Origin of the sequence: Acinetobacter sp. YH12137, assembly GCF_013418535.1 — a bacterium.
Lineage (GTDB): Bacteria > Pseudomonadota > Gammaproteobacteria > Pseudomonadales > Moraxellaceae > Acinetobacter.
This window is the reverse complement of the sequence record NZ_VPBW01000006.1, coordinates 1-57,361: the sequence shown is the minus strand read 5'-3', so window position 1 is coordinate 57,361 and position 57,361 is coordinate 1. Positions and strand designations below refer to the sequence as shown.

General features: G+C 44.8%; 55 protein-coding genes, 1 rRNA gene and 2 pseudogenes (1 of these 58 cut by a window edge). 33 read left to right on the top strand and 25 right to left on the bottom strand.

What is annotated here, in order from left to right; translation table 11 throughout:
• Positions 1-756, bottom strand: the 5' portion of a protein-coding gene (gene gshA / locus FTU72_RS05040; protein ID WP_159124207.1) for a glutamate--cysteine ligase. It extends 822 nt beyond the left edge of the window; only the first 756 of its 1,578 coding nucleotides appear in the window; the start codon lies at positions 754-756; its stop codon lies beyond the left edge, outside the window.
• Between the two features lie 211 nt (positions 757-967).
• Here gshA and FTU72_RS05035 point away from each other — a divergent pair, with 211 nt between their 5' ends.
• From FTU72_RS05035 to FTU72_RS05025, 3 genes are read left to right on the top strand one after another with little or no spacing between them, the layout of a single operon-like run.
• Complete coding sequence (locus FTU72_RS05035; RefSeq protein WP_166137519.1) at positions 968-1,507, top strand: DUF924 family protein; 540 nt, start codon at positions 968-970, stop codon at positions 1,505-1,507.
• A gap of 41 nt (positions 1,508-1,548) precedes the next feature.
• The gene (locus tag FTU72_RS05030; protein ID WP_180052503.1) at positions 1,549-2,115 is read left to right on the top strand and encodes a hypothetical protein; all 567 of its coding nucleotides are present in this window, start codon (positions 1,549-1,551) and stop codon (positions 2,113-2,115) included.
• 14 nt (positions 2,116-2,129) lie between these two features.
• Entirely contained in the window at positions 2,130-3,431 is a 1,302-nt protein-coding gene (locus tag FTU72_RS05025) for a DUF445 domain-containing protein (protein WP_179991903.1), read from the top strand.
• Positions 3,432-3,523: 92 nt separating this feature from the next.
• Here FTU72_RS05025 and FTU72_RS05020 read toward each other — a convergent pair whose 3' ends face one another.
• A complete protein-coding gene (locus tag FTU72_RS05020; protein WP_125278848.1) occupies positions 3,524-3,811 on the bottom strand; it encodes a DUF2798 domain-containing protein in 288 nt (95 codons plus the stop codon).
• A gap of 253 nt (positions 3,812-4,064) precedes the next feature.
• Between FTU72_RS05020 and argS the strand changes: the two genes are divergently transcribed.
• Both argS and FTU72_RS05010 read left to right on the top strand, forming a co-directional pair.
• A complete protein-coding gene (gene argS, locus FTU72_RS05015) occupies positions 4,065-5,855 on the top strand; it encodes an arginine--tRNA ligase (protein ID WP_180052502.1) in 1,791 nt (596 codons plus the stop codon).
• A 313-nt stretch (positions 5,856-6,168) separates the two neighbouring features.
• On the top strand, positions 6,169-6,783 hold the full coding sequence (locus FTU72_RS05010) for an SPOR domain-containing protein (RefSeq protein ID WP_159124212.1): 615 nt from the start codon (positions 6,169-6,171) through the stop codon (positions 6,781-6,783).
• Between the two features lie 299 nt (positions 6,784-7,082).
• Here the strand turns inward: FTU72_RS05010 and asd are convergent, their stop codons facing one another.
• The 5 genes from asd to FTU72_RS04985 all read right to left on the bottom strand — a co-directional run bounded on the left by asd (position 7,083) and on the right by FTU72_RS04985 (position 12,520).
• Entirely contained in the window at positions 7,083-7,934 is an 852-nt protein-coding gene (gene asd / locus FTU72_RS05005) for an archaetidylserine decarboxylase (RefSeq protein WP_166137528.1), read from the bottom strand.
• Complete coding sequence (locus FTU72_RS05000) at positions 7,931-8,779, bottom strand: sulfurtransferase (RefSeq protein ID WP_179991991.1); 849 nt, start codon at positions 8,777-8,779, stop codon at positions 7,931-7,933. Before FTU72_RS05000 ends, asd begins: the two co-directional genes overlap by 4 nt.
• 178 nt (positions 8,780-8,957) lie before the next feature.
• A complete protein-coding gene (pncB, locus tag FTU72_RS04995; protein ID WP_179991901.1) occupies positions 8,958-10,163 on the bottom strand; it encodes a nicotinate phosphoribosyltransferase in 1,206 nt (401 codons plus the stop codon).
• A gap of 128 nt (positions 10,164-10,291) precedes the next feature.
• Entirely contained in the window at positions 10,292-10,819 is a 528-nt protein-coding gene (locus FTU72_RS04990; RefSeq protein ID WP_179991900.1) for an ankyrin repeat domain-containing protein, read from the bottom strand.
• 186 nt (positions 10,820-11,005) lie between these two features.
• Complete coding sequence (locus FTU72_RS04985) at positions 11,006-12,520, bottom strand: catalase (protein ID WP_180052501.1); 1,515 nt, start codon at positions 12,518-12,520, stop codon at positions 11,006-11,008.
• Positions 12,521-12,747: 227 nt separating this feature from the next.
• Here FTU72_RS04985 and dtd point away from each other — a divergent pair, with 227 nt between their 5' ends.
• Positions 12,748-13,188 (top strand): D-aminoacyl-tRNA deacylase, encoded by a 441-nt coding sequence (gene dtd / locus FTU72_RS04980; protein WP_004281259.1) that lies wholly within the window; start codon positions 12,748-12,750, stop codon positions 13,186-13,188.
• Positions 13,189-13,288: 100 nt separating this feature from the next.
• Here the strand turns inward: dtd and FTU72_RS04975 are convergent, their stop codons facing one another.
• The 3 genes from FTU72_RS04975 to serB form a co-directional block, all read right to left on the bottom strand.
• Positions 13,289-13,768 carry an SCP2 sterol-binding domain-containing protein gene (locus FTU72_RS04975; protein WP_004281258.1) on the bottom strand — a complete coding sequence of 160 codons (480 nt, stop codon included), beginning with the start codon at positions 13,766-13,768 and terminating at the stop codon, positions 13,289-13,291.
• Positions 13,769-13,908: 140 nt separating this feature from the next.
• Positions 13,909-14,244, bottom strand: a complete 336-nt coding sequence (gene aciT, locus FTU72_RS04970; protein WP_034703185.1) for a ciprofloxacin tolerance protein AciT — start codon at positions 14,242-14,244, stop codon at positions 13,909-13,911.
• A 417-nt stretch (positions 14,245-14,661) separates the two neighbouring features.
• Positions 14,662-15,882, bottom strand: coding sequence for a phosphoserine phosphatase SerB (serB, locus tag FTU72_RS04965; protein ID WP_180052500.1), 1,221 nt, complete (start codon positions 15,880-15,882; stop codon positions 14,662-14,664).
• A 77-nt stretch (positions 15,883-15,959) separates the two neighbouring features.
• On the opposite strand from serB, the gene FTU72_RS04960 reads away from it, so the two are divergent.
• On the top strand, positions 15,960-17,213 hold the full coding sequence (locus FTU72_RS04960; RefSeq protein ID WP_159124187.1) for a hypothetical protein: 1,254 nt from the start codon (positions 15,960-15,962) through the stop codon (positions 17,211-17,213).
• 76 nt (positions 17,214-17,289) lie between these two features.
• On the opposite strand, the gene FTU72_RS04955 is transcribed toward FTU72_RS04960, so the two are convergent.
• The 3 genes and pseudogenes from FTU72_RS04955 to mhpT all read right to left on the bottom strand — a co-directional run bounded on the left by FTU72_RS04955 (position 17,290) and on the right by mhpT (position 20,440).
• A complete protein-coding gene (locus FTU72_RS04955) occupies positions 17,290-18,264 on the bottom strand; it encodes a bile acid:sodium symporter family protein (protein ID WP_166137546.1) in 975 nt (324 codons plus the stop codon).
• Between the two features lie 107 nt (positions 18,265-18,371).
• Positions 18,372-19,001, bottom strand: a complete 630-nt coding sequence (gene pncA / locus FTU72_RS04950) for a bifunctional nicotinamidase/pyrazinamidase (RefSeq protein WP_180052499.1) — start codon at positions 18,999-19,001, stop codon at positions 18,372-18,374.
• Between the two features lie 233 nt (positions 19,002-19,234).
• Positions 19,235-20,440, bottom strand: a pseudogene (gene mhpT, locus FTU72_RS04945) (3-(3-hydroxy-phenyl)propionate transporter MhpT).
• A gap of 728 nt (positions 20,441-21,168) precedes the next feature.
• Between mhpT and dapA the strand changes: the two are divergent.
• The 3 genes from dapA to purC are packed head-to-tail and all read left to right on the top strand — an operon-like array spanning position 21,169 to position 23,444.
• Complete coding sequence (dapA, locus tag FTU72_RS04940) at positions 21,169-22,068, top strand: 4-hydroxy-tetrahydrodipicolinate synthase (RefSeq protein WP_125278859.1); 900 nt, start codon at positions 21,169-21,171, stop codon at positions 22,066-22,068.
• A gap of 12 nt (positions 22,069-22,080) precedes the next feature.
• Positions 22,081-22,686, top strand: a complete 606-nt coding sequence (locus tag FTU72_RS04935; RefSeq protein WP_034703997.1) for a lipoprotein-34 precursor (NlpB) — start codon at positions 22,081-22,083, stop codon at positions 22,684-22,686.
• A 38-nt stretch (positions 22,687-22,724) separates the two neighbouring features.
• A complete protein-coding gene (gene purC / locus FTU72_RS04930) occupies positions 22,725-23,444 on the top strand; it encodes a phosphoribosylaminoimidazolesuccinocarboxamide synthase (RefSeq protein WP_004781395.1) in 720 nt (239 codons plus the stop codon).
• Between the two features lie 268 nt (positions 23,445-23,712).
• On the opposite strand, the gene FTU72_RS04925 is transcribed toward purC, so the two are convergent.
• Entirely contained in the window at positions 23,713-24,987 is a 1,275-nt protein-coding gene (locus tag FTU72_RS04925) for a replication-associated recombination protein A (RefSeq protein ID WP_180017294.1), read from the bottom strand.
• Between the two features lie 267 nt (positions 24,988-25,254).
• On the opposite strand from FTU72_RS04925, the gene FTU72_RS04920 reads away from it, so the two are divergent.
• A complete protein-coding gene (locus tag FTU72_RS04920; protein WP_180017296.1) occupies positions 25,255-27,387 on the top strand; it encodes a bifunctional diguanylate cyclase/phosphodiesterase in 2,133 nt (710 codons plus the stop codon).
• Between the two features lie 43 nt (positions 27,388-27,430).
• Here FTU72_RS04920 and FTU72_RS04915 read toward each other — a convergent pair whose 3' ends face one another.
• Entirely contained in the window at positions 27,431-27,883 is a 453-nt protein-coding gene (locus FTU72_RS04915; RefSeq protein ID WP_004781392.1) for a YcgN family cysteine cluster protein, read from the bottom strand.
• Positions 27,884-28,075: 192 nt separating this feature from the next.
• Here FTU72_RS04915 and FTU72_RS04910 point away from each other — a divergent pair, with 192 nt between their 5' ends.
• Positions 28,076-28,234, top strand: a complete 159-nt coding sequence (locus tag FTU72_RS04910) for a DUF1328 domain-containing protein (protein WP_004647174.1) — start codon at positions 28,076-28,078, stop codon at positions 28,232-28,234.
• Positions 28,235-28,317: 83 nt separating this feature from the next.
• Here FTU72_RS04910 and murJ read toward each other — a convergent pair whose 3' ends face one another.
• Positions 28,318-29,868 (bottom strand): murein biosynthesis integral membrane protein MurJ, encoded by a 1,551-nt coding sequence (gene murJ / locus FTU72_RS04905; protein ID WP_171505608.1) that lies wholly within the window; start codon positions 29,866-29,868, stop codon positions 28,318-28,320.
• 77 nt (positions 29,869-29,945) lie between these two features.
• Positions 29,946-30,518 carry a 1,6-anhydro-N-acetylmuramyl-L-alanine amidase AmpD gene (gene ampD / locus FTU72_RS04900; protein WP_180017298.1) on the bottom strand — a complete coding sequence of 191 codons (573 nt, stop codon included), beginning with the start codon at positions 30,516-30,518 and terminating at the stop codon, positions 29,946-29,948.
• A gap of 181 nt (positions 30,519-30,699) precedes the next feature.
• On the opposite strand from ampD, the gene nadC reads away from it, so the two are divergent.
• Positions 30,700-31,545, top strand: coding sequence for a carboxylating nicotinate-nucleotide diphosphorylase (nadC, locus tag FTU72_RS04895; protein WP_034704010.1), 846 nt, complete (start codon positions 30,700-30,702; stop codon positions 31,543-31,545).
• A gap of 87 nt (positions 31,546-31,632) precedes the next feature.
• On the opposite strand, the gene FTU72_RS16355 is transcribed toward nadC, so the two are convergent.
• Positions 31,633-31,755 (bottom strand): hypothetical protein, encoded by a 123-nt coding sequence (locus FTU72_RS16355; RefSeq protein WP_257218575.1) that lies wholly within the window; start codon positions 31,753-31,755, stop codon positions 31,633-31,635.
• Positions 31,756-31,904: 149 nt separating this feature from the next.
• On the bottom strand, positions 31,905-32,621 hold the full coding sequence (gene rph / locus FTU72_RS04890; protein ID WP_004781384.1) for a ribonuclease PH: 717 nt from the start codon (positions 32,619-32,621) through the stop codon (positions 31,905-31,907).
• Between the two features lie 194 nt (positions 32,622-32,815).
• On the opposite strand from rph, the gene FTU72_RS04885 reads away from it, so the two are divergent.
• Positions 32,816-33,460: a TetR family transcriptional regulator gene (locus FTU72_RS04885; RefSeq protein WP_180017300.1), complete on the top strand. Its 645-nt coding sequence runs from the start codon at positions 32,816-32,818 to the stop codon at positions 33,458-33,460.
• Positions 33,461-33,542: 82 nt separating this feature from the next.
• Here FTU72_RS04885 and FTU72_RS04880 read toward each other — a convergent pair whose 3' ends face one another.
• A complete protein-coding gene (locus FTU72_RS04880) occupies positions 33,543-34,160 on the bottom strand; it encodes a thiol:disulfide interchange protein DsbA/DsbL (RefSeq protein WP_004781380.1) in 618 nt (205 codons plus the stop codon).
• Positions 34,161-34,386: 226 nt separating this feature from the next.
• On the opposite strand from FTU72_RS04880, the gene ubiG reads away from it, so the two are divergent.
• The 14 genes from ubiG (at position 34,387) to FTU72_RS04810 (ending at position 46,470) form a co-directional block, all read left to right on the top strand.
• On the top strand, positions 34,387-35,115 hold the full coding sequence (ubiG, locus tag FTU72_RS04875; protein ID WP_159124177.1) for a bifunctional 2-polyprenyl-6-hydroxyphenol methylase/3-demethylubiquinol 3-O-methyltransferase UbiG: 729 nt from the start codon (positions 34,387-34,389) through the stop codon (positions 35,113-35,115).
• The gene (locus FTU72_RS04870) at positions 35,112-35,801 is read left to right on the top strand and encodes an HAD family hydrolase (RefSeq protein WP_034704017.1); all 690 of its coding nucleotides are present in this window, start codon (positions 35,112-35,114) and stop codon (positions 35,799-35,801) included. The genes ubiG and FTU72_RS04870 overlap by 4 nt, the downstream gene beginning before the upstream one ends.
• A gap of 49 nt (positions 35,802-35,850) precedes the next feature.
• A complete protein-coding gene (locus FTU72_RS04865; RefSeq protein WP_179991891.1) occupies positions 35,851-36,597 on the top strand; it encodes a YciK family oxidoreductase in 747 nt (248 codons plus the stop codon).
• Positions 36,598-36,820: 223 nt separating this feature from the next.
• Positions 36,821-37,240, top strand: a complete 420-nt coding sequence (locus tag FTU72_RS04860) for a hypothetical protein (RefSeq protein WP_004781373.1) — start codon at positions 36,821-36,823, stop codon at positions 37,238-37,240.
• A gap of 184 nt (positions 37,241-37,424) precedes the next feature.
• Complete coding sequence (locus FTU72_RS04855) at positions 37,425-37,580, top strand: hypothetical protein (RefSeq protein WP_004781372.1); 156 nt, start codon at positions 37,425-37,427, stop codon at positions 37,578-37,580.
• A gap of 306 nt (positions 37,581-37,886) precedes the next feature.
• The gene (locus tag FTU72_RS04850; protein ID WP_180052498.1) at positions 37,887-38,282 is read left to right on the top strand and encodes an RcnB family protein; all 396 of its coding nucleotides are present in this window, start codon (positions 37,887-37,889) and stop codon (positions 38,280-38,282) included.
• Between the two features lie 222 nt (positions 38,283-38,504).
• A complete protein-coding gene (locus FTU72_RS04845; RefSeq protein WP_166137582.1) occupies positions 38,505-38,867 on the top strand; it encodes an RcnB family protein in 363 nt (120 codons plus the stop codon).
• 132 nt (positions 38,868-38,999) lie between these two features.
• Positions 39,000-40,343, top strand: coding sequence for an amino-acid N-acetyltransferase (gene argA, locus FTU72_RS04840; RefSeq protein ID WP_180017304.1), 1,344 nt, complete (start codon positions 39,000-39,002; stop codon positions 40,341-40,343).
• A gap of 335 nt (positions 40,344-40,678) precedes the next feature.
• The gene (locus FTU72_RS04835; RefSeq protein WP_180017306.1) at positions 40,679-41,638 is read left to right on the top strand and encodes a sulfonate ABC transporter substrate-binding protein; all 960 of its coding nucleotides are present in this window, start codon (positions 40,679-40,681) and stop codon (positions 41,636-41,638) included.
• An 88-nt stretch (positions 41,639-41,726) separates the two neighbouring features.
• Positions 41,727-42,659, top strand: a complete 933-nt coding sequence (locus FTU72_RS04830) for a sulfonate ABC transporter substrate-binding protein (RefSeq protein WP_257218576.1) — start codon at positions 41,727-41,729, stop codon at positions 42,657-42,659.
• Between the two features lie 16 nt (positions 42,660-42,675).
• Positions 42,676-43,851 carry an FMNH2-dependent alkanesulfonate monooxygenase gene (gene ssuD / locus FTU72_RS04825; RefSeq protein WP_159124170.1) on the top strand — a complete coding sequence of 392 codons (1,176 nt, stop codon included), beginning with the start codon at positions 42,676-42,678 and terminating at the stop codon, positions 43,849-43,851.
• Positions 43,851-44,666, top strand: coding sequence for an aliphatic sulfonate ABC transporter permease SsuC (gene ssuC / locus FTU72_RS04820; RefSeq protein ID WP_179991885.1), 816 nt, complete (start codon positions 43,851-43,853; stop codon positions 44,664-44,666). The genes ssuD and ssuC overlap by 1 nt, the downstream gene beginning before the upstream one ends.
• Positions 44,667-44,691: 25 nt before the next feature.
• Complete coding sequence (locus tag FTU72_RS04815) at positions 44,692-45,498, top strand: ATP-binding cassette domain-containing protein (RefSeq protein WP_180052497.1); 807 nt, start codon at positions 44,692-44,694, stop codon at positions 45,496-45,498.
• Between the two features lie 348 nt (positions 45,499-45,846).
• Entirely contained in the window at positions 45,847-46,470 is a 624-nt protein-coding gene (locus tag FTU72_RS04810) for a TetR/AcrR family transcriptional regulator (RefSeq protein WP_005232857.1), read from the top strand.
• A gap of 72 nt (positions 46,471-46,542) precedes the next feature.
• Here FTU72_RS04810 and FTU72_RS04805 read toward each other — a convergent pair whose 3' ends face one another.
• Positions 46,543-47,106, bottom strand: a complete 564-nt coding sequence (locus FTU72_RS04805; RefSeq protein WP_180002554.1) for a 5'-nucleosidase — start codon at positions 47,104-47,106, stop codon at positions 46,543-46,545.
• A gap of 255 nt (positions 47,107-47,361) precedes the next feature.
• On the opposite strand from FTU72_RS04805, the gene ribF reads away from it, so the two are divergent.
• From ribF to FTU72_RS04780, 5 genes are all read left to right on the top strand, one after another.
• Positions 47,362-48,363 carry a bifunctional riboflavin kinase/FAD synthetase gene (gene ribF, locus FTU72_RS04800; RefSeq protein ID WP_180052496.1) on the top strand — a complete coding sequence of 334 codons (1,002 nt, stop codon included), beginning with the start codon at positions 47,362-47,364 and terminating at the stop codon, positions 48,361-48,363.
• A 64-nt stretch (positions 48,364-48,427) separates the two neighbouring features.
• Complete coding sequence (gene ileS, locus FTU72_RS04795) at positions 48,428-51,274, top strand: isoleucine--tRNA ligase (RefSeq protein WP_180052495.1); 2,847 nt, start codon at positions 48,428-48,430, stop codon at positions 51,272-51,274.
• The gene (lspA, locus tag FTU72_RS04790; protein ID WP_004781354.1) at positions 51,267-51,806 is read left to right on the top strand and encodes a signal peptidase II; all 540 of its coding nucleotides are present in this window, start codon (positions 51,267-51,269) and stop codon (positions 51,804-51,806) included. The genes ileS and lspA overlap by 8 nt, the downstream gene beginning before the upstream one ends.
• The gene (locus FTU72_RS04785) at positions 51,799-52,281 is read left to right on the top strand and encodes a peptidylprolyl isomerase (protein ID WP_125278879.1); all 483 of its coding nucleotides are present in this window, start codon (positions 51,799-51,801) and stop codon (positions 52,279-52,281) included. Before lspA ends, FTU72_RS04785 begins: the two co-directional genes overlap by 8 nt.
• Positions 52,282-52,414: 133 nt before the next feature.
• On the top strand, positions 52,415-52,957 hold the full coding sequence (locus FTU72_RS04780; protein ID WP_005232867.1) for an NADPH-dependent FMN reductase: 543 nt from the start codon (positions 52,415-52,417) through the stop codon (positions 52,955-52,957).
• A gap of 254 nt (positions 52,958-53,211) precedes the next feature.
• Here the strand turns inward: FTU72_RS04780 and FTU72_RS16505 are convergent.
• From FTU72_RS16505 to rrf, 4 genes and pseudogenes are all read right to left on the bottom strand, one after another.
• Positions 53,212-53,607 (bottom strand): annotated as a pseudogene (locus FTU72_RS16505) (tautomerase family protein).
• 375 nt (positions 53,608-53,982) lie between these two features.
• The gene (locus tag FTU72_RS04770) at positions 53,983-55,140 is read right to left on the bottom strand and encodes a PQQ-dependent sugar dehydrogenase (protein ID WP_180052494.1); all 1,158 of its coding nucleotides are present in this window, start codon (positions 55,138-55,140) and stop codon (positions 53,983-53,985) included.
• A 143-nt stretch (positions 55,141-55,283) separates the two neighbouring features.
• Positions 55,284-56,744, bottom strand: a complete 1,461-nt coding sequence (locus FTU72_RS04765; protein ID WP_180052493.1) for a GGDEF domain-containing protein — start codon at positions 56,742-56,744, stop codon at positions 55,284-55,286.
• 513 nt (positions 56,745-57,257) lie between these two features.
• Positions 57,258-57,361 (bottom strand): 5S ribosomal RNA (rrf, locus tag FTU72_RS04760); the annotation flags it as partial.

The window sequence follows — 57,361 nt, the reverse complement described above, 5'->3', positions numbered from 1 at the left end:
CGCTGAATTCTGGTAGCCAAAGCGTCCCATTCGTAATGCAGTCGAATAAGGCGTATATAAAGTACCGCGTACCAGCGGGAATAAGTGGTGATCACGTCCAGTCATAAAACACTGGCAAACGGCTGGACTGGCACCAACCAGGAAAATCACCAATGGGGTTAAACGAATAAAGTTACGGATCAGCCCCATATAGCGATGGCTGCGATAATCCTGCAGGCTTAAAGCGCGCAGCTCTTCATCAGTTTCCTGTTCTTGTAGAGCTATAAAGAAATGATCCGGGAAAGACAGGTTATAGTGAACCCCGGAAATGGTCTGCATACGGCGACCATAACGCACGCCTAAACCATGACGATACAGCGTTTTAAATAAGCCAATATTGGAGCTGCCATATTGCGCCAGCGGGATATTTTCATCCTTACTGTCGAGCATGCACGGCATAGACATCGGCCAGAGCTTTTCATCATTTTTCAGATGACGATGTACAAAGGCATGAATGTCGGTCAGATAGTTTAATGCCTCAGTAATACTCTCTTTCGGTGGAGTAATAAACTCCATCAAGGCTTCAGAATAATCGGTCGTAATATGCGGATGTGTCAGAGCTGAACCTAAGGCATGAGGATGCGGTTCCTGTGACAGGAAACCATTGCTTTGCATACGCAAGCTCTCACGCTCGATACCGCGCAGCATTCCTTTGATGAGCGACGAATCTACCCATTCCGGTAATACATCATGGGCAGTCGATTCAGGTTGACTCATTACAATCTCGCTTAATGGGGGTAACTATTAAAATAGAATCATCGGTTTAGCTTAGTATACCGCGATTTCCAGACAGCACATGCTGCCCTGCCTAGTTTTCAAGCAAACCATTGATTTTTAGTTGGGCAAATTTTTAACACAAAGTTTCTCTATAAGACATGTGAAATTTGTGATTTTATTGACAAATAAATACTAATAAATTGTAAACATTATGAATTATCAAGATATTTTAGACTTTTGGTTTAGTCCTGAGACTCAACCCAACTGGTTTGCCAAAAGTGACCAGTTCGACCAAAGTTTGAAGGAAAAATTTGGCGATATTCTGGAACAGGCGAGTAGAGCTGAACTGTGGTCATGGCGTAAGAATGCTGATGGTCGATTAGCTGAAATCATTGTTCTGGACCAGTTCTCACGCAATATTTTTCGGGATACGCCGCGTGCTTTTGCTCAGGATAGTCTGGCTTTGGCACTGGCTCAGGAAGCCATCAGCCAAGATCTGGATAAACAGCTGAGTCCGGAGCAACGTTCCTTTCTTTATATGCCTTTCATGCATAGCGAATCTCAATTAATACATGAATTTGCGCTAAAATTATTTCAGCGCCTCGGCAATCCAGAAAACCTCGAATATGAAATCAAGCATAAAATCATTATTGACCGTTTCGGACGCTACCCACATCGCAACCAGATTCTGGGCCGTGAATCCACCGAGGAAGAATTGAGTTTCCTGACCCAGCCAGATAGCAGCTTCTAGAGGTCTGTAACTCGCTGGATCATCCTATCAGGAGAACGAAGATGAAAAAAACCGTCATTGCCCTGAGCCTTGCGACGACTGCCCTGCTTTCTGGCTGTGCAACGACACCGTCCAAGCCGCTTACCTTTGACCAGCTCGGCCAGTACAGTACTACTCCACTGAATGCCAACACTTATCGCATCAGTTTTCAGGCGCGACCTAATATGAGTTTCGGTACAGCCGAAGAAATTACCCTGCTGAAAGCCGCGCAGACCACAGTTCAGAACGGTTTCCAGTTTTTCCAGGTACTGAACGATCCAAGCAACCGTACCCAGCAACCACCGCGTCAGGCGATTGTCTATCCGGCGCCTAGCGTCTATCCATACGGCTATTATCGTCCTTATGGTTATTCCCGTCGCTATCCGGGATTCTGGCCCGATCCATTCTATGACCAGCCCTATACTGTCACTTTAGATCCTGCTCAAGTGGCTTATACCATTGAGTGCTTTAAAGCCGGTCAGGAGCCGAAAGATGCCTTTGATGCCCGCTTGATTTTACAATCACTTGGCGCTAAATATGGAGTAAGTCCATCCGGCCAAGTACTCCAACCGCAGCCGGCCACGCCCTAATAACAGGATGATTTATGCAGAAAGAGCAGCCGTCACCGAGCTTACAACGCAGTAAACGTTTTGCGACTATTGCACTGGTCGTCGCAGTACTGGCTTGGCTGGCGCTGATGATTACTGCCAAACTGCTGCCTGAATATGTCTGGCTGATTCATATTCTGATGCTCTCTGCCGAAGCAGGTGTAGTCGGTGGTCTGGCGGACTGGTATGCAATTACCGTGCTGTTCCGCAATCCTTTTGGCCGGCTACCGATTCCAAAATTTTTACGTGACCATACTGAAATTATTCCACGCAATAAAGCCCGGATTGCCGAATCTATGGGGCGCTTTGTGCAGGAAAATTTCCTTTCCCCGCAAATTGTGCAGCGCAGTCTGGCTAGTACGGACTTAAGTCTGGCTGCCGGCCGCTGGCTGGCCAATCCGCAGAATAATGCCCAAGTCATACAAGTGATTCAACAGACCGTACCCAAAGTATTTGAATTTGTCGGGCAGGAACAGATCGCCGGGTTTATCCAGAGCAACAGTGTGCAATGGGTCAAAAATACCCAAATCAATACCCTGGCCAGCGAAATGCTGCGCGCTATTTTGGAAAATGATTTCCATCAGGATGTGCTGCAACGTGGCCTGGATGTGGTGCATGCCTGGATGACTTCAAATCCGGAACAGACCCGTGAGCTGACCCGCACTTTATTCAAGGAAATGGGCGTCTGGCGTCTGGCCAAAGGCGCCAGCTGGATCGGTATTGATGTGCAGCAACGCAGTATCGATTCGGTGATTCAGCGGGTGGAAGCCATGCTGGCAGATCCCGACCATCCGTGGCGGCTTAAAATTGAAGAAACAGCTCAAGAATTGATGCAGCAATTGGCAGATTCTGAAAGTATGGCCAGCCAGCGACTGAATGAAACTAAAGATGCCCTGCTTGACAGTCCGCAAGTGCTAAATTTTATCAGTGGTGCAGTGGTCATTTTATGCGATGCCATCAAAGCAGATTTGCAAAAGTCGGATTCGGGGATTGCGGAGAATCTGCGAGTCGCCATTCAGCAAGTCGGTGAAAATATTATTTCAAATACTTCAGTGCGTGAGTTGCTGAATAACCGTCTCAGTGGTATCGCTGTCGATTTGAGTGACCAGTACAGTGAGAAAGTGATCCGTTTTATCAGTGAACGTATTCATGAATGGGATTCGACTGAGATGATCGACAAGATTGAAAACGAAGTCGGTGGTGACCTGCATATGATCCGGGTCAATGGTGTCGTGGTCGGGGCCTGTATTGGTCTGATCCTTGGGATCATCCGCGCTGCAGTCGAGCATCTGATTTAATTGGGTTTTAGCTAGAGAGTTAGCTCATTGATCAGCGAGTGCTTTTGACTCTCTAGAATTCCTTGTCTGAATGATCAGCTGATAGAAAACAATTATTTGGGTGGCTGATTTCCTGACATATCGACCAGCAATCCGGCAAATTTGCGTACAAAAGGCAAAAGCGTTACCACAATTGGAAAAGCAATTGCCCAGGAAATCATCCAGTTATGAAACCAGAGTGCCATAAAGCCCTCAATCCAGCCCAGATTGCGCAGCATGTTAATCATGGAAATAATTCCACTCATCAGGCAGGACAGGATAAAAGGCACAATGACCAAGGCCCATTTGGCTGGAAGTTTGGGAATATTGCCGATAATAGTCGGGCGCTGTTTTGAATCCATGCTGACTCTTTTTATAGTTTCAATCAGGCTAATATAGGCCATTTTGATTGCTGGATGATTCATTTTTTATAGCAAAATTTGCAACTTATTTATTCCCCTCTTTCTCATGTGATCCTTCATTGATGACCGACCGATGGATAGAAACCATAGGCTGCTAATCGTATATTTTTTATTCCCCATAAATGGTTTTACCTAAAGAGTCGGAAATTTGCTATATTTGCTGTTTTTCTGCGATATCTATTTTCGACTGATTATGAATACGGCAATCCAAGCAGCTCTCGATCATGCAGTGCAAACTTTACAGGCACAAAACGTACTCCCATCTGACTGGAACAATACAAGTAATTTGACGCGTACCAAAGACCGCAGCCACGGTGACTTTGCATCAAATATTGCCATGATCGCGTCTAAAGCTGCGGGGATGAAACCGCGTGATTTAGCAGAAAAAATCCTTGCTGCCCTGCCTGAAGTGGCGGATATCAGCAAGGCAGAAATTGCAGGCCCAGGCTTTATTAACTTCTTTTTAAATGCAGACCAGCGTTTTGCTGTGCTGGATCAGATTCAGGCTCAACAGGCAACGTATGGTCGTACCCAGGCCAATGCGGAAAAACGCGTTCAGGTTGAATTTGTGTCTGCGAACCCGACTTCTAGCCTGCACGTAGGTCATGGTCGTGGCGCTGCTTATGGTATGACTGTTGCAAATCTGCTTGAAGCGACAGGTGCCAAAGTTGACCGTGAATATTATGTCAACGACGCTGGCCGTCAGATGGATATTCTGGCGACTTCAACTTACTTACGTTATTTAGAATTGACGGGTCAGGAACTGGTGTTCCCGAAAAATGCCTATCAAGGTGACTACGTCAAAGAAATCGCACAAAGCATTATTGATAAAGACGGCGATATCTATGTTCGCCCTGTTGCAGACGTTTATAAAGACGTCCCTGAGGACGTACAGTACGCTGCCGAACCGGATGCTGAAGGCAATAAAGTGATTGTTTCAGGCGATAAAGAAAAGCACATTGATGGCCTGATCTTCAACTCACAAACTTTATTAAATGAAGGTTACCGCGTCTTCCATCAAGCTGCGTTAAAAGCCATCCTTGATGATATTAAAGATGACCTCGGTGAATTCGGGGTGACTTTCAACCAGTGGTTCAGCGAAGCAACTCTGACTGAAAAAATTGATGAAGCGCTACAAACTCTAGATCAGCGCGGCTTCCTGTATGAAAAAGATGGCAACATCTGGTTCAAGTCAACTGAATTTGGTGATGAAAAAGACCGCGTGGTTAAACGCCGTAATGGTCAAACCACTTATTTCGCGTCTGATATTGCGTATCACCTAAACAAATTACAACGTGGCTATACCGATATTATAGATATCTGGGGTTCAGACCACCACGGTTATATCGCACGTGTAAAAGCAGCGATTGATGCTCTGGGCTATGACTCGAAAAAACTGACTGTACTTCTGGTTCAGTTTGTCAGCCTGTGGCGTGGTGGAGAGATGGTACAGATGTCCTCTCGTTCAGGCCAGTTCGTGACTTTACGTGACCTGCGTAAAGAAGTCGGTAATGATGCAGCGCGTTTCTACTATGTCATGCGTAAATCTGAACAGCACATTGACTTCGACCTTGACCTTGCCGTATCTCAAAGCAAGGACAATGCCGTGTATTACATCCAGTATGCGCATGCGCGGATCTGCCGTATGTTAGAAAAGGCAGCCTCTACAGGTGTGAACTTTGATGCAGCCACTGCACGTGGTCTGGCAGCCAAACTTGAGCTGGAAGCGGAGACTGAAATTCTGGCAAAGCTGGCAGCTTATCCAGAGATTGTTGTTCGTGCTGCAAACAGCTATGAACCGCATCAGATTGGTAACTACCTGAAAGAGCTGGCTGCGCTGTTCCATGGCTGGTACAACGACAACAAGGTTCTGGGCGATGATGCAGAATTAACTCAGGCACGTTTATTGTTATCTGTAAATGTTCGCCAGGTGCTGCGTAACGGTCTGGAACTGCTTGGTGTATCGGCGCCTGAGAGCATGTAAGCAAAACACTGTTTTGCATGCTCGCAAGGCGAGAGCTAAGCTCGAAGCGAAAATGTAAAGCACTGCTTTTACATTGACGCAAGACGGAGAGCTCTGCTCGAAGTCAGCATGCTAGTCATTGCCGTTTATCTGCTGAATAAATATTTTGTAACTTTAGCTATGTGTTTGAAGATGCAGATAAATTAAAATTCTGTGTGATTTGTGATCTAGATAATGACTTTTCTATCACGATCACATAGGATGAAGTCATAGTAGGGGCATAACTGCTGTTATGCCTTTTCTATTTGCCCCGATAAATAAGAGGAAATCCCAAGTGTTTGGAAAAACGCAGCGCGGTGTATCTGAAAGACCGAATAAGCCCAAAAAGCCACTTATTCCTACCTGGCTCGGCACACTCGTGATCATTTTAATCGTGTTAAGTTTTTTAATGGCACTCATGCTGTGGAAGCCATGGGAACCTGTTAAACCTAAAAACCAGGCTACGGCTGAGCATTCTCAAGAAGAAGATACCAATAAAGACTACCGTTTTTATGATCTGTTGCCACAGCAGCAAGTGACACCGATTCCTGAAGAGGCGGTTCCTGAAGCAAAAAATCAGGAAGCAGTGGTGATTGTAGAGGCACCAAGACCTGAAGTTGATGAATCAGAAACAGCAACTGAGCCAGGTCTGGATGCAACCGAAGCCCCAACTCCTGCTTCTGCAAGCTATATTTTACAAGTTCGTAGTTTTGATGACCCGGATCAGGCAGATGCCCGCCGTGCAGAAATCATTCTCAACGGTTTATCTGCAGATGTAGTCCGCAGTGTGGAAAATGGCAAGGTTTGGTATCGTGTCGTGTCTGGACCTTATGATTCAGCAGAATCTGCGATTATTGCACAGCAAACCTTACAACATAGTGGTATCGATTCGATCGTGGTCAAACGATAAAGTTTAGAAAATAAAAAAGCGCCAGATGGCGCTTTTTTTGGATCTTTTATCTCCTCCCTTTTTTAAAGGGAGGTTGGGAGGGATTTTAATTTTTTAACTCCCTCTTGCGAAGCAAGGCTTCTCACCTTTTTCAAAGGGAAAGAATCTAAGGGATATTTGTTATCATGAGATTCCCTCCTAAGCAAGCTTTGAAGCACTGCTTTGAATTGAAACGCAAGAGGAGGAAATTAGAATATTTAATCCCCCTCAATCCCCCTTTTTCAAAGGGGGAAGCAACATAACAGGAGATTAAAAGCTTTTTATAGGGTATGACCCAACGCCTCACCCATCAATACGGTTGAATTGGCTTTAAATTTCTCATCCCATTGCATCTTGTTTTCCTCAAACAGGATAACGGCGGTTGAACCTAGGTAAAAACGACCCAGTTCAGCGCCTTTTTCAAGGAATAAATTGTGCTGGTTTAGCTCGATACGACCAGATGGTTTTACCTTGCCAGTCGCCACAGTTTCAATACCAGCCACAATCATCGCACCAACTAGAACCACTGCCATACGACCAAGTTCGGTATCAAACAGACATACCATACGTTCATTACGGGCAAACAGACCTGGAATATTTTCGGCTGTGGTCTGGTTGACCGAGAACAGTTCACCCGGCACATATAAAGTTTCAGTCAGAGTCCCGGCAAATGGCATGTGAACACGGTGATAGTCACGTGGTGACAGATACACCGTCGCAAACTCACCATTCTTGAATGGTTCTGCTAGTTGCGGATCAGCAATCAAGTTTTCAACCGTAAACTTCTGGCCTTTGGCCTGAAACACATCGCCATTTTCAATTTTACCCAGTTGGGAAATCGCGCCATCTGCCGGAGATACGATCGCAGTTGAATCAGCATCGACCGCACGCACCCCGGTTCTTAGTCCACGGGTAAAGAAATCATTAAATGATTTGAATTTCAGGGCATTGGTTTGCTCAGCAATCGACATATCAATTCCGTATTTGGTCTTGAATGCTGCGATCACGGCTGTTTTTACAATCGGATTTTCGCTGGCTGCAATTTTTCCCACCACACGGGACAGGCGATGCTGTGGCACCACTTTTTGGGCCTGGATAAACAGTTGTTGTTTTAGACGCGATGTGATGCTCAAGATGGCACCTCTCCTGTAGCGATTGGACTATCGAGGCGGTTGCCCCATTCACTCCACGCACCATCATAGGCTCGAATATTCCAGCCGAATAAGCGACCCAGAATATAAGCCAGACCTGAACGGTGATGGGACTGACAATACACCACAACCGGCTGATCCAGATCAAATCCCAGTTGTTCCAGACGCTGCTGAGTACGTGGTAAAGGATGTAATTTTAAATGATTTTGCCGGTTAAGGGCAGTACTCCACTCAAAATGACGTGCGCCCGGGATGTGACCACCGCGTCGCGCAGCCAGACGCAGGCCAGTGTATTCATCTTCTGTACGACAATCCCATACCTGAATTTTTTCATTTTCAATGAGTTGTTTTAATTCATCATAATCAATCTGAAACTCAGCCTTTCTTTCAAGATTGACTGGAACCAGATGATCGACAGGTATAAACGTTTCCTGATCTGATGAAGTCGGTAGTCCCGCACCCAGCCAGGCATGAATGCCGCCATTGAGTAAACTGGTATTTTCAAAGCCCATGCAATGCAGGTTCCAGAGCAGACGCCCTGCCCACGCACCGCCTTCATCATCATAAGCTACGACATGATGTTCAGGAGAAATATTCAGGTAACGAATTAAAGCTTCCAGCCCTTCTGCATCCGGTAACAGGCCCATGGCTGTTTCTTCCTGACGAACCAGCAGCTTGGGTTGCAGATGTAAGGCATGTGGAATATGCAATTGTTCATAAACCGACGCCCGGCTTAAATCAACAATTCGAAGTTTTTCATTTCCCAAATGTGGAACCAAATCTTCTGCTTCAATCAGCAGACCAAAGTCAAAGGCGGAAGCTGTCATCTTAGTAGTTGTCATTGCGGTCAAATCCTTTTGATCTTAGCACAGCTCATTTTTTCAATTATGTTGTTTTTATCTAGATCCTTAGCATAATTTTAGCTAAAGCTGATTTAAGAAAGACCATCATCCAAGAAAAAACCGCCTCATGATTGAAGCGGTTTTTTGAATCAAGCAGAGATTTTTAGACAGGTTCTGAGATATTGAACACCTGACGCAAATATGCCAGGAAAGTATCATTATCCGTCATGGTTTTTCCTGGGCTATCGGAGATTTTCGCTACCGACTGACGGTTGCATTCCACCAGTTTCAATACGATATTTAGCGGCGTCTGCCCCATGTCATTGGTCAGATTGGTGCCGATCCCGAAGCTGACCTGAAAGCGGTCTTTAAAGTATTGATGCAATTTCCAGGCTTTTTCCAGATTCAGGCCATCACTAAAAGTCAGCATTTTGGTTTTGCTGTCAATTTTCAGCTTTTTATAGTGAGCATAAGCCTTGTCACCCCATTCATAGGGATCGCCACTATCATGACGCAAGCCGTCAAACAGTTTGGCAAAGTACAGGTCAAAGTCACGCAGGAAAGCATCCATACCGACTACATCGGTCAAGGCAATTCCGAGGTCACCACGGTATTCTTGTACCCAGGTTTCTAGGGCTGCTTTCTGGAAATTACGCAGACGCACATCCAAGGCCTGAAAGGCTTGCAGAAATTCATGCGCCATGGTGCCGATCGGGGTAATACCCAATTCTTTGGCTAAGTACACATTACTGGTCCCACGGAACACGTGCGGTGCAGCTTTATTAAATTCTTCAACGACATGCTTTTGCCAGTCAAAACTATAACGACGGCGGGTACCAAAGTCCGAGACCAGGAATGGTGGATCATTCGGGTTCTGCGCGGCATCATACTGTTTTAGCAATTCAATTTTAGCTTTTAAACGGCGCTCACCTTCGGCTAGCACTTCGGGTGTACGGATACGACTGAAATACAGTTCATTCACAATGGCCAGTACAAAGATTTCAAACATCATTGCCTGAACCATGGGGCCTTCAATAGTAATATCCAGGCGGCCTTCATTGTCGATGGTGGCCTTAATAAAACGCCGTTTGAGCTGGAATAGTTCCAGATAATCCACAAAATCGCTTTTGATAAAACGCAGGCTGCGTAAATATTGTAATTCGTCTTCTTTAAATTTGAGCTGACACAGCAAATCCAGTTGGTGATTCAAATCATCCAGAATATCCGTCAGCGGATATTCCGTATCTTCCAGGTTGCGACAACGGAAATGATAGACACTATGCGTTTGTGGAAACTTGTGTAATACCACTTGTAGCATGGTGAATTTATACAAGTCAGTATCTAACAAAGAGTGGATAATTGGAGCCATAACTAAGGGAAATATCGCTGTGCTTATCCCGCATTAAAGCATAAAAGTTTAGGCAATATTGCAGGATTTACGTACAGCTAGCTGAATTATCGACAAAAGTTCAAGAAAATAAACTGCTTCCCACACAGTTATTTGACTGCTTTCAGCCCGTTTTCCTGTTCCTTGATAATTTTTTGTAGCTGCTTTTCCTGACCGATCACCTTGGCAAATTCAGCTGTGGTTTTTTGCCCGGTTTTCTTGGCTTGGGCATCACAGTCGACCTGACGCAGCTGTTTGGCAATGGCAAATTCCATTTTAAACAAGGCACCCATCAAGGCTGTATTGCCACGGTTGTCCCGGGCGCAGCGGTCTGCCCCTTTGGCCAGTAAGGTGGTCACAATATCCTGATGGCCATAATAGGTTGCCATCATCAACGAGGTATAACCATCTTGATTGCGTACATCGACTGGAAAGCCGTGCTTTAAAAATTCATTGATCACTTCGCTATTGCCGATTTTAGCAGCAGCAAAAAACAGATCGATCAATTCCTGTTGTGAGGTCATCTGAACGCTTGCCGCAGTTTTTGCAGGGGAGACATTCTTCACTTCAGCAGCAGTTGCGAATGCGGAACTAAAGGCAAGAATACTGGCTAGAAATGCGTGTGGCAGAACTTTCATGATGAACTCCAATAGAAATCGAAAGGAAAATTTAAGTTTTTAAAAACTCAATTGACCTGAGATGGAATGAAAAACAGAGTGCCTGTAAAACTCCCCCTAGGGTGCAGGAAAGGTTTGGAGTATTACAGGACTTTTTGGAGGTGATGCGCTATGCCCTAGTCACCAGTTCCTCAAGACCAATCGGGATTAGTCTTTTAATTTTGCAGCTTTGGCCTTAACGATGGCGATGTCGCCATTTACAGCTTTGGTCATACGCATACCGTAGTCAGTATCTGCCTTATAGAAGTAAGACAACATGATGTGCTTGGTTTCTGAATCTTTGACATTGCCCAGATCAGCCGCCAGGTTCATGATCAGGTCATCTTTCTCTTTGGCAGTATATGAACGGTACAAGTCACCTGCTTGCTTGAAGTTTTGCTCTTTAGTACCGATCTGTTGCACATGACCAGTCAATGGCGTTTCAACTGCACGCGCTTTTTCAGTCGCCGGTTTTGGCTCTTTACGGCTTGGCTCGTAGTTCACATCAGAGTCACGTTCAGACACATTCATGTGACCTTCCTGGTTATTGTTGTTCACATTCACCACAGGACGATTTACCGGAATTTGCTGATGGTTCGCACCTAGACGGTACATTTGTGTATCCGAATAAGAGAAGATACGGCCTTGAAGCAAACGGTCTTCAGAGGGTTCGATACCTGGTACCAAGTTACCTGGTGCAAATGCAGCCTGTTCAGTTTCATTGAAGAAGTTCTTCGGCATACGGTTCAGCGTCAATGTACCGACTTTCACTTCTGGAACCAGATTGGTTGGCCAGATTTTGGTTGGATCTAGCGGATCGAAATCAAAGCTGTTCAGATCTTTAGGATCAAGCACCTGAATATACAGATCCCATTTCGGGAAATTACCTGCATAGATGTTGTTATAAAGATCATTGGTCAAGTGATTGAAATCTTTACCTTGTTGCACAGCCGCTTCTTTGACATTTAAGCCCTTCACACCCTGTTTAGAGCGGAAGTTGAATTTCACGTACTTGTATTCGCCTTTGTCGTTATACAGTTTGTAGGCATGTACACCGAAACCGTCCTGTTCGCGATAGCTGGTTGGAACACCTTGCTTGCCATAAACATAAGTCAGCATGTTGGTTGCCCAAGGCTGGCTAGACAGGAAGTCAAACACACGGTTGGCATCTTGTACGTTGGTGACCGGGCTTGGTTTCATCGCATGGATGAAATCCGGGAATTTGATTGCGTCACGGATAAAGAAGACTGGCGTCTGGTTACCGACCAAGTCCCAGTTACCTTCCTGGGTATAGAATTTGATGGCGAAACCGTGCGGGTCACGTAGGGTCTCTGGTGAACCTTTACCATGAATGACGGTAGACATGCGCACAAAAACTGGAGTTTTGGTACCGGCCTTGAATAAAGAAGCAATTGTTAAATCAGACAGATCTTTCGTCGTAACGAATTCACCATAAGCACCCGTACCACGTGCGTGTACGACACGTTCAGGAATGCGCTCACGGCCAAAACGTTGCAGTTTTTGAACCAGTTGTACATCCTGCAGCAAAGTTGGACCTTGTGGACCCGCAGTGATCGAGTTCTGGTTATCACCGACTGGTGCCCCGTTATCTTTGGTTAATGGTGCAGCTTGTGCAGCTGTCACCGTTGCAAGCATTGCAACAAGTAATGAACGCTTAAACATTTCTAAATCTCTCAATTTAATACCTTTCCTGCATGCAGCTAAGATACTTGAGAGCAAAAAATAGATAAAACAGATAATTTTTATGATTATGATCGTGTTTTTAGATAGTTTAAAATATTATCAATGATAATCAATCAATTAAGCCCATTTTTTAGACATTAACTTAATAACAGATGAGTCTGATCTTGCTACAATGGTGGCAATTTTGAATCTGACTAAAATTGATTATGCGTGCATTATTACAACGGGTACTGGAAGCCAAAGTCGTGGTCGATGGTGAAACCACCGGAGAAATTGGCAAAGGTATTCTAGTTTTTCTAGGTTTAGGTAAAGAAGACAATCTGGAAAAAGGCAAAAAACTGATTGATAAGATATTGAAATACCGTTTCTTTGATGATGAGCAGGGCAAGATGGGCTGGAATGTCAGTCAGGCCGGTGGCGGTTTACTGCTAGTGTCCCAATTTACCTTGATGGCGCAAACTCAAAAAGGCTTACGTCCGGATTTTGGTCCCGCCATGCCGCCAAGCGATGCCAAGGTCTTGTATGAACAGCTGGTTGAATATGCGCAGAGCCAGTTCGAAAATGTACAAACCGGTATTTTTGCGGCCGATATGAAAGTGCATCTGGTCAATGATGGGCCGGTAACGTTTAATCTGGAAGTTGAATAAACCGTCATTGTTCCAAAATGAAAAAAGCCCTCTTGATGAGTGCTTTTTTATGATAATCCTTCCCTAGCCCCTCCTTTAATTAAAGCAGGGGGATTAGGAGTTATTTACCAGTTTTCTCTTTAATAAACTGGCGTGCCATTTTCACTTTTTCTTTGACCGGTTTTGGCAGTTTAGGCGGAATCATTTTCGCAACCTGGTTAAACCAGACCAGCAGACCAAAATCACCTTCCATTTTAATCGTGCCACTTTGCATACCGGTCATGAATGCAGTCGGATCACCTTTGAGCAACGTTTTTACGCCCTGTTCACTGTCAGCAAATTGCAGTACAAAATCAGCTTTTTCTGCATCACCTGAAACAGTATCAATATGACCATTATTCACAACGATCTGACGTGCCATTCCTTCATCTGTTCCAATCTGAATACGGAACTGGCGTTCATGTACCAATTCAATAAATTTCGGGCTGGTACGCGCTAACTGCTTCATACGTAATGCAAGACCTGCGACCAGCAAATCAAGTGGATCGGTACTGAGGTCAACCAGAGGAAGTTTGAGCACAGGAATGGAGGACAGTTTCATGGAATTATGCCTATTCTAATTGTACGAAAATTGACAAATATCCTAGCATAGATCAAAGCCAGGCAGATGCAGGACTTTGTATCATATTTCTAAACGAAAAATGCACCCGCAGGTGCATTATTTCGCTGATATTAGAGAACTTAACGGCTAGATAGCTGCTGCTGGTCATCTTCATACACTGGTGTATGTTCGATATAACGGCGTTTAGCCAAAGCACGCTCTGCACGTCGATCTTCACGCAATAACAGTAAGGTCACTACGACCATCACGGCCGTTAAAGCTGTCAGATAGCTATATGTCATCGGGAGCTCAAACAAGGCTTGAGTACCTACTCGAATTACTTCGATCAGGCCCCAGGCCAGCATTCCTGCAGCCATAAAACTTAACCAGCGACGATAAGGCGAGAAGAAAACAGCAAGCACAGCCGCGGCGACTAAACTAAAGCCTACGAGAGTTGCTAGATTCGCTGTTACCATATAAACCCCTCCATCCAAAAGGATAGTGTGTATGCTTGATATTGCAACCGTCCTACCTATTGAATTTCGTTAAATCAATAAAATGGAATGTGTTGATTTGTATCTCTATGCATGCATTATGCTGAGTTTTTTGCATAAAAAAAGTCCTGTTTTCTCCCCTTACGACATACTCTGTCGCGATATTATTTTGTCATTACATTTTTTATTTTCACAGTATTTGTGGATCAATTGCTGCGCCGATGTTGGCGTGTCATTACAAAATCATATGCCCTTTCATCGACTTAAAAAAAATATTTTCCGTTTAAGATGATCGGGGTATTTATAGACAAGCTGCGCCGTCCCTCGATAAAAGTTAAGCTAAAAATATAAAAAAACGCGACCCTAAGGCCGCGTTGGATTTCACCGAAAAGCTATGTGTTACGCGCGGCTCAGATCTTTATCATGTACACCGAGCAGGTAGAGCACACCATCCAGACCCACGCTGGAAATGGCCTGATTGGCATTCTGACGAACCAAAGGCTTGGCACGGAAAGCCACACCTAGGCCCGCAATTGAAAGCATTGGCAGGTCGTTGGCACCATCACCTACAGCAATGGTCTGTTCCAGAGAAATTCCCATATTGTCGGCAATTTCACGGAGCAATAAAGCCTTGCGTGCGCCATCCACAATATAACCTTTGACTTCGCCTGTCACCACGCCATCCTGCACATCCAGAACGTTGGCATGAACTTCATCAATTCCCAGTTTGGCTTGCAGATATTCTGCAAAATACTGGAATCCACCAGACAGAATTGCGGTACGGTAGCCCAGTGCTTTCAGGGTTGAAATTAGGCGTTCTGCACCTTCAGTCACGGTCAGACGCTCAGCAATTTTTGGCAATACCGATGCATCCATGCCTTTTAATAAAGCAACACGGGCACGGAAACTTTGCTGGAAGTCCAGCTCGCCCTGCATCGCGCGTTCAGTAATTTCAGAGACTTGGATACCGACACCAGCTTCGATCGCCAGCTCATCAATGACTTCCTGCTCGATCAGGGTCGAGTCCATGTCAAAGCAGACCAGACGACGGTTACGGCGGTAAGCATTATCTTCCTGTACTGCCACATCGACATTCAGGTTATTCGACAGGCTTAAGCAGGCTGCACGCATGGCTGCTGCATCCAGCATCTGGCCTTTCAGACCAAACTGTACACAGGCACGTTTAGGGCCAGTATTGGAACCATCCAGCTCAGGACGGCCAGAAAGACGGGTCACGGTTTCAATATTGAAGCCCTGACTCGACACAATCTGGGTCACGGCTTGCAGATGAGAGGCATTTAATTCCGGGGCCAATGCCGTTACGATATAACGCGTGCGGCCACCCTCTCTTACCCACTGTTCATATTCAGCAGCAGAGATTGGTTTAAAGCGCACTGTTAACCCGATATCATGTGCTAGAATCAGGATTTCCTTCATGGCTAATGCTGTTGCAGTTCGGTCATCAGACGATACAACAATACCTAAGGTCAGTTGATTATGAATGACCGCTTGCCCCACATCTAGAATCTGTAAGGAATGAGCGGACAAAACCTGCATTAATCGTGTAAATTGATTAGGCTGGTCGGGTCCTAAGAATGATATAAGAATGATTTCTCGCATGAATTGACTCGGGTCTGAGCTACAACTATTGTTAGAATCATAATCGAAATTGAACAGAATTGCCTTGGAAGTTTACGTTGAATGCGCCTAGACAAGGGCTATTTGCTAGCCTACTGATTGTAAGTTTTGCTCTGCATACCTTTTTACTGGTATTGGCAACGACTCACCAACTGAATGATAACCGTGCCAACCAGGGACAGCTCATGACGAGCCAACTGGTCACAGACAGCCTGGCGGAGCTTGAACCGGCGAACCGCGTTTCTCTGGCACTTCTGGCCAACCGTTATGCGACTAACCCAAGCGTTGCTTCAATTCGTATCCTGGATGCGAATGGTCAGGTTTTAGCCACTGGTGGGCTGACCAAGACCCGTGATGGGGAAGTTTTTGTCCGTGATGCCCTGCAAAACGAGAAAAAAGTCGGTGTGATTGAAATCACCCTGATTGAGCCAAGTATTGGTGAAATTCTCCGGACTCAATGGCTTGCCATTCTGTTCTCTTTCATTATTCATGGTTTGCTTTGGGTCGGTTATCGTGCGGTAGCGCGTCCAAGCCGTACCGAGTATCTGGCACGTATCAATAATGAATCGCGACTGAAATTCGAGATTCAGACTTTAACTCAGGCATTAGAACAGGAAAAGCATAATGCTGCCCTCGCCATTGCCCAGGCACAGCAAGCCCTGAAAAACAAACCGAAAGAAAAAGACAGTAAACCTGTGGTCCTGGATACCGATAGCCTGAGCTTGAACATTCAGTTCTATGATCCAAAACAGTTGCTAGATAGTGTGAATAAGACGGTATCGGTTCCTTATTTCAATCTGTGCCAGATTTTCCTGAACAAAGCTACTGAACTGTGCATCCAGCACTACAAACTGAACAGCACGGATATTTGTACCGTACACAAGTTTGATGAAAAAGGTGCCAGTATCAGTATTGCGGCAGAGAAGCCAGATGCCCTCGCCTGTCTGACCATGATCAGTTCAGTATTCCAGTTGCTTTCAGAAGTCCTGTATAAGCGTTATCGCGAAGAAAAACGTTTTGTCCTGCAGACACGTAGCGCAATTTCTTCAGCCGTTGAAGAAATGCAGCTTAATTCCGTTCAGGCTGCAGAACGTCTGGTTCAGCAACTAGTCGCTAAGGAAAGTGCACTGCATGTTCCTAATGCCCTGTTGAAACAAATCGCGGACCACTTTGAGCTGGTCAGCATGCCAAATCCGACCAATGTTCTGACCCGTCATGCCTTTGTGGTCAATGGGATGGATGCGGAAAGTGCTGAACTAGCGCAAAGCTTCAGAACCGAGATTCTCAAATCGAAACAGTCTAAAGCGTCCTAAGTCACAGAAAGCAAAAAGCCCGATTGAATATCGGGCTTTTTATATGAGAGAAATAAAATCTTCAGCAGTCAGGATGTTATCTATCTGCGGAAGTATCTTGTGCTGATGCAGATTCAATTGTCTTACTTTTAGCGGCCCAGTACGTCGCCAAGGCGGGTCCAGAAATGTTATGCCATAGGCTGAAAATAGCACTTGGAACCGCAGTGATGGGAGACGCGGCAAAATGGGTCGCAGCCAACGCTACCCCTAAACCAGAATTCTGCATTCCCACTTCAATCGAAACCGCGCGACAATCGATTTCTGCCAGTTTCAATATTCGGCTTGCCCAATAACCCAATAAGTAGCCCATTCCATTGTGTAAAGCCACAAGACCCAAAATCATTAACCCGGATTCCAGAATCTGGGTTTTACTGCCAGCAATAATGGCCGCCACAATTGCGACAATGGCAATCACCGAAATTACTGGCATTACTTGGATATAGCCTTCTACCTTGGTTTTTAGAAGGGCACGGACAATCAAACCTAAAATGATTGGAAACAGCACCACTTGTAGAATCGAAATCAGCATAGATAAGGCATTAATTTCAATCCATTGGCTGGCCAGCAGATAAAAAATTGCCGGAGTCAAAAGCGGTGCCAATAAAGTTGATACCGAAGTACACGCCACAGACAAGGCCGTATTGCCTTTGGCCATATAGGTAATCACATTAGATGCCGTGCCACCTGGACAGCAGCCCACCAGAATCACTCCAATCGCAATTTCAGCCGGAAGCTGGAATAGCTGACAGAGCAAAAAGGCTAACCCTGGCATCACCATAAACTGAGCCACGACCCCAATCGCAACGGCCTTGGGACTTTGCAAGATACTTTTAAAATCACCTGGCGTCATGGTCATGCCCATGCCGAACATGATCAGACCCAGCATCCAGGGAATATAGGCGCGTAACCAGACAAAAAGATCCGGCAGCATCAAGGCAATGGCTGAAAACAGAATGACCCATAGAGCAAAGGTCTTTTGGACAAACTGGCTAAATTGAAGAAGTGCTGACATGGGAAAATCCAAGTGTCATGAAAAAGAAATCAAGGCATCTGTGGATGCCTCAAAGTAAACAAACCATTGCATAATGGCAAATGGCCCTAATCGCCTTAAGTTAGCGCTTAGGCAGCATTAATAATATCTTTCAGATAAATCCGTTTTACACCCTGTGCCAGCATGTCCTGCCAGGCATGTTGTAGCGAACCGTTCAGGTCTATACCTTTGGTGGCATCCGCAATGACATAGGCCTTAAAGCCGAGTTTGCAGGCATCCATCGCAGTCCAGGCCACACAAAAATCAGTCGCGATACCCACGATGAATACGGTATCAATACCGCGCTCACGTAAATAGCCGGCCAGACCGGTACTGGTTTTTTGATCAGCTTCCATAAAGGCGGAGTAACTGTCGATATTTTGATGAAAGCCTTTGCGGATAATCAGTTGAGCTTGCGGAAGGTTCAGCCCCGGATGGAATTCAGCATCCTCAGTCCCTTGTACACAATGACTCGGCCAAAGGACCTGAGAACCATAATCCAGCTGAATCGTGTCATAGGCTGCTTGAGCAGGATGATTGTCTGCAAAGGAGATATGCTCTGCCGGATGCCAATCCTGAGTCAGCACAATATTCTGAAAGTACTGCCCCAATCGGTTGATATTCGGAATAATCTGATCGGCATTGGTAACAGCCAGATTTCCACCTGGGGTAAATCCTTTTTGTACATCCACCACAATCAGCGCCGCATTTTGCATCATTTTCATCCCTTGAAATCTGAGTTTGCATCCAAGCATAGCTTAAAACTAAAGAAAATTTTTAGCCCTTTAGGTAAAAATAGAATGACTCTGCATTCTGATAAAACGCATGATGAGTTAACTGTAAAAGCTATTGCTCTCCAAAACATAGAAAGAATTTGTCTTAAGCTGAACTGATACTGGAAAATAAAAAGCCTGCATCAGTGCAGGCTTTTCGGATATTCATCTTTTTATTTTTAAACCTTGGTACGGCTGACCAGGAGTAGCATACATACCGCAGAGATTACGATACATGGAATCGCTGCCGAGATCACCCCTGCTGCACCGAAGCCTGCTGTCAGTAGCTGACCCGCAATTGCAGGGCCAAGCATGGCGCCGATACGGCCAACTGCGGAAGCAACACCTACCCCTGTACCACGTACTTCAGTTGGGTAAACGATACTACCGAAGGCATAGAGTACACCCTGACAGCCAATCACAAAGGCACCTGCCAGTGCTGCGGCCATTTACATTTGCTCAAGTGAGCTTGCACCGTTGAGTGCCAATAGACCCGCCAGGATACCGCCATACATCAACAGGATCACATAGGCTTTTTTCAGGCGATCCGTCAGCATACCCAAAATCACAGTACCAATCGTTGCAGTCACCATAAAGTAGAACTGTGCAGTTGAACCATCTTTACGGGTGAAGCCCAGTTCCATGAACAATGATGGCAACCAGCTCAACATAATGTACACCACCATCAGGGTGAAGAAGTAGCTGACCCAGATGCAAAGCGTACGAAGCAAGTTGTCAGAGTTAAACAGATCCTTGAATGAACCCTGAGGAGATGCTGCACGTTCTGCGGCTGTCTTGTTTTGTGTCTTTAAGTATTCTTTAGATTCAGGCAGACACAACATCATCAGTGGAATCACGATGATGGGTAATAAACCACCTAAGTAAAAAACATTTTTCCAGTTTGCACCGAATTCAGTTGCTGCGATTAAAGACAAGATTGCTGCACCGACTGGCATACCGCAGTACATCAGGCCCACGGCACGTCCACGGTTTTGTGGAGCCACGGCTTCAGAAGCCAGCGTGATTAAGATTGGCATTGCACCGCCAAGACCCGCACCCGCCAGAAAACGAACTGCCAGCAAACTGTGGAAACTGTTCACCCACACGGTACATAAGGTAAATAGTGCAAAAATTGCGGTTGACCAGATTAAAACTTTCTTACGACCAATACGGTCCGCGAATCGACCACCGACCAGTGCACCAGGCAATAAGCCCAGAATCCCTGCACTAAAAAACACACCCAATTGTGAGCTATCCAGACCAAAGTGCTCACGAATACCAGCAGCGGCAATCCCGGCAGCCTGAATATCCAGGCCTTCAATCACAGCGATCAGAAAGCAGATCCCTACCGTGATGATCGCGTGCTTATTGTCTGATTTTTCCATTGGAATATCCTTGTTCAATCAGCGTTCAAAAGAGAGGCCATCATCTATGAGCGCTCAAATAGAATTAACTACCAATAAGTTGAACAATTTGCTCGGATATACTGAAAAATCCAGAAAATTGATGACTTTAAGATGCTGTTCGATAAAGTCAAAAAAGCAATTAATGAGAAGTATTAAAATCCCAGTATTTTTGGATTTAGACTTATACATCAAACTCGGAAATTCAACAGTGAGAAAAATTCGGGGCCGATCACTAATACGAAAAAAAGATTAGTTCAGGCATTTTTGCTTTTTATTCCTCATAAATGAGGTTTATTATTCGATATATTTTAGCTCTTAATTCATCGAATATAAATATTAATACTCCCCTAAAACACCATAAAAGAATGTTTTCTAAATCTATTTAATTCACTTAAGTAACTTATTCTGTGTATTTTTTCCTGAAAAAATGAATTCATTAGCTTTCATCCTGCTGGAGGATAAAGGATGATTTGGACAGCAAAAAATCATAACGATTAAAACTTGATTGTTGCCTAGAGGCTTTGTATAAAGAATTCAGTGGCTTTTACTAAAGCATATTGTTCTTATGCGTTTGATCAGTCATAATTTGCATAAGCAATATTCAATTCAGTGCAAATCTATTGAATTTGCTACAAATCAAAATACAAACCCATCCCAAATATGTTTTCTCATTCTCTTCGGATGGACAAATAGGATAGTTTTTTAAAATGACTCAGCAAGCACAGACCATTCAGGGTTCCATTGTCGCAATCGTCACCCCCATGTTTGAAGATGGCAGCGTAGATTGGAAGGGTCTCGAGAAGCTGGTTGAGTGGCATATTGCAGAAGGCACTAACAGCATTGTGGCTGTAGGTACTACTGGTGAAGCATCAACGCTCAGCATGAGCGAGCACACTCAAGTGATCAAAGAAATCATTCGTGTTGCCAACAAACGTATTCCTATCATTGCCGGTACAGGCGCAAACTCGACTCGTGAAGCAATCGAGCTGACTCAGGAAGCCAAAGAACTTGGCGCTGATGCTGCCCTGCTGGTTACTCCTTACTACAACAAACCGACTCAGGAAGGTTTATACCAGCATTATAAAGCCATTGCTGAAGCGGTTGACCTACCTCAAATTCTTTATAACGTTCCAGGCCGTACTGGCGTGGATATGGCTAATGAAACCGTGATCCGTCTGGCAGATATTCCACAGATCGTGGGCATTAAAGATGCAACAGGTGATGTAGCCCGTGGTGCTGCCCTGATTGAAGGTCTGGCAGGTAAAAACATGACCGTTTACTCAGGTGATGATGCAACTGCCTATGAGTTAATGGGTCATGGTGCCAAAGGCAATATTTCTGTGACTGCCAACGTTGCACCTAAAGTCATGAGTGAAGTATGTGCTGCAGCCATTGCAGGCGATGCTGCACGTGCTGAAGAGCTCAATGCTCAGGTTGCAAATTTACACAATATTCTATTTTGCGAATCAAACCCAATTCCTGTGAAATGGGCTCTCCATGATATGGGCTTAATTGGTACAGGTATTCGCCTTCCATTAACACCACTTGCAGAACAATATCGCGCTCCGCTTCATGAGGCACTTGTAGAAGCGAGCGTCATTAAATAAAGAGCAACGATTATGCAATTACGTTTAGGACTTACCCTGGCACTTTCAGTATTCAGTTTAGCAGGTTGTAGTTCAATGGCCTTTAAAAACGGTACCTTGGACTATAAAGAAACAACCACGCTGCAACCATTGCAATATCCTGAAGGGTCAATGGTTCGTCCTGCAACGCCTTTGTACCCTGCTCCGACAGTGGATCCGCTTGCCCTGGAAAATGCACCAAAACTTGAAAATCAGCGTGGTAACCGCTTTGCGATGCCACGCCCTACTGCACAGCCAGTAAATTCAACTCAAGCAGATGAAACTCAAGAAAATTTTTCAGGAAAGCCGCAATTAGTCACTGACGGAAATCAAAATCCACTGCTCAAAATTGATGGAAATGCTGCTACAATATGGCAATACACTCTTGCCACGCTTAGCAGCCTTAACCATTCTATCGTTGGTCAAAATAAAGATCGTTATGAAGTAACGATTCAGGTTGATCAGCAAACCTATGTTTTAAGACTCTCTCCCGCAGGTTCGAGTAACACCCTGGCTGTGTTTAATCCCGATAACAGTTTTGCCGACCGCGAAAAAGCAGCAGAACTGTTAAACCAGATTTACCAAAATTGGCCAGCCTAGACATTTTCTAGGCATTTTTTTTTGTAGAAGGTTCCCTCATGTTAAAACAAACCTTGCTCTATACTGGTAAAGCGAAATCTGTCTATACCACGGACAGTGAAGACCACCTGATTTTAGTTTTTCGTGACGATGCGTCCGCATTCAATGGCGAAAAAATCGAACAACTGGATCGTAAAGGTAAGGTGAATAACCGTTTTAACGCCTTCATCATGGAAAAGCTGGCTGCTGCTGGTATTGAAACTCATTTTGAGAAACTGCTGACACCAACTGAAGTGTTAGTGAAAAAACTTAAAATGATTCCAGTAGAATGTGTGGTACGTAACTATGCTGCGGGTTCTTTATGCCGTCGTCTGGGTGTAGAAGAAGGTAAAGAATTAACTCCTCCTACATTCGAATTGTTCTTCAAGGATGACGCGCTAGGCGATCCAATGGTGAACGAATCTCAAGCGATTGCTTTAGGTTGGGCGACTGCTGAACAACTGGCAAAAATGAAAGAACTGACTTACCAAGTGAACGATGTGCTTAAAGCATTATTCGAAGCGGGTAATATGCTTCTGGTTGACTTTAAACTTGAATTTGGTGTGTTCCACGACCGTATCGTACTGGGTGACGAATTCTCTCCAGACGGTTGCCGTCTATGGGATAAAGACACCAAGAAAAAACTGGATAAAGACCGTTTCCGTCAAGGCCTAGGCGGCGTGGTTGAAGCGTACGAAGAAGTTGCAGCACGTTTAGGTATCAATCTTGAAGATATCTAAGCACTAATAGTGCTTCAAAGAACCGGGTTAATAGCCCGGTTTTTTATTGTCTAATCTTATGATCGAAAAAATGAATTTTATTAATAAAAATGATCGTTTTTACATTATTCAATGCATGCCTTAATATTACTGTATCCCAGCAACATCCCCAGCAGATGCAATCCATCTGATGTTGCTGACCAGATTTATACCCTTACCCTCTAGGATGTATCTCCCCCAAGACATCCTATTTCAGCCCAATTCTCCTTGAATTGGGCTTTTTTTTTGCTTATTGCTGCTGTTGTTCCTGCTGCCAGCGGCGTTGTTGCAGACGTTCGCCTTCCACTTCACGCTTATTACGTGCCGATTCGTACAGCTTGGTGCCTTTCAGCTCAGGCGGCAGGTAATCTTGCAGGACAAAATGTTCCGGATAGTTATGCGGATACAGATAATTCACTCCATAACCCTGCTCTTTCATCATTTTGGTCGGTGCATTACGTAGATGTAAAGGCACTGGCAAATTGGCCGTTTTTTCAGCCAGATCCATCGCCTTGTTAATCGCCAGATAGGTACTATTACTTTTGGCACTAGTCGCCAGGTAAACCGCACATTGTCCCAGAATAATCCGGCATTCCGGCATGCCAATCGCTTGAACTGAGCGGAAGCATTCGCCCGCCAGCAACAGTGCATTCGGATTGGAATTGCCAATATCTTCTGATGCCGCAATCAGCATACGGCGGGCAATAAAGACCGGATCTTCACCACCTTTGAGCATACGCGCCATCCAGTACAGGGCAGCATCCGGATCACTGCCACGAATCGACTTGATGAAGGCCGAAACCAGATCATAGTGCTGTTCGCCAGATTTGTCATAACGGGCAATATTCTGCTGTGCGACTTTGACCACAATCGCATTGGTAATGATATTTTCCTGGTCAGCCTCAAAGGTACTGGCAATCAGATCCAGCAAATTGAGGGCCTTACGCGCATCCCCAGCGGCAAACTGCAATAAGGCGTCAAATTCTTCAATCTGGATATAGCGTTCCTGCAGAAATTTGTCAGTCTGAATCGCCTGAGTCAGTAAAGTCTGAATCGCTTCATCACTCAGCACATTTAAGGTATAGACCTGACAACGTGACAGCAAGGCACTATTGACTTCAAAAGATGGATTTTCCGTCGTCGCACCAATCAAGGTAATTTTGCCTTTTTCGACGGCATTCAGCAGTGCATCCTGCTGGGATTTATTAAAACGGTGAATCTCGTCAATAAACACCACGGGCGTCAGCAGATCACCACTTTCTGCAATGACTTCACGCAACTCCTTCACACCAGTATTAAGTGCAGACAGGCTGATAAATGGCCGGTCCACCGCTTGGGCAAGTAGCAAGGCAATTGTGGTTTTACCTACTCCAGGTGGCCCCCAGAAGATAATCGATGGTAAATGCCCTTGGTCAATCATTTGACGTAGAGGTGCATTCTCTCCAAGCAAGTGATCCTGCCCGATAATTTCTGCAAGGTCGCGAGGCCGCAAGCGTTCTGGAAGCGGGATATGACTGTCTGACATCTTATTATTGGCTCAAATTAAATTCTGCTTTCATTCTAACACTGGTAGTTTTGATTCCAATATTTCAAACATTTATGAGAAAAATTTAATTTATGTAAGAAAGCTCTATTTTTTTTACAATGAATGGATTAATCTTATGAAAAGTAGATAAATAGAACATGATTAATTACAGGTTAATAAGCTTGTAAATTTCACATTGTCTCATATTAATTAGAATGGACTTGAGTAACTGATTGGATGCTCTTTGGGTGGTATCGGTGGGGATGCATGAAGCATAATAAATCTAGACGAACAACTGCAGAATGCGCTGAGTCGCTTATTTCAACCTCGATACAATCTTCTAATGAGCAACAGGCAAAATTCAGATTATTACAGGACCTAATCAATGATGTGCCACATCCACTCTGGGTGCTGGGCAAAGATAATATTGAATATTTTAATCAGGCACTTTCGGATTATTTAGGCACCAATTTAAGTGAATATGGTCCTAAAGAATGGCAAAGCCTGATTCATCCAGATGATCAACCAGCGTTTTCTAAGCAATGGCATGCTGCCCTGAATCAGCAACAAGGCTTTAATACCCAGTGCCGGATTAAATCGGCTGATTCCAGCTACCGTATGTGTGCCTTGGCTATTAAGTTTCAGCATACCGCGGAACATCTGCTGCAATGGTCGGTATCACTGACGGACATCCATGAATATTTTGAGATTCAGCAACAACTGTCTCAGGTCATTTCTACCCAGAAAAACATGCTGGATGCCAGTGTCGACTGTATTAAAGTGATGTCTCCACAAGGCGAGATCCGTCATATCAATCAGTCAGCCTGTCATAAGTTAGGGATTGATCCTGAACAGCAGCCTGCCCCGCATTCATGGTTAAGCCTGTTACCAGCCGAGGTTAAAAAAACCGGACAACGCGCTTTAAAACAGGCTGCTCAAGGCTTAAATAGCCGTTTTGTAGAAAAAGCTCAGACGGAGAATGAGAACCCAGAATATTGGGATCATTTACTGACTCCGGTATTGGACGAAAATAATATTCCCCAAAATATTCTGTGTGTTTCACGTAATATCAGTCAGCAAAAAATAGCCGAAAGCCGTTTAAAAGCCGTAATTCAGCGTGATGAGCTGACCGGACTGTATAACCGCAATGCCTTTTATAAGACCTTTAAACAGGTGCTGCTAAAAGCCAAGCAACAGCAAATGATGGTTGGCCTGCTCCTGATCGACTTGGACTATTTCCGGCATATCAATGACACCCTGAGTCATATTGCCGGAGATCATTTGTTGCACGTCTTGGGCAAGCGTTTTCAGGCCTGTTTTGGCTCCAACAATATAGTCGTTGCCCGTCTCGGTGGAGATGAGTTTGCCATTCTGGTCAAAAACTTGGAAAACGAAGCCCAGCTGATTAATACCGCACAACTGGCCTATGCTCAACTAGAACAACCAGTGAGTTATGTCGGCCATCGTATGAGTATCGGCATGAGTATTGGTTGTACCGTTTATCCGCGTGATGCCCAGAATAGCTCTAACCTGCTGAAATGTGCCGATATTGCCCTGAATGATCTGAAAAATAGTGGTCGTGGCGGGATTCGCATGTTTAATCAGGAGATGTTCAGATCACTGGAAAACATGACCAAACAACTGACGCTGGCACGCAAGATTATTCATGCCGACCAGATCATTCCTTATTATCAGCCTAAGGTCCGTCTCTCCGATGGTGAGGTGATTGGTTTTGAGGCCTTATTGCGTTGGCAGGATCAGCAGCATCAGATCCAGTTACCCTCTCATATTTTTTCAGCGTTCCAGGACTATGACCTGGCTTCACGCATCAGTGAAACCATGCAGCTAAAAGTCTTTGAGGATATGAGCCGCTGGCAGGCCGAAGGTCTGGATATTCTGCCAATTTCAATCAATGCAGCTCCAGTTGAATTCCTGCGCGATGACTATGCTGAGAAATTTCTGGCTCGTCTGTCCCGATTCGATATTCCTGCGCATAAGGTTGAGCTGGAAATTACCGAGCAGAGCTTGTCTGAAGGCGGAGCCAATTATGTGATCCGGGCACTGAACCTGCTGAAAAAACATGGAATTCATATTTCTCTGGATGACTTCGGTACCGGTCATTCTTCCCTGACCCGTTTGCAGGAATATCCGGTCGACTGCATCAAGATTGATCGCAACTTTGTAGAACGCATGAACAATGATCCGTCTGCGCTGGCCATTGTCAAAGCCATTACCCAGATTGGTTCCAGTATTTCTCTGGATGTATTGGTCGAGGGTATTGAAAATACTGAACAACTGGACACGCTGATCAATTGTGATTGCCAGATCGGACAAGGTTTTTATTTTTATCGTCCTATGTCCGGGTCTTCAGCACAGCAACTGCTACAACAGGCCGCTTAATTTTTTTATTTAATCATTTGACGGGGTTGGATTGCGCTAATCATTAGCGCACCCAGCGCACGATATATTCATCAATTTCATCTTCATCAATATCGACTTCACTTAAGCAGCGACCAGCAGCGGATTTTTTGGCCTGAATCACGCTTTGTCGTGAACCCGTCTTCAGATAATGCCAGGATGGCAGGCTTTTCCCTTCAGCAACTCGGCGATAAGCACAGCTTGAGGGTAACCAGTGAATAGTGTCCAGTTTCTCAGGTGTCAGCTGGATACAATCCGGCACATATTGCAGCCGGTTCGGATAATCCGAACAGCGGGCAGTTTTGCAGTCCAGTAATTTGCAAGCCACTTTGGTATAGGCGACTTCGTGGGTGTCTTCATCTTCCAGCTTGATCAGGCAGCAAAGCCCACAACCGTCACAAAGCGCTTCCCATTCTTCTGGCGTCAGCTCAGTGAGACTATATTTTTTCCAGAAGTATGGACGTAAGGCATCAGACATAATCAAAACGGCTATGGTAAAAATCAGCTTATTATACCAAGTCTCAACAAAGGAAATGTAGGGACGTGAATCTTATTAATATCACGTAAACTATTGTTAAATCAGAGACAGTACATCAACAAAACACTAACAGTGCCCAAAATCGAATATTCCTATACTGGATTTGAGAATAAAAACACATGGAGAATTGATATGTTTCGCTGGGCTATTATTTTTGCTGTGATTGCCTTGATTGCCAGTCTACTTGGTTTCGGTGGAGTAGCAGGCTTATCTAAGGATTTCGCAATTATCTTATTGGTGATTGCCGTTATTCTTGCCATTGTTGGTTTCCTTTCTCGCGGCAAGGTCTAGCGACTGAGTTCTGCTTAAGGAAAAGTTTCCTACAGAAAAAACAAGAGCCATTTGGCTCTTGTTTTTTATGCGCCCAAAATGAATTACGGTTTGATATGGCGTGGTCTGAAACCAGCAGCGACCAATGCGGCCAAATACGCCACGACTCCTACCACACATAAAATCAGCACTTCCAGTACACGCATCCACTGTGATACATCACCATTGTACCAGCTCAGTGCATAGGCCAAGGCTGCAATCATCACCACATTGGCAAACATGAATTGCATAAAGATTTTTTTCCAGTGTGCGCCAAAACGGAAAATATTGCGTTGATGCAGATAAAAATACAGCAGACCCGCATTGACCATGGCTGAACCGGTCGAAGCCAGTGCCAGTGCCATATGCTCCGCTTCCCAATGAATCAGCTTAAAGAAACCAATAAAGATCACGTTCAGAATCGCATTGGCTGCTACCGCCATTAAACCGACGCGTACCGGTGTACGAGTATCCTGCTGGGCATAGAAGCCGGGAGCAAAGACTTTAATCAGCATAAAAGCAATCACACCGCCACTCATACATTGCAATGCCAGCGCCGTCATCTGGGTATCTTCAAAAGTGAACTGTCCGCGTTCAAATAATGCCTGAATAATCGGTGTTGACAGCATGAACAAGGCAATACTGGCTGGTAGACCCACCAGCACAATGACTTTCGCTGCCCAATCCATCATGTCGCGGAATTTTTCCGGATTCTTTTCTGTATGCTGTGTGGATAAGGACGGCAGAATCACGGTACCGATTGCCACACCAATCAGACCCAATGGTAACTCGGTCATCCGTTCAGCACTATACAGCCACGACACTGAACCGTCCTGCATGAAAGAGGCCCAAACCGTATTCAGTAACAGGTTGATCTGGGTGACGGATACACCAAATAAAGCGGGTAGCATCAGTTTCATGATGCGATCCACCCCTTCATGCTTGAAGTCCACTTTCGGTGGAATCAGCAGGTTTTTACGCCATAACTCTGGAATCTGGATTGCCAGCTGCAAAATCCCGGCAATGACGACGGCCCAACCTAGCGCCATAATCGGCTCTGCCATAAAAGGCGTGAGCCAGAGCGCACCGGCAATCATGGCAATATTCAATAAAACCGGAGCAAAGGCTGGCGTACTGAAAGAGCCATAACTGTTCAGAATACTGCTGGCAAAAGCCGTCAGTGACATAAACAGCAGGTAGGGAATGGTCAGGCGGAACATGTCTGTGGCCAGCGCAAACTTTGCTTCATCGCCATGAAACCCTGGCGCATAGATATACATGATCACCGGTGCGGCAATGATGGCAATCATGGTCAGGGTGGTCATGAAGGTAGCCAGACAGCCAAAGACCCGGCTGATCAGGATCTGCACTTCTGCATGGGTGCGACTGGTCTTATATTCAGTCAGTACCGGAATAAAGGCTTGGGAGAATGCCCCTTCTGCAAACAGCCGTCTGAAAAAGTTTGGAATACGAAATGCCACCACGAAGGTATCGAAATCTTTACCGGCACCGAATACATTCAGTAAAACCACATCCCGGACCAATCCCAGAACCCGCGACAACATGGTCATCGCACTGACAATTACGGTCGAACGCCAAAGCGCCATCCTATTCACCTAATAATTAATTTGGGCCTATTGTAATGAAACTTGCAAAAGAAGTTCATTGCTTAATCACATGACTTCCTGAAGGGTCATGGGTTCTTATAATGTTGTAACTGGGCACGAAAAGCACACCAGTCAAAATATGGTCCCGGATCGGTTTTACGTCCCGGTGCAATATCCGAATGTCCGGCAATATGCTGCTGCATTTTTGGATAATAGTCTTGCAAACAGGCGGTGACTTTGACCAAGGCATCATATTGTGCCTGTTCAAACGGCAGGTCATCACTGCCTTCCAGTTCAATCCCGATGGAATAATCATTACATTCTTTTTTGGCCAGATAGCTGGAACGACCTGCATGCCAGGCTCGGTCATTGAAATTCACAAACTGCAGCACTTCACCAGAACGCAAAATCAGCAGATGCGCCGACACCTGCATGCCTTCAATAGTCCGAAAATACGGATGCACTGACCACTCCAGCTGATTCTGAAAAAACTGTTCAATATAGCCACCACCAAACTGTGACGGCGGCAGACTGATGTTATGGATCACCATTAACTGGATATCGGTATGTTCAGGCCGCTGATTATAATTTGGAGAAGGGATCTGGCGCGCCCCGAGCAATTGCCCGTCCCGGATTTGAAACTCAGCTGCCTGTTGCATAAAACTGTCCTGTACAAAAATAAAATCTGCAATATCAGGATTGCAGCCGGCTTAATGCTAAAACTTTCATAGGCAAATCTCAATTCATCCCGGCAGGCTGTATGAAAAATCGCTCATTTTAATGTAACGGTGTTAAGATAACGCACAATTTTTCACGGCTAAAAAAGATACGGAAATACTCATGAGCATATCTCAGGCTTTGCTAGAACAGTCGATTCAGATCAATATTCAACAGGCACTCTCCGAAGATATTGGCGATGGTGACATTACTGCCCTGCTGACTCCTGAAGATGAACAGGCGACTGCCACGATTATTAGCCGTGAAGCAATGGTTCTTGCTGGTCAGCCTTGGGTCAATGCCCTGATTCAGGCCTATGATCCGAGTGTAGAAGTGATCTGGCTAAAAAATGACGGCGATCATGTCGCTGCCAATGAAGCTTTTCTAAAACTGGCCGGTTCTGCACGTAGCCTACTGACTGTAGAACGCCCTGCCCTGAACTTTGTACAGACGCTGTCTGCAGTTGCGACCAAAACAGCAACCTATGTCAAAGAGTTGGACGGTCTGCATACCAAGCTCTTAGATACCCGTAAAACGCTGCCAGGCTTACGTATTGCCCAAAAATATGCTGTTGCTGTCGGTGGTGGTCAGAATCACCGTCTGGGCCTATTCGATGCCTTTTTGATTAAAGAAAATCATATTATGGCAGCCGGCGGCATTCGCCAGGCGATTGCCATGGCCCACCAGATTGCACCGGGTAAACCAGTTGAAGTGGAAGTTGAAACCTGGGATGAACTGAATCAGGCCCTAGAAGCCGAGGCTGATATCGTGATGCTGGATAATTTCAGTCAGCAGCAAATGATTGATGCGGTCAAACATGTGGCTGGTCGCTGTAAACTGGAAGCCTCAGGCAATATCACCATTGATAACTTACGTGAAGTGGCGAGTACAGGCGTAGATTATATTTCGATGGGCGTACTAACCAAAGATGTCAAAGCCATTGACCTGTCGATGCGTTTTAATGGTTAAAGTCTTATTATTAAAAAAGGGTGCCATAGCACCCTTTTTCTTATTCTCAAGGATATAAATCATAGAGGTTGAATGGCCTCTACTCTGTTAATTGGTATCACTTCCTCGTTTCATATTTGCACCATCACGGTTTTCATCACGAGAATTCGAATCACAGGCAGTTAAACCCAGTACAGCAAATACTGAAAATGCCATCAACCATATTTTCATGTTATACCCCTCTGAATGAGATTTGGTTAAAAGATCATCGCTTAAAACAGAGGTTACACAGTAGACAGATCCTGTTCATTTTTTGTCAGGCAATGTGTAGGTACAATAAAAAACGCATCCGAAGATGCGTTTTTTACAACTTGAAAAGCTTACCAGCCCAAAGCTTCTTGCTGTTTCTTGATCAGTTCCTGAATCCCTTTTTCAGCCATGGCCAGCATGTCATTGCATTGCTCACGGGTAAATGGCTTATCTTCAGCAGTACCTTGGATTTCAATAAATTCACCTGCCTGAGTCATCACGACATTCAAGTCAGTCTGACAGTTTGAATCTTCTTCATAGCAAAGATCCAGCAAGACTTCATCTTTAAAAATACCTACAGAAATGGCTGCTACCAGACCTTTAAGTGGGTCCTGTTTAATTTTCTTTTTCTCAAGCAATACGTTCATGGCATCAATCAATGCTACGGCTGCACCCGTAATTGATGCAGTACGGGTACCACCATCTGCCTGGATCACGTCACAGTCAATGGTAATGGTATTTTCACCAAGTTTTTTCAGGTCGACCATTGAACGTAGGCTACGACCGATCAGACGCTGGATTTCCTGAGTACGGCCACTTTGTTTGCCGCGAGCAGCTTCACGATCACTACGGGTATGTGTTGAACGTGGCAGCATGCCGTATTCTGCTGTTACCCAGCCTTGACCCTGACCTTTCAGGAAACGTGGTACAGAGCTGTCCACACTGGCAGTACACAGCACTTTGGTATGACCAAATTCAACCAATACGGAACCTTCCGCATAACGTGTATAGTTACGGGTAATTTTCACTTCACGTAATTGATCTAATGCTCGTTGGTCGATACGCATAATAGGTCCTGCTGTTGACTAAAAATAATTGCGGCTCAGTATAACAGAAGCCTCCGCCAAGATTGGAACAGAGGACAGATCATTTACAAAATCACTGGACACGCTTTGCTTGTATAGATTTTTCAGTCCATCTGCGCTACTGCGATGGACAGATGTTTTTTGCTAAACTGCAAATCTGCCGAAGGAAAATCCCTATGTCTTTACGTGAAGAACGCAAGCACCAAAGCCGCCAGGCCCTCCTCGATGCTACCTTGGCATTGAGCAGCCGTGGCTATGCATTTAGCAGCATCAGCCTGCGCGAAATCACTCATGAAGTCGGGCTGGTGCCTGCTGCGTTTTATCGACACTTTCAGAATATGGATCAGTTGGGGCTGGAACTTCTGGATCAGGTTTCAATTCATCTCAAAGGTGTGCTGAGTCAGTTGGGACCTGCAGATTTTTCTCTGGATGAGCTTTCAGCCAAAATCGAACTGTTTTTTCAAGCAGTCGATGCCCATCCCGAAGCCTGGACATTTGTCAGTGCCGAACGTTGGGGCGGTTCCAATATCCTCAGACAAGGCATTGAGCGGGAAATTCATTATCTGACCCAAGATTTACGGCATACCCTGGAACAGATTCCAGCCGTCCAGCAATCTCCTTCTCCAGCCGAGTTAACTGCACTGGCACAGATCTTAGTTCCTCTCGCATTAAACTGGGCTATGGGCTGGATTCAGCTTCAGGCACAGCCTGATCCTGCACTGCGACAAACTCGGATAAATGACTTCAAAGCCCAAAGCCTAAAGCAGTTAGAACTGTTATTTCGTGGAAGTTTATCTCAAACCGGAGTCTCATCTGAGTGAAATCTATTTCACAATTCAATTTTATCCTGACATAAAAAAACCCGCATATAGCTGCGGGTTTTTAGATTCATGCAGATCTGGTTTATTTAGCTTTACGCTCTTTTTCAACCAGATAATTTACCACTTGAACCACTTTGGCATCATCGCCCTGAACCACATACTTACCATTTACGGTTACCGCTGGTACACCGCTCAACTGATAAGTCGCAGCCAGATTTTTGGCCTGTGCGATTTTTGAAGAAATCGGGAATGATTTATAAGTGGTATTAAATTTCGCTTCAGAAATACCATAACGGGTATAGAACTTGGCTAATTGAGCCTGTTCCAGAATTGGCTGTTTCTTCGCATGAATATCATGGAATAGCTGCAAATGTGCTTTTTGACGAACACCTAGAGCTTCAGACACATAGTATGCGCGTGCTGCCTGTTCCCATAGCGGATTCATCGCGGCTGGGGTACGCACGAAACGTACATCTTTAGGCAATTTTTTTAACCAGCTCTGCATGTGTGGTTCAAGTGAATAGCAGTGACCACAGCCATACCAGAAGAATTCACGGACTTCAATTTTCCCCGGCTTTTCAACTTTTACTGGATTCGCCAAGACTTGATAGTCTTGACCTGCTACAAAGTTGGCGGCCATTGCACTGCCAGAAAATGCCAAAACAGATGCGGCTACAGTGCCTAAAATAAATTTTTTCATTGGGATTATCGTCCTCTAAATCATTATGTCTAATTTATGGCTTCACTATAAAGTAATTATGCCGGTTTCGTTTTTATTCTGTGAACTTTTTTACAGCTTTTATCGCTTTTTTTTCCAGAATCGCTACACTAAACAAGTGTACTGATTTACAAGAAGTTAAATCTGTTTATACCGCCTCTGGGCGAACTTAAATTTTAAATAATCACGACTGATTGAGGTGACACCGATGTCGCAATTGAATGTTGATCCACAAGAAATTGCCAAGTTTGAAGCATTTGCAGCTATATGGTGGGATCAGCATTCCGAGTTCCGCCCATTGCATATGATCAATCCGCTACGTCTCAACTGGATTGATGAACATGCTGGTGGCTTGAGCGGCAAGAAAGTGCTGGATGTGGGCTGTGGCGGGGGCATCCTGTCAGAAAGCATGGCGCGCCGTGGCGCTCAGGTGCTGGGCATTGATATGGGCGAAGCGCCACTGAATGTGGCACGCATCCATGCTGAGCAGGAAGATGTTAGCAATATTGAATACCGTCAGATTCCGGTAGAACAGCTGGCAGAAGAGCAAGCCGGTCAATACGATGTGGTTACCTGTATGGAAATGCTGGAACATGTACCTGATCCAGCCTCTATTATTCAGGCCTGTTATAAACTGGCCAAACCGGGTGGTCATGTCTTCTTCTCGACCATTAACCGTAATCCAAAATCTTATCTGTTCGCGATCATTGGTGCAGAATATATCCTGCGTATGCTGGCCAAAGGTACACATGATTACAGCAAATTCATCAAGCCGTCTGAACTGGCGCACGACATCCGTAATGCCGGTTTAAAACTGAAAGATATGACTGGCCTGCATTATAACCCGCTGACCAAGCGTTACTGGCTGGCACCGAATGTCGATGTAAACTATATGGTGTACACCGTTAAAGAAAACACGCAAGAGGCCGCCCAATGAAGGCTGTTCTATTCGACCTAGATGGTACTTTAATTGATACTGCGGCTGACTTTATCCGGATTATCCAGCATATGTGCCGCGAAGCCGGCCGTGAAGTGGTTGAAGCTGATCTGATCCGTACCCAGGTTTCAGAAGGTGCACGTGCTATGGTCAAATTGGTCTATCCGGAACTGCAACTGGAAGACCCGGTTTTCTTGGATCATCGCCAGCGTTTTCTGGATATGTATGGTGCAGATATTGCAGTAGATACAGACCTGTTCAGCGGAATGTATCCTTTACTTGAAGAATTAGAGGAAAATGATATCCCTTGGGGAATCGTAACCAATAAACCGCGCTGGTTGAGCGAAGCTTTACTTAAAGCTTTAAACCTGACCGAGCGCTGTGCCGTACTGGTCTGTCCGGAAGATGTGACCCGAACCAAGCCAGATCCAGAGCCAATGTATTTGGCTGCCGAGCAGCTACAGCTGGCTGCAGAGGACTGTATCTATGTCGGTGACCATCCACGGGATATTGATGCAGGCCGCAATGCCAAGATGTATACCATACTGGCAGCATACGGTTATTTACCACTGCAATACAAAGATGACTTAACAGCCTGGCAAGCCGACTATATAGTGAATACAGTGAATGAGTTACATCAGCACATTCAAAAACTGGTCTTGAGCGAGCCAAGTGTCCTGTCTTGATTCCTGAAACTACTGAAGACACTTAACAATAATAATGAGGAGGTAGATAATGAAGTATTCAGAATATCAACCTCGCCCCGATCTGTTAAAAGATCGTATTATCCTGATCACGGGTGCGGGCGATGGCATTGGTCGTGCAGCAGCAATCAGCTATGCCCTGCATGGGGCGACTGTAGTTCTGCATGGGCGTACCTTAAACAAGCTTGAAGTCATCTATGACGAGATTGAAAGCTTGGGGGCGCCGCAACCTGCCATTCTCCCATTACAGTTATCTAGCGCCTCTGAACGTGATTATGAGTTATTGCTCGACACGCTCGATCGCCAGTTTGGCCGTCTGGACGGGATTTTGCATAATGCCGGTATTTTAGGCGAACGAGTGCCGTTGGCGGAATACCCGGTCAATGTCTGGGATGATGTCATGGCGGTTAACCTTCGTGCGCCTTTTGTGATTACCCAAGCCCTGTTACCCTTGCTGGAAAAATCCAAACATGCTTCTGTGGTCTTTGCCAGTTCCGGCGTAGGTCGTGAAGCCCGGGAATGCTGGGGCGCTTATTCAGTTTCAAAAATTGCCATTGAAGCAGTGAGCCAGTTATTTGCCAAAGAACGGGTCAATTCGAATATCCGTTTTAACTGTATCAATCCAGGCGCTACACGTACGGCAATGCGTGCCAAGGCTTATCCGAATGAAGATCCGAAAACCTTACCGACACCGGATTCCATCATGCCAGCCTATCTGTACCTGATGGGTGAAGATAGCTTGCATATGAATGGTCAAAGTATTGATGCTCAAGATTAAGCTTTAATTGACGCCTATTTAAAAGCCAATGTCCGCATTGGCTTTTTGTTTTTAAACTCTATAAAGATAAGACCCATTTGAAAGCTGGCTTATTCTTCTGCCCAATTCATCCAGATTTCAGACTGAATCAGCCAGACCTTTCTTATTTCTACAATACTGTCTTTATTCAGTTCGCTGCAAATTCCCCTATACTAGCGCCAACAGATTTTTATTTGAGTGCAACATGACTGACTTAAACAACATCACCGTGACGACTTTGGAAGATGGCATGGTCTCTCTGCTGGTCGATCAGCAGCCGATCTCTGAAAAATACGGCATGAAGTTTGATGCCAGCATTGTCGATGACATTCAGGCACTCGAAAATGGTCAAAAACTGAAACTGTTTGACCAGTTTGTCTTTTCCCATACCGATCTGAATTTTGAACATTCCTATCATTATGTGACCGGTATCGAAAAACTGGACGATCGCTATCAGGTAGCGAAACACTTTGTCTATCGCATCAAGATCGAAGGTCAGCCTGAAATTGAACATGTGATTAGCAATCAGGGCAAAGCAATGACAGCAGAAGATGTGCGTACTTTTATTCAGGCACATGTACAGAAATCCCTAAGTGACTATACTGATCTGAACTATGCCTATTAAGATCGTTCATTAGATCCCGAAAGAGCGCATTTACGGATAGTGCGCTTTTCTTATCCTTAAATTCTTTAAAAAAAAAGATATAAATCGTTTTAATGAATCAATAATATAAAATTATTCGGTTTTCCAAATTAATATAAAATTTTTATAATGCTTTTCAAGTTAAGTCAAAGCGAAGGAAAATTTAATGGCAGACCAAAAACGTAAAACTGAAACTATTCGTCGTATTGAAAACTTGCAGTTATCAACTGCCCTGATTTTGGCTTTAGAAGATGCAGTCGAGGCAGAGTCTGTGGCTGAAGCCATTCAGTCCTTACAGGGTTTAACGGAACAGTGGAATTGAAAAATTGCAATGACTGAATCAAGATCTGGTGCTTAAAAAGAATATTTTTCCACTAATTTGAGACGGTTTTGATACACAATTCAGGACATTGCGCTTGCATCTTGATCCCGGTTTTGCTGAAATGCCAATGGGGCTGGGTATAACTGGTCAACTGACTGAAGTGCATCCTAAGCTTATGTAAAATCATGGCATAATCATAATTTCTCTGTAATTGATATAAAACTTCAGCCAGTTCTTCACAGTTTCTCTGCAATTTTTCCGTACATTAGTTACTGTAAAAAATGAACAATTGAATGAGGGTTCAACATGAAAAAGGTTCTGGTAGCATTAGCGATGTCTTGCAGTGCATTCATGCTGGCAAATGTTGCAAACGCTGCCCCTAATTTCAATGATGAACAGCGTATGGAACGGGGTTCGGGCCATCATCAGGCCAAGAAAGCGCGTGGGTTCCATGACGATCACCAAGACCAGTATGATAAACGTCGTATGCGTGAAGAACGTGGTGTTAAACGTCTGCAACAGTTACGCTGGCAGCCTGGCTATGTCATGCCGCAGCATTATCGCAGTAATGGCTACAAGGTCGAATATAAGGACCATAAACTGCCTAAACCAGACCGTAAGCAGCAATGGTACAAAGTCAACAATGACTACATTCTGGTGAACTCTGAAAATAACAGTATTGTCCGGATTATCGGAGACTGATTTAGAACCTGATGCAAAGCCCAACCTCGTTTGGGCTTTTTGATTTTTCGGATGAGCCTTTTTAGGCTTTTTCTTATTTTAGAGCTTTCCTTTTAATCGTGGCTAATCTCCTAAATTCCTTCATGAATTTAACAATTCCACTAAACTGGCCTCACGCTTTCTATCTACTTATTCGCTAATTTAATCTCATCGAAAACATGTACAGATTTTTAGGTGAGAGCCATGAAAAAAGTTTTAACTACAATTGCCTTATCTCTTAGTGCGCTGGTTGCTACTTCTGCAATGGCCGCACCGCAGCATCATGATCCACGTTATGCACCACATAAACCGGCACCGCACTGGGATCATAAAGATGCGAAAAAATGGGATGATCGTCGTTACAACAACCGTGGGGTTAACCCAAGCCGTGACTGGCGCGTAGGTCAAAAACTGCCAAACCAGTACGATAACCGTCGCTTTGAAGTCAGTGGCTATGAAGCACGCCGTCTGCCGAAAGCAGGTAAAAACCAGCAATGGTACAAAATCAATGGTGACTATGTACTAGTCAATGATCGTAACGACAAGATTGTTCGAATCATCAACTAATCATTCTCTTTTCTGCCCTTCTAGCAGACACCTGAAGCTCGCTTCAGGTGTTTTTTTATCTCTGTACTTCCACTTCAGTATTTTTTCATTAGAATCAAAGCTAGATCTTTAAATATTGAAATAGGCACAGCTATGACTGCAGCAGAAACCTCACCGAGCAACACCTTGCAATATGTGCACTGGTTTCGCCATTCTGCGCCTTATATCAATGCTCATCGCAATAAAACCTTTGTGATCATGTTTGATGGTGAAGCGGTATTGCATGGCAACTTTCAGCACATCATTCATGATATTGCCCTGCTCAATTCTTTAGGAATCCGCCTGATTCTGGTACATGGCGCGCGTCCGCAAATTAACCAGAATCTGGCTGCGAGTGGCTTCGAGACCCCCTTCCACCAGCAGCGTCGGGTCACAACTCGTGAATCCTTAAGCTGTGTACTGAATGCAGTAGGATCGATCCGTTTACAGATTGAGGCGCTATTGTCGATGGGGCTGGCCAATTCACCCATGTATGGTGCGCGCATTGATGCCGTTTCAGGAAATTTTGTGACAGCTAAACCTTATGGCATCCGTGACGGGGTCGATTTTCAGTTAACTGGTGAAGTTCGGGCCATTGATACTGATGCGATTCAACGTCATCTGAACAATCATAATATTGTGATTCTCGGTCCGACCGGCTATTCAACCACAGGCGAAGTTTTTAACCTTCTAGCTGAGGAAGTTGCCACCAAAACTGCGACTCGCCTCAAAGCCGATAAACTGATTATCTTGGGTCGAGAGCATGGTCTGCTCGACAGTAAGGGTCAGTTAAAACGGGAAGTAACCCCACAGCAACTGGATGACTATATTCTTTCTGATGAACAGGATATTGAAATTCGGCTCCAGCTCAAGGCCGCTCAGGAAGCTTCCCGAAATGGCGTCAATCGCGTTCACCTGATTTCGTATACCTATGACGGCGCCTTGCTGGAAGAACTGTTCACCCGGGATGGTTCCGGCACCATGATCACCGATGCGCATTATGAAGAAGTGCGTATGGCCGATATTCAGGATGTCGGTGGCCTGATCCGCTTGCTTCGCCCCTTGGAAGAAGAAGGCATTCTGGTTTACCGTTCGCGGGAACGTCTGGAAAATGAAATTGACCAGTTCGCGGTAATTGAGCGTGACGGCATGATTCTGGCCTGTGCTGCCCTGTATCCGATTCCGACTACGGGCAATGAACTGCGTTCCGCAGAAATCGCCTGCGTTGCAGTAGATCCAAGTTACCGTCAATCCAACCGCGGTAGCCAGATCCTGCATTATCTGGAAGATAAGGCCAAAAGTCTGGGTATTCAGCAACTGTTTATTTTAACGACCCGTACTGCACACTGGTTTCTGGAACAGGGTTTTGAACCGGCATCAGTAGATGATTTGCCTGATGCCCGACAGGCTTTTTATAATTATCAGCGCAATTCAATTGTCTGTAAAAAGTCACTTTAAAGTGACTTTTTTATGCGCTCTCATATCTCTATTTTAGATAATGATATTCATAAAACCTGCATTCAGCATAAAAATCTTATTGCTGATTTTCTAATAAGCATATCTGGCCACTTTATTTAGAATAAATAATTTTATATTTCATTGCCTTATATAAATAATTCTTTCTTCCTAAATTAATGTGTAAATCACTTTCCTGCATAAGTTTTGCACTTTTTTATTTATCTTTTTTCTTCATTAGAAATTCCTGAATAGTTATTTTTTTAGAAAAGTAAAAAGCTTTAGCGTATGCCTAAGCTCTTCATTTCACATTTCTAAATTTTCAGGAGTTCTGATTCATGCGCCAATCACACATTCAATTATTCACAAAAACTGCGGTCCTTAGTGCTGCGGTGGCTGGCGTGATGATGCTTTCTGGCTGTGGCAAAAAACAGGAAGCCGTGACCCTGAATATTGGTTTCCAGAAATATGGCGTACTGCCGATCTTAAAAGAACGTGGCACCTTAGAAACGTCATTAAAAGAACAAGGCGTGAATGTGAAATGGGTTGAATTCCCGGCTGGTCCTCAGTTGCTTGAAGGCTTGAATGTCGGCAGCGTATCTTTTGGTGAAGCCGGTGAAGCGCCACCGATCTTTGCTCAAGCAGCGAATTCAAATCTGGTCTATGTGGCCAATCAGCCTGAAGCACCGAAAGCTGAAGCGCTAATCGTACAAAAAGATTCGAATATCCAGTCAGTTCAGGATCTGAAAGGCAAACGTGTTGCCTTAAATAAAGGCTCAAATGTTCATTACTTACTACTTAAAGTCCTTGAAGCCAACAATCTGAAACTCAGTGATATCGAAGTGGTTTACCTGCCACCTTCTGATGCCCGTGCCGCTTTTGAACGCGGTGCTGTCGATGCCTGGGTGATCTGGGACCCGTTCTTCGCTGCAGCAGAACATCAGATTAGTGCGCGTGTCATCGCAACGGGTGAGAACATCATCAGTAACCATCAGTTCTATCTGGCAGATCGCAAGTTCGCTGAAGCCAACCCACAGATTATTGAAGCTGTCGTGAATGAACTCAACCTGACCACTGAGTGGGTTTCTGCTCATCAGGATGAAGCCGCCAAACTTCTGGAAAAACCGACAGGCCTGGCCTTTGATGTATTGAAAACGTCTATTTCACGCATGGGTTTTGGAGTAAAACCACTCACTCCCGAAGTGGCACAAAAACAACAACAAGTGGCTGATGCTTTCTATGGTCAGCAACTGATTCCAGCCAAACTGAATATTCAATCTGCAATTATCGCGAAGTAAACCAAAGAACAATTTAGGGGATTTAATCATGACTCAACATCAGCTACACAACAAAGCAATCACATGGTTCAAGACCTCCAGTCATGGAATGAACGCTGCATTAGTTGCTTGCGCGATGTTGGGTTCAAGTGCCGCTTGGGCAGTAGATCCTTCTGTTAAACAGCTTCGTGTGGGCTATCAAAAAGCTTCTGTGAACCTGGTGATTGCACAGCAGCAAAAACTGTTTGAAAAAGAATTTCCAAATGCAAAAATCAGCTGGAATGAATTCCCAGGCGGACCACAAATTCTAGAAGCATTGGCGGTAGGTTCTATCGATGTGGGTGCAACTGGAGATACACCTCCTGTCTACGCTCAGGCAGGCAATAAGCCATTGCACTATTTTGCTTATGAAACTGCAAAACCTTTATCTTCTGCCATTCTGGTCCAGCATAATTCCAAAATTACCAAGCTGAGCCAGCTCAAAGGTAAACGTGTTGGCGTGCACCGCGGTTCAAGCTCACATTATTTACTGGTACAGGCAGTACGCAAAGCGGGTCTGCAATGGACCGATATCCAGCCGGTCTGGCTAAGCCCTGCTGATGCGCGTGCAGCTTTCCAGAAAGGGGCGATTGATGCCTGGGCGATTTGGGATCCGTACTATGCTGCGGCTCAAGTAGAAGATAAAGCCAGAGTTTTATCTTCAGGCAAGGGCTTAAGTCCAAATTATACCTTTTACCTGGCTTCAGAAAATTTAATCAAAAATCATCCGCAAGCCTTAAAAGGCATTATCAAGCAGGTCAATGTTGCAGATAAATGGGTACAAAGCCATAAGGCTGAAACTGCAAGCATCTTTGCACAAAGTACCGGTCTAAAACCGATTGTCAGCCAGACCTTTATCCAGCGTCGTCCGAATCCGTCTGGTGCGGCACCGCTCACCAAGAAAGTAATTGCCGATCAGCAGGAACTCGCAAACCGTTTCAGCGAACTCAAGATCATTCCGAAATCTATCAATATTCAGCAAGCCGTTTGGGCAGGCAAATAATCTAAGGATCAAAGACATGAAAATTTTCTGGTTTATCCCGACACATGGCGACAGCCGCTACTTAGGTACCAGCAAAGGTGCACGCCAGGTTGATCATGCCTACATGAAGCAGATTGCGGTTGCGGTCGATAATCTTGGTTATGAAGGTGTATTAATCCCGACTGGCCGTTCATGTGAAGATCCATGGTTAACTGCAGCCAGCCTGATTGATGCTACTAAAAAACTGAAATTCCTCGTCGCGCTGCGTCCAGGTGTTACTACGCCTGCCCTGACTGCACGTATGGCTGCAACCTTTGACCGTCTGTCTGGTGGCCGTGTATTGCTGAACCTGGTGACGGGTGGTGATGAGCAAGAGCTAAAAGGCGACGGCGTTTATGAAGATCATGCAACACGCTACAAGACTGCAGCTGAATACACCACCATCTGGCGTGAAATCCTGACCCGTTCACATACCGGCGAAAGCTTCACTTTCCATGGCGAACGTCTCAGTGTAGATGATGCCAAACTGCTTTATCCACCAGTTCAAAAACCATATCCACCACTCTGGTTCGGTGGTTCTTCAGATGCAGCCGTTGAACTGGCCACTGATCAGGTTGACACTTACCTGACTTGGGGTGAGCCACCTGCAGCAGTGAAAGAAAAAATTGAAAATGTGCGTGCCAAAGCGGAAGCGAAAGGTCGCAAGCTGAGCTACGGTATCCGTCTGCATGTGATCGTGCGTGAAACCAATGAAGAAGCATGGAGAGCAGCAGACGAGCTCATCCAGTATGTGGATGATGCCACTATTGCTGCTGCACAAGCGAAATTCAAGCAAATGGACTCTGTCGGCCAACGTCGTATGGCTGAGCTGCACAATGGCGACCGTAGCAAACTCGAAGTGTCTCCAAACCTGTGGGCAGGTGTAGGTCTGGTACGTGGCGGTGCAGGTACAGCGCTTGTAGGTGATCCAGAAACTGTCGCAGCACGTATTCAGGAATATGCTGATCTAGGTATCGATACCTTCATTTTCTCAGGCTACCCACATCTGGAAGAATCGATCCGTTTTGCGGAACTGGTATTCCCATTACTTCCGCTTGAAACTCAGCAAAAACTGGCTCAGCCAAACCTGACTGGTCCATTCGGTGAGATTGTGGCAAATAACTACACTCCAGATGAGAACAAGAAGGCTGAGAGTATTCAGGAGCCAGCTTAATGTCGAAAGTCGTTTCAGTTGAAACCCTCGCAGAAAAGAAGGTTTCACGTGGAACAATTCTGGAGCAGCATCTGCTGCCCTGGCTGGTTCCAATTTTCTTGATTGCAGTTTGGCAAATTGCCTCTAGCACAGGCCTGCTGGAAAGCCGGATTCTGCCTGCACCGAGTGCCGTGGTTTTAGCCTTCTGGAATTTATTGCTCAGCGGTGAACTGTGGACGCATGTGCAAGTCAGTGCAGGACGTGCCATCAGCGGATTATTGGTAGGTGGTGGTTTGGGTCTATTGCTGGGTCTGTTAAATGGTTCATCCAAAACTGCCTCTACCCTGCTCGACACCACCTTGCAGATGATCCGCAATATTCCTGCACTGGCACTCATTCCCCTAGTCATCTTATGGTTCGGGATTGATGAATCAGCCAAGCTGTTCCTGGTCGCGATTGGTGTGTTTTTCCCAATCTACATCAATACCTATCATGGGATTCGTTCAGTCGATCCCCAGCTGATTGAAATGGGTAAAAGCTATGGCCTGACTCGCTGGCAGCTTTATAAAGAAATCATCCTGCCAGGGGCAATGCCTTCAATTCTGGTCGGCCTACGTTTTTCACTCGGTCTGGTCTGGGTACTGCTGATTGTGGCGGAAACGATTTCTGCCCAGTCCGGTATCGGTTATATGACCATGAACGCGCGTGAATTCCTGCAAACTGATGTCGTACTGGTGGGTATTTTACTGTATGCCCTGCTCGGTAAACTGGCAGATGTCCTAGCCGTGGCCTTAGAACGATTCCTGCTGCGCTGGCATGCTGGCTATCAAAAATAATTGAAAAAATATTGAGGAGCATGTGATGACTGATCTCAGCTTAGGGCGTCTTGCCAATGATCCGACTGCAGTGCAGGAGCCTGCTGCAACCGACATCAATCCCAATGCCGTTGCGGGTGCCGAAATCATTATTGAACAGCTGCACAAGTTCTATGGTTCGGTGAAGGTACTGGAATATCTGGACCTGCATATTCAGCCGGGTGAATTTCTGGCGATTGTTGGCCGTAGTGGTTGTGGTAAAAGTACCCTGCTCCGTCTGATTGCAGATTTAGAAAAACAGAGCTATGGCGAAATTAAATTCAAGTCCGCACGTCATATCCGTGAAGGCATCACCGCTGATGATATCCGCGTGATGTTCCAGGATCCGCGTTTATTGCCATGGCGCAGCATCGAACAGAACGTGCAACTCGGCTTACCCAAAGACCAGCATGACAATGCATCACAAATGCTGGAGAAAGTCGGCTTAAAAGAAAAAGCTGGACTTTGGCCTTCACAACTGTCTGGTGGTCAGCGTCAGCGTACAGCTCTGGCACGTGCCTTGTCACATAAGCCACGTATTTTATTGCTAGATGAACCACTTGGTGCGCTGGATGCCCTGACCCGTCTGGATATGCAGAACCTAATTGAAAAATTATGGACTGAACAGGGCTTTACCGCGATTCTGGTCACCCATGACGTGAGTGAAGCCGTACAACTGGCAGACCGGATTATCCTGTTGGATAAAGGCCATATTGCCAAAGAGTTCAAAGTTGATCTTCCACGTCCACGACAAAAGAATGTGAAATTCGCCGAACTTGAACAGCAGGTTCTGAATGCCGTTCTGGCAACCTAAAATGTGAGGGAATCTGGAATAACTGTTTATTCTGGATTCCTTATTTCGAATCAAGAGAATATCTGTCTCACTGATTATTTATTCAGCAATTGGCAAAATTTCAACTTCATTCATTAATTTTATTTTAACTTTATGATGCTTCAAGGTAATAATTAGTACTTAAAAAATCATCAACCTTTTCAAAAGCTTGGTTTTTAATTCCTGCGCCTTAAACCGATACTAATTATATCTTTAATCTAAAGAATAAATCATCATTATTCATAAAATTAGCACCTGACTTGATGCACAAATCTGATGATTTGACGTACAATTAAAAATTCCCTTTTTAATTGTTTTTAATATTTGCTGATGGAACAAAAAAAGAGTACTCAAAAACGCAACCAGCTGCTGAATGCTGCACTCGATGTTTTTTCCCTATACGGTTTTAATGGGGCGAGTTTAGATGAGATCGCGCAAATTGCAGAAATGCATAAGTCGAATATTTTCTATTATTACGAAAATAAAGAGGCGCTCTATGTAGAGGTTTTAACGACCGTTCTACAAAAATGGCTGGCACCTTTACAAATGCTAGAAGCTGATCTTGAGCCTGAAGAAGCGATTACCAATTATTTGATGCAAAAAATTGAAGTATCGCGTACCCAGCCTAAAGCTTCACGCCTGTTCGCTCTGGAAGTGATTCAGGGTGCGCCGCACATTTTAGAAATCTTAAAAGGTCCATTGAAAAAACTGGTCAAGCGTAAAGCCAAAGTGATTTCAAACTGGCAGGAACAAGGCAAGATTTCTAAAGATATCGATCCTGAACTGCTGATTCTGAATATCTGGGCGGTAACCCAGAACTATGCAGATTTCGCGACTCAGATGGAAATGGTAACAGGCAAGACCTTACGTAACCGCAGCATGCAACAACGGATTATCCAGCATACTGTACATATGATGCTGTACGGCGTACTTCCGCGTACACAAGAAAAATAGGTCAACGCAAAAATTATTTGGCATACGACCATAAATTTTATGGTCGCCGACCCCTTCTCTCACCCTTTATTATTATTTTAACGTTCGATATAAATTCAATAATTTCTGCGCACCCAGCAGCAGATTCTCTTCCCAGTCCAAGTGAGCGCTATCATCTGCACCGTCAGTAATATATTTGACTGAAATCAGGCGCACATCCAATTTTCTGCATACCTTGGCCAGCGCATAGCCTTCCATATCCACCAGCTGACAAGCCACTTTTGGTAAGTCTATTTCAAAGCTGTCCCCTGTTCCACAAACCCCTTTCGGTAAATGGGCAAAGAACGGTTCCAGATCAATTGCACCCGGCAAATGATTATCCATCGGGGTAATGCCGACGTCAAACCCCAAGGGTGAAACATCCATATCACGTTGTACAAAACGGTTAACTTCAACCAGTTCATGCGCCTTGAAATGGGAACTGCCTGCGGTGCCGAGATTAATCAGGGTTTTACAGCGAGTTTTCTGAATTACTTCAAAGGCCTTAAAAGCAGCATTCACCTTGCCGATGCCACTATAGTAGACTTCTACACCTTCTGCTTCGAACAAACCTTTGGATTCACTGGCCAATGCCATGATGAGCGCTGAATCTGACATGCAAACTACCCGGGACTGAGAAAACCGTGACATTAGAAAGCAAAATCCAGGCAATGAAAAGCGGGTTTTTAGATTTCTGTTTTGCAGATCTCATGCTTAAATAACAGCAAAAGATTCTTGGATGGCACACTTTCTTCTTGATGTGTTTCGTGATTTTTCAATAATTTTTTTGCATAAAAACACAACAGCAAGACGAATCGTTGAGATTATGGCAATATATAGCCTTTCCTATTTTTCAATTCCCTGATTTCGCCTATGCAGCTGCTCCGTCTCAATGCTTTAGCGTCACATTCTGAATTGCCAAAAACCGCCGTTACGATTGGTAATTTTGACGGCGTGCATCTGGGTCATCAGGCCATGATCAAACAGTTAAAAGCTGTTGCAGAAGCTGAACAACTAAAAACTGTTGTGATGATCTTCGAGCCACAACCGCTTGAATTTTTTAAAGGTTATGAAGCACCGCCACGTATTTCTTCTTTGCGTGAAAAGGTAGAATATCTAAGCGAACTGGGTGTGGACTATATTGCGGTCGCCAAGTTTGATCATCATTTCCGAAGCCTGAATGCCGAAGCCTTTGCCGACATTCTGAAAGATAAACTGAATGCAGCACATCTGGTCTTGGGGGATGATTTTCACTTTGGTAAAAACCGTCAAGGTAATAGTGAATTCCTGCGAGACTACGGATTTAAGGTTACCAACCTGCATACCATTGCCTTGGATGGTGAACGGGTCAGTTCTACCCGCATCCGTCAGACTCTGCAAGCGGGTGACCTGGCTCTGGCAGCCAAATTACTGGGACGTCCTTATAGTATTACCGGCCGGGTGCAATACGGCGACCAGATTGGCCGTACCATTGATTTCCCGACCATTAATGTCCGGTTAAACCGGCATAGACCCTGTCTGCAGGGTATTTATGGGGTTGAAGTCGTCTGTGAAACCGGATCACTCAGCGCCAAGGTTCAGCAAGAAAATCCTGAACAGCCGGGTATTGCCGGCTATGATCAGGGCAGCCTGTTTGGTGCCGGTCATGTAGGTACCCGCCCTGCGATCAAACAGACTCATCCGGAATGGCGATTAGAAGTACATTTTCCTGATGTTTCTGCTAATCTGTATGGCCTGTTAATGCGGGTAACCTTCTTGAATTATCTGCATGGCGAAAAAGATTATCCTTCGCTTGAAGCGTTAAAGGCCGGAATTGATGATGATGTTGAGAAACTGCTTGAGTTTCGTCGAAAACACCCCACATTTCCCTTTTAATGTCCCGTATTTTTATTGTAAAACGTGTCAGTCTAATGACTGATTAAATTGGAAGACAACTTGCATGAGCGATAAGCAAACTCCTGAAAATGCAGTGGATTATAAAGCCACGCTGAACCTCCCAGGTACTGACTTTGCAATGAAAGCAAATCTGGCAGTACGTGAAGCGAAATGGTTAGAAGAGTGGTATGCCGATGACATTTATCAGCAGATTCGTGCATCGCGAATTGGCAAGAAAAAATACGTGCTTCATGATGGCCCTCCATATGCCAATGGCCAGATTCACTTAGGTCATGCAGTCAACAAGGTACTTAAAGACATCATCATTAAAAGCCGCATCATGGACGGCTTTGATGCGCCTTATGTGCCAGGCTGGGATTGTCACGGTCTTCCAATTGAACTGAAAGTTGAAGAAAAAGTCGGTAAGGTCGGCGTTAAAGTGGATGCGCCTACTTTCCGTAAAGCTTGCCGCGAATATGCATTGAGTCAGGTGGAGCTACAGAAAAAAGACTTCATCCGTATGGGCGTGTTTGGTGACTGGAGCAATCCTTACCTCACCATGAACTTCAAGCAAGAAGCCAACATCGTGCGTTCACTCGGTGAAATCGCGAAAAATGGCCATATCCAGCCAGGTCTTAAACCGGTGAACTGGTGTCTGGACTGTGGTTCAGCACTGGCTGAAGCTGAAGTTGAATATGAAGATAAAAAGTCAGACGCGATTGACGTGGGTTTCACCGTGGTTGATCTGGCGGATCTGTCTGCACGTTTAGGTGTTGAAGTTAAAGACTCAACCGATATCGTGATCTGGACGACTACGCCTTGGACCCTGCCTGCGAATCAGGCGGTTGCTCTGCACGCTGAAATTGAATACCAATTGGTTGTTGCACGTGGTGAAGATAAAGCGGCGCAAAACTTTATCCTAGCTAAAGATCTGGTTGAATCTGCGACTGAACGTTATGGTTTTAATGCGGTTGAAGTAATTGCAGATTTTGCCGGTGCGAAACTTGAGAATCTGGTACTACAACATCCTTTAATCGCTGAGCGTCAAGTGCCAGTGATTCTGGGTGAACACGTTATTGCAACCAGCGGTACTGGTGCTGTACATACTGCACCTGGCCACGGTGTGGACGATTATAAAGTTGGTCTGCTGTATAACCTGAAAGTAGATAATCCTGTAGGTGGTAATGGTGTGTATTTACCGACTTCACCACTATTTGCAGGCGAGCACATCTACAAGGCCAATCCCCAAATTATTGCGGCACTTGGCGAAGCTAACAAGCTATGGGCACATAAGCCTATCAAGCATAGCTACCCGCACTGCTGGCGTCATAAAACTCCAATCATCTTCCGTGCGACCCCACAATGGTTCATCAGCATGGATGAAAAAGGTCTGCGTCAGGGCGCATTGAATGCCATTGAAAATGACATCAGCTTCGTTCCGGATTGGGGTAAAAACCGTATCCAGGCAATGATCGAAGGCCGTCCGGACTGGTGTATCTCACGTCAACGTACTTGGGGCGTGCCAATCCCATTCTTCGTGCACAAAGACACCAATGAACTGCACCCGCGTACACCTGAACTGATCGAAGAAGTGGCTAAACTGATCGAACAGGAAGGTATTGATGCCTGGTATAACCGTGAAGCGAAAGACTTCATTGGTGATGATGCTGAGCAGTACAACGCGGTTCGCGATACCTTAGACGTATGGTTTGACTCTGGTACAACTCACTATGCAGTGCTGCGTGACCGTGAAGAGTTAACTGATCCGGCTGATCTGTATCTTGAAGGCTCTGACCAACACCGTGGCTGGTTCCAGTCTTCATTATTGACCTCTATGGCAATCAATCAACGTGCGCCATATAAAGGTCTGCTGACTCACGGTTTCGTGGTTGATGAGAAAGGTCGCAAGATGTCGAAATCGCTGGGTAATATTATTACTCCGCAAGACATTATCAAGAACATGGGTGCAGACGGCCTGCGTTTCTGGATCGCTTCAGCAGATTACCGTTATGAAATGACCGCAGGTAAAGAAATTTTTAACCGTGCATCAGATGGTTACCGTCGTATCCGTAATACCCTGCGTTTCTTGCTGGCGAATTTGAATGGCTTCAATCCGGAAACTGACGCACTACCTGTAGATCAACTGATTGCACTGGATCAATACATCCTGCAACGCGCCAATGATGTACAGGAAACCATCAAGAAAGCATATGAAGATATGAACTTCCATATCGTGACCAATGCCTTGACCAATTTCTGTATTAACGACCTCGGTGGTTTCTACTTAGACATCATCAAAGACCGTCAGTACACCACTAAAGCAGATTCACAGGCACGTCATTCTGCGCAAACTGCGCTGTATCATCTGGTACAAGCCTTTGTTCGCTGGATGGCACCAATCCTGAGCTTCACCGCTCAAGAAGCATGGCCACTAATTCCAGGTCAAAGCGAGAAATATGTGTTCACTGCTGAATGGTACGATATTCCAGTTTCAGCACAGGCAAACCTGTTGTCTGAAGCAGACTGGCAAACCCTGATTACAGTGAAATCTGCGGTGAACAAGCACATTGAAAATGCGCGTAACGAGAAACTGGTGGGTTCAAACCTGTCTGCCAAAGTTGAGCTGTGGGCCAATGATGAACTGAAAGCTGTTCTAGACCGTCTGGGTGATGAGCTGCGTTTCGTTCTGATCACTTCTCAGGTGATCGTGAATCCGTTTGATGCTGCTCAAGGCAATGACGCTGAACTTGAAGGTCTACGCGTGAAAGTATCTGCGGCAGATGGCGAGAAATGTGTACGCTGCTGGCATGTACTTCCTGATGTGAATACACATGCCTTACATCCAGGACTATGCGGTCGTTGTATCATTAACCTCCCGAGCGGCCAAGGTGAAGAGAGAAAATATGCCTAACCCACAGCAGAAAAAGGGTCTGTTCCAGTTCTATCCTCACAATTTGTGGTGGATTGGACTGGCTATTCTGGCGATCATTCTAGATCAATGGACCAAATGGATTGCGGTAACACATCTGGAATATGCAGATCCGGTGCCCGTCCTGCCCTTTTTAAATTGGACACTGTTACATAACTATGGCGCTGCCTTTAGTTTCTTGTCCGATGCCGGTGGCTGGCAACGTTATTTCTTTACCTCTCTTGCAGGCTTAGTGTCTGTGGTTTTCGTGTTCTGGCTGATGCGTATGCCAAAGAGCATGAAAGTATTACCATTAGCGGTTGCCCTGATTCTGGGTGGTGCTATTGGTAACCTGATTGATCGCATTTCTTTAGGTTATGTGGTTGACTTTATTCATGTCTATTATCAGAACAGCCACTTCCCTGCTTTTAATATTGCGGATAGTGCCATTACTTTAGGTACGATTCTGCTGCTGATTGATACGTTTTTCCTGGAAAAACACCGAATTCAACGTGCACAGGCGCAACATGACTGATTTTATTAATCCTAACGAGGAAACTCGTGTTGAAGACGGCTCTAAAGTCGAGCTTCATTTTTCTGTCGCGATCGAAAGTGGCGTAGAAATTGACAATACCCGTAGCCGTGAAGAACCGGTAAGCCTGACCATTGGTGATGGCAACCTATTACCAGGCTTTGAAAAAGCCTTGATGGGCTTGCGTGCTGGTGACCGTCGTACTGTCAGCCTTCCACCCGAAGAAGCTTTTGGTCCGTGGAATCCTGAAAATGTTCAAAAATTTGATACGGTGAAATTTGGCGAACGTCCGATCGAAGGTCACATGATCGAGTTTGAAGACAAGGCCAAATCGACTTTGTATGGCGTAGTAAGATCCGTAAATGATGATATTACCGAAGTGGACTTTAATCATCCTCTTGCAGGTAAAAATATCACCTTTGAAGTCGAAATCTTCAAAGTCACTCCGGCTGGCCAGCAAGGCGTGAAGCTGATGTAATATCAGCTAATCACATGATTTAAAAGAGCTCCTTCGGGAGCTTTTTTAGTTTCTAGATACAAATCCTCTCTAGTCTCTATTAATAAATCTGATTAATTTAATTTGATGAGAATACGATAAGAAAGGGAAAGATATGAAAATTTATATTGTGGTTGGCAGTGTGCGTGAAGGACGTACAGCAATTAAGGTCGCACATTGGGTACTACAGGAAATTAAAAAATATGGTTTTAGCACGCTTGAAACCGAACTTGTCGACTTAAAAGAATGGGACCTTCCGCTTTTTGCTGGTTCTCATCCTCCATTGACCGGTATTTATGATCAGCCGAAACAGCAGGAATGGGCCGACTTTATTGCCCTTGCGGATGCATTTATTTTTATCAGCCCTGAATATAACCATGGCTATAGCCCAGCATTAAAGAATGCCCTGGATTATCTGGCCAAGGAATGGCAAGGCAAACCGGCAGCTTATATCGGTTATGGCGTCACCAACGGCTCACGTTCCATTGATCAGATCCGTCAGGTCGGCACTCAGCTCGGTATGGTGGATACCAATGCGATTGTAGAGCTGCGGGACATTTTTAGTCGCAATAAAGACTACAGCTTTGAAGGGAATGAATTCGACAATAAAACACTCAGAGATGTCGTGGATAAGCTGATCCAGTATGTCAGTGCCTGAGGACGACAGCGATGTGCGCTTTAGCCTACAGGCAGCGCAGAATTTGTCGGCTATTCCCACTTTCAGTTCAAGGCTATAGTTTGATTCATAGACAGACAGGAAGTCTGCAAAGCGATACAACAACAATAAAAAGCGCAGAGTAACAGGACGTTGACAGGTCAGACAGGAGTCAGATCTGAAAAGCAAATCCAGAAAAGCCTCAACAGGATGTTGGGGCTTTTTTGTATTTAAAATCTGGTATTTTTCTAAAAAGGTCAGATCTCTACATTAAAGCCTAAATTGACATCACAGGCTGCTTGTCCGCCTCGGATTCCCCAGTTTTCCAATGGACTTTCCTGCAGATGAATCAGGATATGGTCAGACGGAATGCCCAGTTTTCCCAAGCTTTCTACACTCTGTTGATACAGTTTGCGCTTGGTCTCCAGACTTCGGCCAGCGAAGCAGTCAATACTGATCTAGGTAAAATATTCAGGCTGGGCCAGATGAACCATATATTGAAAACGATAGGCTTCATGTACCACCAGCCGGATATTACGGTCATAGTCAGGCAGTTGAAAGGCATTTTTCACACAGTGAAATACGCTGTCGAGTAACTGCTCTTCATCAGCCTGGGAATATTGCTGCCGGACTTCAATTTGAACGGTAGGCATGTGCTTCTTCTTTTTATTATTTTATTGAATTCTTTTAGATATTTTTTATTGAATAGAGAGATGAGCTTTAATAAGGTCTTCTATCTCTACCATATCGTAAAATTGTCCTGATAACTTGGGATTTGATCGGACAAATATTTTCAAGTGAGCTTGTCGCCTCTGGCCTACAGCAGATGCGGTCAATGTCTCTACTCGGTCTTTCTGACTCAGGCTATATTGAGTGCATACCAAGACAGGAAGCCTTGCAAAAACAAGAATAAAACATCGGCAGGATGCTGATTGATACCGGAGGATAGGTATCTGAGCTAAATTTGAAAAGGCCCTCACAGGAGTTGGGGCCTTTTTCTTTCATTCTGATATTAACTATTTAGCTTTTTACTGAGATGCGATCATATTAAGCAACTTGGCTTTTGGACCATCTTCAATCACCCAGAATGAGCCATCTTTGGCCTGGATCGCACCACGAATCCGCTCTTTCATATCCAGTCGCTGTATTTCTTTCGCAGGATTTTGAGTGGTATCGATTACAATCATTGCCTGAGAAGACAGACCTGTAGCAATGGCTTTATTTTTCCATTGAGGAAAGCTATTGCCAGTATAGAACAGCAAGTCTGAAGGAGAGATTACGGGAGTCCAATCTAATGCCGGTGCTTCGAACTCTGGTCGGGTACTGTGATTTGGAATCGGCTTGCCATCATAATGCTCCCCATTAGAGACAATCGGATAGCCATAATTTTTGCCCTTCATCACTTTATTCAGCTCATCACCACCTTTAGGCCCCATTTCAATCACCCAAAGCTGCCCTTGTGGATCAAATGCCAGACCGAGAGGATTACGGTGTCCCAGACTCCAGACCTGCTTGGCAATTTCACCCTGATTCATAAATGGATTATCGGAAGGAATTGAACCATCATCATTCAGACGAATAATCTTGCCGGCATTGGATTTCATATCTTGAGCTGGATTAAATTGCTGACGTTCACCCGAACTGATCCAGAGTTTGTTATCTGAGCCAAAGATAATCCGGTGCCCATAATGGCCCTGACCGGAAGAAAATTTCGGTACCTGAGTCCAGATTTTTTTGATCTGAGTGAGTTGTGGTGTGCTCTTGGTGAGATCCAACTTGCCACGAACCACGACTGCACCATAACCACCCTGCCCTTGTTCAGCATAACTGAGATATACCCACTGATTCTTGGCAAAGTCAGGATGGAGTACAACATCGCCTAAGCCACCTTGTCCGCCATAGGCCACTTGAGGAATACCCTGAACAGTTTGAGTGCTGCGATTGGCTGGATTAAATAATTTTAACTTTCCAGATCTTTCGGTAATCAGTAAACGTTGATCTGGCAGCTCAGTGAGTGCCCAGGGCTCATTCAATTGTGCAAATTCTTCGACTTTATAGGCTTGCTGTGTGGTTTTGGCAGCGGATTGTCCAGCTGGGGATGCTGAAGTCTTGTCTTGGGCACAGGCAGTCAGGCTATAGGAACCTAAGCCTAATAATAAAATTGCTGCTATTTGAGTCTGTTTCATTGTTATTCTTCATGCTAATTTCATTCAGATAAGTACCAATTTAGCATTCCGGACAGCGGCTAAAATAATAAAAAAGTAAAGGAATCGTAAGCGGATATAACTTGATCAGATAAAGATAGCTGATGTATTGATTGGATTTTTTATTACTTAATACAGGCTGAATCACGAAGAATTTTCGCCTGATACAGCTGCTGATCAGCTGTTTTCAGTAAACGGTCAACATTTCTATAGATATGCTCAGCGTCCATAATCGTTGCTCCAACACTGATACTAATCCAGGTTTTGTCATCACTACGATTGGCATGTTCCAAATTGAGCTGACGAAGAGCCTCACAAAGTTGCTCGGCAAAAGCTTTAGCTTCCTGCAAGGAAATATCTGCCAGTAAAACCGCAAATTCCTCACCCCCATAACGTGCCAGAAAGCCATTTTCAGGTAATATTTGCTGAATGGTTCGAACCAGTCTTTTTAAAATATAGTCACCTTTGAGATGGCCATAATAGTCATTATAGTTTTTAAAATAATCCACATCGATCATATAAACAGCCAGCGAAGTCTGATTTGCGATTGCATGTTCATATTGCTGCTGAAGCTGTTCATTTAAGGCAAAGCGATTATAGGCACCTGTCAGCGAATCCAACCTCACCTGCTGCGCGAGTTTCTCATTAAGCAAGGTGATATCACGCGTACGGTCCTGAACCTTCTGATCAAGTTCTTTATTCAGGCGCAAAAGCTGCTTGTTTAACAACTCGGTATTAATACTTTGCACCGCATAATCACGGCTGAGCTGAAAGGTAATTAAAATAAAATAGGCACAAGAGGTATAAAATGCAATTTCAACTGAATCAATCACCTTTAAAGCAAGTAAATAGTCATGCAAGAAGGTCAGGCAGACCAGCGCCACCGCAATAGAATTAATCTTGGAATAACGCACATCCGATTTGTGCATGCGGTAAGCGCCATAAAGCAGATTAATAAAAACCAGTACTGCAATACTAAAGCTTTGGAAAAAGAAGCTCTGGAAGATATAAGGCAGCGTAAACAGGGTCACAGCCACATTGATACTAATTAACAAAGCTGTGATTTTTAATAAATAAGGATTTAACAGTCGATACGGCAATAAATAGATATAAATCAAGAAGAACAGAGTCGCCAATTCAGTCAGTAAATACTCAAATCGTGTGCCCCATACCCAGGAAATATTCGTGAATAAAGTATAAATGAATGGGACTGCAAAGAAGCTACGTAGGCTCAAGCACAGAATAAATAACCCTAGAAACAGCAGCAAATTACCTGCTTGCGTTTTAAGGCTGCGAAATATTGCAAAGAACACCATAAAGCAGCCAATCATCAGTAGAACGCCACTGATCACACTTAAAGGAATCACCTGATCATAAAACTTATCCAGAATAGGCTGATTAAAGCCAATAAACATGCTGTTTTCCAGCCCGCCACGGATATGGTGATAACTTGAAGCCTGAATGGTAATCGTCACTTCCCGCTGTGAGGGAAAGAAAGAAGCCAACTTTGGCGCCATCATGGTCTGATGCTGACCATGTATGCCTACCTGCCCTACTTCTATCAGGAGATGATCATCGACATACATGCGATAAGCCCCATACTGATAAGGCACATAAATATAAACCGCATGATTGATGACTGATTCAGGTAGCCTGAAGGCTTTTTGAAAAGTTCCAATATGGTCTTTATGACCTGTTAAGGTCAGGAAAGAATTAGGTAAATGAACTTTTTCAGCAGCAAGAGTCTGATTAGAGGAAGTTAACTGAGATGGTCACTGCCCAGAAGTGGGATCAATCAGCTGATTGGGGTAGAAATCCCATTCTCCATCGAGTTTGACATACTGATGATGATCAAAATTTAATTCTGTTACAGCGTATAGCTGTGGAGAAATCAAACTGAGCCATATCAACACAAATGTGTTTATGAGAATCTGCTGCATATGACTCAGAGAATAAAAAATATTTACACGAGTAGTATAACATTTTACAGCTGATCAGAGATTATACAGCTGTAAAAAATTAGTCGTTAAAGAGAGAAAAGTGATTATATAAATATAAAAAAAGCCCTCTGCGTTTAGCAGAGGGCTTTTGGAATAATGAGCTGGCGATGACTTACTCTCACATGGGAGACCCCACACTACCATCAGCGCTAAGAGGTTTCACTTCTGAGTTCGGGAAGGGATCAGGTGGTTCACTCTTGCTA

Excerpts from the sequence above, each read along its gene's own strand:
- FTU72_RS04765 (WP_180052493.1), bottom strand. The coding sequence starts at position 56,744 with ATGTATGTCGATGATCATCTCCTGATAGAAGTAGGGCAGGTAGGCATA.
- FTU72_RS05035 (WP_166137519.1), top strand. The coding sequence starts at position 968 with ATGAATTATCAAGATATTTTAGACTTTTGGTTTAGTCCTGAGACTCAA.
- FTU72_RS05020 (WP_125278848.1), bottom strand. The coding sequence starts at position 3,811 with ATGGATTCAAAACAGCGCCCGACTATTATCGGCAATATTCCCAAACTT.
- FTU72_RS04975 (WP_004281258.1), bottom strand. The coding sequence starts at position 13,768 with ATGAAACTGTCCTCCATTCCTGTGCTCAAACTTCCTCTGGTTGACCTC.
- FTU72_RS04845 (WP_166137582.1), top strand. The coding sequence starts at position 38,505 with ATGAAAAAAGTTTTAACTACAATTGCCTTATCTCTTAGTGCGCTGGTT.
- FTU72_RS04770 (WP_180052494.1), bottom strand. The coding sequence starts at position 55,140 with ATGAAACAGACTCAAATAGCAGCAATTTTATTATTAGGCTTAGGTTCC.
- FTU72_RS04880 (WP_004781380.1), bottom strand. The coding sequence starts at position 34,160 with ATGAAAAAATTTATTTTAGGCACTGTAGCCGCATCTGTTTTGGCATTT.
- aciT (WP_034703185.1), bottom strand. The coding sequence starts at position 14,244 with ATGGTAACAGCGAATCTAGCAACTCTCGTAGGCTTTAGTTTAGTCGCC.
- ssuD (WP_159124170.1), top strand. The coding sequence starts at position 42,676 with ATGAAAATTTTCTGGTTTATCCCGACACATGGCGACAGCCGCTACTTA.
- FTU72_RS04915 (WP_004781392.1), bottom strand. The coding sequence starts at position 27,883 with ATGTCTGATGCCTTACGTCCATACTTCTGGAAAAAATATAGTCTCACT.
- FTU72_RS05025 (WP_179991903.1), top strand. The coding sequence starts at position 2,130 with ATGCAGAAAGAGCAGCCGTCACCGAGCTTACAACGCAGTAAACGTTTT.
- FTU72_RS05030 (WP_180052503.1), top strand. The coding sequence starts at position 1,549 with ATGAAAAAAACCGTCATTGCCCTGAGCCTTGCGACGACTGCCCTGCTT.
- FTU72_RS04920 (WP_180017296.1), top strand. The coding sequence starts at position 25,255 with ATGAAGCATAATAAATCTAGACGAACAACTGCAGAATGCGCTGAGTCG.
- ubiG (WP_159124177.1), top strand. The coding sequence starts at position 34,387 with ATGTCGCAATTGAATGTTGATCCACAAGAAATTGCCAAGTTTGAAGCA.
- FTU72_RS04955 (WP_166137546.1), bottom strand. The coding sequence starts at position 18,264 with ATGTCAGCACTTCTTCAATTTAGCCAGTTTGTCCAAAAGACCTTTGCT.
- nadC (WP_034704010.1), top strand. The coding sequence starts at position 30,700 with ATGAGCATATCTCAGGCTTTGCTAGAACAGTCGATTCAGATCAATATT.
- rph (WP_004781384.1), bottom strand. The coding sequence starts at position 32,621 with ATGCGTATCGACCAACGAGCATTAGATCAATTACGTGAAGTGAAAATT.
- FTU72_RS04985 (WP_180052501.1), bottom strand. The coding sequence starts at position 12,520 with ATGTTTAAGCGTTCATTACTTGTTGCAATGCTTGCAACGGTGACAGCT.
- FTU72_RS04805 (WP_180002554.1), bottom strand. The coding sequence starts at position 47,106 with ATGTCAGATTCAGCGCTCATCATGGCATTGGCCAGTGAATCCAAAGGT.
- FTU72_RS04870 (WP_034704017.1), top strand. The coding sequence starts at position 35,112 with ATGAAGGCTGTTCTATTCGACCTAGATGGTACTTTAATTGATACTGCG.
- FTU72_RS04810 (WP_005232857.1), top strand. The coding sequence starts at position 45,847 with ATGGAACAAAAAAAGAGTACTCAAAAACGCAACCAGCTGCTGAATGCT.
- argS (WP_180052502.1), top strand. The coding sequence starts at position 4,065 with ATGAATACGGCAATCCAAGCAGCTCTCGATCATGCAGTGCAAACTTTA.
- dapA (WP_125278859.1), top strand. The coding sequence starts at position 21,169 with ATGACTCAGCAAGCACAGACCATTCAGGGTTCCATTGTCGCAATCGTC.
- FTU72_RS04860 (WP_004781373.1), top strand. The coding sequence starts at position 36,821 with ATGACTGACTTAAACAACATCACCGTGACGACTTTGGAAGATGGCATG.
- FTU72_RS04910 (WP_004647174.1), top strand. The coding sequence starts at position 28,076 with ATGTTTCGCTGGGCTATTATTTTTGCTGTGATTGCCTTGATTGCCAGT.
- pncA (WP_180052499.1), bottom strand. The coding sequence starts at position 19,001 with ATGATGCAAAATGCGGCGCTGATTGTGGTGGATGTACAAAAAGGATTT.
- serB (WP_180052500.1), bottom strand. The coding sequence starts at position 15,882 with ATGCGAGAAATCATTCTTATATCATTCTTAGGACCCGACCAGCCTAAT.
- FTU72_RS16355 (WP_257218575.1), bottom strand. The coding sequence starts at position 31,755 with ATGAAAATATGGTTGATGGCATTTTCAGTATTTGCTGTACTGGGTTTA.
- FTU72_RS04855 (WP_004781372.1), top strand. The coding sequence starts at position 37,425 with ATGGCAGACCAAAAACGTAAAACTGAAACTATTCGTCGTATTGAAAAC.
- ileS (WP_180052495.1), top strand. The coding sequence starts at position 48,428 with ATGAGCGATAAGCAAACTCCTGAAAATGCAGTGGATTATAAAGCCACG.
- FTU72_RS04850 (WP_180052498.1), top strand. The coding sequence starts at position 37,887 with ATGAAAAAGGTTCTGGTAGCATTAGCGATGTCTTGCAGTGCATTCATG.
- FTU72_RS04925 (WP_180017294.1), bottom strand. The coding sequence starts at position 24,987 with ATGTCAGACAGTCATATCCCGCTTCCAGAACGCTTGCGGCCTCGCGAC.
- FTU72_RS04935 (WP_034703997.1), top strand. The coding sequence starts at position 22,081 with ATGCAATTACGTTTAGGACTTACCCTGGCACTTTCAGTATTCAGTTTA.
- FTU72_RS05000 (WP_179991991.1), bottom strand. The coding sequence starts at position 8,779 with ATGACAGCTTCCGCCTTTGACTTTGGTCTGCTGATTGAAGCAGAAGAT.
- FTU72_RS04990 (WP_179991900.1), bottom strand. The coding sequence starts at position 10,819 with ATGAAAGTTCTGCCACACGCATTTCTAGCCAGTATTCTTGCCTTTAGT.
- FTU72_RS04885 (WP_180017300.1), top strand. The coding sequence starts at position 32,816 with ATGTCTTTACGTGAAGAACGCAAGCACCAAAGCCGCCAGGCCCTCCTC.
- FTU72_RS04830 (WP_257218576.1), top strand. The coding sequence starts at position 41,727 with ATGAACGCTGCATTAGTTGCTTGCGCGATGTTGGGTTCAAGTGCCGCT.
- purC (WP_004781395.1), top strand. The coding sequence starts at position 22,725 with ATGTTAAAACAAACCTTGCTCTATACTGGTAAAGCGAAATCTGTCTAT.
- dtd (WP_004281259.1), top strand. The coding sequence starts at position 12,748 with ATGCGTGCATTATTACAACGGGTACTGGAAGCCAAAGTCGTGGTCGAT.
- FTU72_RS04780 (WP_005232867.1), top strand. The coding sequence starts at position 52,415 with ATGAAAATTTATATTGTGGTTGGCAGTGTGCGTGAAGGACGTACAGCA.
- FTU72_RS04785 (WP_125278879.1), top strand. The coding sequence starts at position 51,799 with ATGACTGATTTTATTAATCCTAACGAGGAAACTCGTGTTGAAGACGGC.
- pncB (WP_179991901.1), bottom strand. The coding sequence starts at position 10,163 with ATGGCTCCAATTATCCACTCTTTGTTAGATACTGACTTGTATAAATTC.
- ssuC (WP_179991885.1), top strand. The coding sequence starts at position 43,851 with ATGTCGAAAGTCGTTTCAGTTGAAACCCTCGCAGAAAAGAAGGTTTCA.
- FTU72_RS04835 (WP_180017306.1), top strand. The coding sequence starts at position 40,679 with ATGCGCCAATCACACATTCAATTATTCACAAAAACTGCGGTCCTTAGT.
- FTU72_RS04815 (WP_180052497.1), top strand. The coding sequence starts at position 44,692 with ATGACTGATCTCAGCTTAGGGCGTCTTGCCAATGATCCGACTGCAGTG.
- FTU72_RS04865 (WP_179991891.1), top strand. The coding sequence starts at position 35,851 with ATGAAGTATTCAGAATATCAACCTCGCCCCGATCTGTTAAAAGATCGT.
- ampD (WP_180017298.1), bottom strand. The coding sequence starts at position 30,518 with ATGCAACAGGCAGCTGAGTTTCAAATCCGGGACGGGCAATTGCTCGGG.
- argA (WP_180017304.1), top strand. The coding sequence starts at position 39,000 with ATGACTGCAGCAGAAACCTCACCGAGCAACACCTTGCAATATGTGCAC.
- ribF (WP_180052496.1), top strand. The coding sequence starts at position 47,362 with ATGCAGCTGCTCCGTCTCAATGCTTTAGCGTCACATTCTGAATTGCCA.
- lspA (WP_004781354.1), top strand. The coding sequence starts at position 51,267 with ATGCCTAACCCACAGCAGAAAAAGGGTCTGTTCCAGTTCTATCCTCAC.